The organism is Shinella sp. GW835-FHT14H05 (assembly GCF_058793575.1).
The window spans coordinates 1-56,578 of sequence record NZ_JBXAFY010000020.1 but is presented as its reverse complement, the minus strand read 5'-3'; the positions used below and the strand labels follow the sequence as shown (position 1 = coordinate 56,578).

The 56,578-nt window shown below is 64.2% G+C and carries 54 protein-coding genes (1 of these 54 cut by a window edge); 24 read left to right on the top strand and 30 right to left on the bottom strand.

The features are described 5' to 3' along the window. Both AC1Q6Z_RS31720 and AC1Q6Z_RS31715 read left to right on the top strand, forming a co-directional pair. A protein-coding gene (locus AC1Q6Z_RS31720) for a glutathione S-transferase N-terminal domain-containing protein (RefSeq protein WP_492650275.1) crosses the window boundary here: on the top strand, positions 1–581 show its 3' portion. The gene continues 22 nt to the left of window position 1, outside the view; 581 of the gene's 603 nt are visible here — the last part of the coding sequence; its start codon lies off the left edge, out of view; it ends in the stop codon at positions 579–581. A 184-nt stretch (positions 582–765) separates the two neighbouring features. Further along, complete coding sequence (locus AC1Q6Z_RS31715; protein ID WP_492650274.1) at positions 766–3,327, top strand: GcvT family protein; 2,562 nt, start codon at positions 766–768, stop codon at positions 3,325–3,327. A gap of 140 nt (positions 3,328–3,467) precedes the next feature. Here the strand turns inward: AC1Q6Z_RS31715 and AC1Q6Z_RS31710 are convergent, their stop codons facing one another. The 4 genes from AC1Q6Z_RS31710 to AC1Q6Z_RS31695 form a co-directional block, all read right to left on the bottom strand. Next, positions 3,468–4,667 carry an amidohydrolase family protein gene (locus AC1Q6Z_RS31710; RefSeq protein WP_492650273.1) on the bottom strand — a complete coding sequence of 400 codons (1,200 nt, stop codon included), beginning with the start codon at positions 4,665–4,667 and terminating at the stop codon, positions 3,468–3,470. Positions 4,668–4,758: 91 nt separating this feature from the next. Beyond that, positions 4,759–5,463, bottom strand: a complete 705-nt coding sequence (locus AC1Q6Z_RS31705; RefSeq protein WP_439616476.1) for a L,D-transpeptidase family protein — start codon at positions 5,461–5,463, stop codon at positions 4,759–4,761. A gap of 16 nt (positions 5,464–5,479) precedes the next feature. After that, complete coding sequence (locus tag AC1Q6Z_RS31700) at positions 5,480–6,511, bottom strand: L,D-transpeptidase family protein (protein WP_492650272.1); 1,032 nt, start codon at positions 6,509–6,511, stop codon at positions 5,480–5,482. A 265-nt stretch (positions 6,512–6,776) separates the two neighbouring features. Next, positions 6,777–7,271 (bottom strand): copper chaperone PCu(A)C, encoded by a 495-nt coding sequence (locus tag AC1Q6Z_RS31695; protein ID WP_492650271.1) that lies wholly within the window; start codon positions 7,269–7,271, stop codon positions 6,777–6,779. Positions 7,272–7,379: 108 nt separating this feature from the next. Between AC1Q6Z_RS31695 and AC1Q6Z_RS31690 the strand changes: the two genes are divergently transcribed. Further along, positions 7,380–7,796, top strand: coding sequence for a MerR family transcriptional regulator (locus tag AC1Q6Z_RS31690; protein ID WP_256118415.1), 417 nt, complete (start codon positions 7,380–7,382; stop codon positions 7,794–7,796). On the opposite strand, the gene AC1Q6Z_RS31685 is transcribed toward AC1Q6Z_RS31690, so the two are convergent. Together AC1Q6Z_RS31685 and AC1Q6Z_RS31680 are read right to left on the bottom strand one after the other, a co-directional pair. Continuing rightward, positions 7,793–8,359, bottom strand: a complete 567-nt coding sequence (locus tag AC1Q6Z_RS31685; protein ID WP_492650270.1) for an SCO family protein — start codon at positions 8,357–8,359, stop codon at positions 7,793–7,795. The two genes, AC1Q6Z_RS31690 and AC1Q6Z_RS31685, sit on opposite strands and share 4 nt — an antisense overlap. After that, the gene (locus tag AC1Q6Z_RS31680; protein WP_492650269.1) at positions 8,356–10,626 is read right to left on the bottom strand and encodes a heavy metal translocating P-type ATPase; all 2,271 of its coding nucleotides are present in this window, start codon (positions 10,624–10,626) and stop codon (positions 8,356–8,358) included. Before AC1Q6Z_RS31680 ends, AC1Q6Z_RS31685 begins: the two co-directional genes overlap by 4 nt. A gap of 467 nt (positions 10,627–11,093) precedes the next feature. Here AC1Q6Z_RS31680 and AC1Q6Z_RS31675 point away from each other — a divergent pair, with 467 nt between their 5' ends. The 4 genes from AC1Q6Z_RS31675 (at position 11,094) to AC1Q6Z_RS31660 (ending at position 15,928) form a co-directional block, all read left to right on the top strand. Then, positions 11,094–12,194, top strand: a complete 1,101-nt coding sequence (locus tag AC1Q6Z_RS31675) for a carboxynorspermidine decarboxylase (protein WP_492650268.1) — start codon at positions 11,094–11,096, stop codon at positions 12,192–12,194. A gap of 34 nt (positions 12,195–12,228) precedes the next feature. Next, entirely contained in the window at positions 12,229–13,467 is a 1,239-nt protein-coding gene (locus AC1Q6Z_RS31670) for a saccharopine dehydrogenase family protein (protein ID WP_492650267.1), read from the top strand. Positions 13,468–13,566: 99 nt separating this feature from the next. After that, positions 13,567–14,424 (top strand): LysR family transcriptional regulator, encoded by an 858-nt coding sequence (locus AC1Q6Z_RS31665; protein WP_492650266.1) that lies wholly within the window; start codon positions 13,567–13,569, stop codon positions 14,422–14,424. Between the two features lie 103 nt (positions 14,425–14,527). Further along, on the top strand, positions 14,528–15,928 hold the full coding sequence (locus AC1Q6Z_RS31660) for an amidohydrolase family protein (RefSeq protein ID WP_492650265.1): 1,401 nt from the start codon (positions 14,528–14,530) through the stop codon (positions 15,926–15,928). A gap of 40 nt (positions 15,929–15,968) precedes the next feature. Here AC1Q6Z_RS31660 and AC1Q6Z_RS31655 read toward each other — a convergent pair whose 3' ends face one another. From AC1Q6Z_RS31655 to AC1Q6Z_RS31585, 15 genes are all read right to left on the bottom strand, one after another. After that, positions 15,969–17,021 (bottom strand): sulfate/molybdate ABC transporter ATP-binding protein, encoded by a 1,053-nt coding sequence (locus tag AC1Q6Z_RS31655; RefSeq protein WP_256118408.1) that lies wholly within the window; start codon positions 17,019–17,021, stop codon positions 15,969–15,971. A gap of 16 nt (positions 17,022–17,037) precedes the next feature. Beyond that, on the bottom strand, positions 17,038–17,901 hold the full coding sequence (cysW, locus tag AC1Q6Z_RS31650; RefSeq protein WP_439616467.1) for a sulfate ABC transporter permease subunit CysW: 864 nt from the start codon (positions 17,899–17,901) through the stop codon (positions 17,038–17,040). Next, entirely contained in the window at positions 17,891–18,754 is an 864-nt protein-coding gene (gene cysT, locus AC1Q6Z_RS31645; protein WP_256118406.1) for a sulfate ABC transporter permease subunit CysT, read from the bottom strand. The genes cysW and cysT overlap by 11 nt, the downstream gene beginning before the upstream one ends. A 5-nt stretch (positions 18,755–18,759) precedes the next feature. Beyond that, positions 18,760–19,785 (bottom strand): sulfate ABC transporter substrate-binding protein, encoded by a 1,026-nt coding sequence (locus AC1Q6Z_RS31640; protein ID WP_492650264.1) that lies wholly within the window; start codon positions 19,783–19,785, stop codon positions 18,760–18,762. Between the two features lie 239 nt (positions 19,786–20,024). Continuing rightward, positions 20,025–21,335 (bottom strand): FAD/NAD(P)-binding protein, encoded by a 1,311-nt coding sequence (locus AC1Q6Z_RS31635; protein ID WP_492650263.1) that lies wholly within the window; start codon positions 21,333–21,335, stop codon positions 20,025–20,027. 68 nt (positions 21,336–21,403) lie between these two features. Next, positions 21,404–21,889 (bottom strand): RrF2 family transcriptional regulator, encoded by a 486-nt coding sequence (locus AC1Q6Z_RS31630; protein ID WP_492650262.1) that lies wholly within the window; start codon positions 21,887–21,889, stop codon positions 21,404–21,406. 64 nt (positions 21,890–21,953) lie between these two features. Then, complete coding sequence (locus tag AC1Q6Z_RS31625) at positions 21,954–23,309, bottom strand: FAD/NAD(P)-binding protein (protein WP_492650261.1); 1,356 nt, start codon at positions 23,307–23,309, stop codon at positions 21,954–21,956. A gap of 187 nt (positions 23,310–23,496) precedes the next feature. Beyond that, positions 23,497–24,534, bottom strand: a complete 1,038-nt coding sequence (locus AC1Q6Z_RS31620; RefSeq protein WP_256118401.1) for an ABC transporter permease — start codon at positions 24,532–24,534, stop codon at positions 23,497–23,499. Then, positions 24,531–26,048, bottom strand: a complete 1,518-nt coding sequence (locus AC1Q6Z_RS31615) for a sugar ABC transporter ATP-binding protein (RefSeq protein WP_492650260.1) — start codon at positions 26,046–26,048, stop codon at positions 24,531–24,533. Before AC1Q6Z_RS31615 ends, AC1Q6Z_RS31620 begins: the two co-directional genes overlap by 4 nt. 56 nt (positions 26,049–26,104) lie before the next feature. Beyond that, complete coding sequence (torT, locus tag AC1Q6Z_RS31610) at positions 26,105–27,178, bottom strand: TMAO reductase system periplasmic protein TorT (RefSeq protein ID WP_492650259.1); 1,074 nt, start codon at positions 27,176–27,178, stop codon at positions 26,105–26,107. Between the two features lie 38 nt (positions 27,179–27,216). Further along, a complete protein-coding gene (locus tag AC1Q6Z_RS31605) occupies positions 27,217–28,188 on the bottom strand; it encodes a 5-oxoprolinase subunit C family protein (RefSeq protein ID WP_492650258.1) in 972 nt (323 codons plus the stop codon). Beyond that, complete coding sequence (locus AC1Q6Z_RS31600) at positions 28,178–29,053, bottom strand: 5-oxoprolinase subunit B family protein (RefSeq protein WP_069062901.1); 876 nt, start codon at positions 29,051–29,053, stop codon at positions 28,178–28,180. Before AC1Q6Z_RS31600 ends, AC1Q6Z_RS31605 begins: the two co-directional genes overlap by 11 nt. Further along, positions 29,053–30,438, bottom strand: coding sequence for an acetyl-CoA carboxylase biotin carboxylase subunit (locus tag AC1Q6Z_RS31595; protein WP_492650257.1), 1,386 nt, complete (start codon positions 30,436–30,438; stop codon positions 29,053–29,055). Before AC1Q6Z_RS31595 ends, AC1Q6Z_RS31600 begins: the two co-directional genes overlap by 1 nt. Beyond that, positions 30,435–30,677, bottom strand: a complete 243-nt coding sequence (locus tag AC1Q6Z_RS31590) for an acetyl-CoA carboxylase (protein WP_256118395.1) — start codon at positions 30,675–30,677, stop codon at positions 30,435–30,437. Before AC1Q6Z_RS31590 ends, AC1Q6Z_RS31595 begins: the two co-directional genes overlap by 4 nt. Positions 30,678–30,753: 76 nt before the next feature. Then, positions 30,754–31,530 carry a 5-oxoprolinase subunit PxpA gene (locus AC1Q6Z_RS31585; protein ID WP_256118394.1) on the bottom strand — a complete coding sequence of 259 codons (777 nt, stop codon included), beginning with the start codon at positions 31,528–31,530 and terminating at the stop codon, positions 30,754–30,756. 257 nt (positions 31,531–31,787) lie between these two features. Between AC1Q6Z_RS31585 and AC1Q6Z_RS31580 the strand changes: the two genes are divergently transcribed. Further along, entirely contained in the window at positions 31,788–32,690 is a 903-nt protein-coding gene (locus AC1Q6Z_RS31580; protein ID WP_256118393.1) for a LysR family transcriptional regulator, read from the top strand. A 3-nt stretch (positions 32,691–32,693) separates the two neighbouring features. Here the strand turns inward: AC1Q6Z_RS31580 and AC1Q6Z_RS31575 are convergent, their stop codons facing one another. Beyond that, entirely contained in the window at positions 32,694–34,187 is a 1,494-nt protein-coding gene (locus tag AC1Q6Z_RS31575; RefSeq protein ID WP_492650256.1) for an amidohydrolase family protein, read from the bottom strand. 280 nt (positions 34,188–34,467) lie between these two features. Between AC1Q6Z_RS31575 and AC1Q6Z_RS31570 the strand changes: the two genes are divergently transcribed. After that, complete coding sequence (locus AC1Q6Z_RS31570) at positions 34,468–35,169, top strand: GntR family transcriptional regulator (RefSeq protein ID WP_256118391.1); 702 nt, start codon at positions 34,468–34,470, stop codon at positions 35,167–35,169. 12 nt (positions 35,170–35,181) lie between these two features. On the opposite strand, the gene AC1Q6Z_RS31565 is transcribed toward AC1Q6Z_RS31570, so the two are convergent. Then, positions 35,182–36,081 carry a LysR family transcriptional regulator gene (locus AC1Q6Z_RS31565; RefSeq protein WP_492650255.1) on the bottom strand — a complete coding sequence of 300 codons (900 nt, stop codon included), beginning with the start codon at positions 36,079–36,081 and terminating at the stop codon, positions 35,182–35,184. Between the two features lie 858 nt (positions 36,082–36,939). Between AC1Q6Z_RS31565 and AC1Q6Z_RS31560 the strand changes: the two genes are divergently transcribed. Further along, positions 36,940–38,955, top strand: a complete 2,016-nt coding sequence (locus AC1Q6Z_RS31560; protein ID WP_492650254.1) for a methyl-accepting chemotaxis protein — start codon at positions 36,940–36,942, stop codon at positions 38,953–38,955. Positions 38,956–39,024: 69 nt separating this feature from the next. On the opposite strand, the gene AC1Q6Z_RS31555 is transcribed toward AC1Q6Z_RS31560, so the two are convergent. Continuing rightward, entirely contained in the window at positions 39,025–39,273 is a 249-nt protein-coding gene (locus tag AC1Q6Z_RS31555) for a hypothetical protein (RefSeq protein WP_492650253.1), read from the bottom strand. A 208-nt stretch (positions 39,274–39,481) separates the two neighbouring features. Between AC1Q6Z_RS31555 and AC1Q6Z_RS31550 the strand changes: the two genes are divergently transcribed. From AC1Q6Z_RS31550 to AC1Q6Z_RS31520, 7 genes are all read left to right on the top strand, one after another. Continuing rightward, entirely contained in the window at positions 39,482–40,072 is a 591-nt protein-coding gene (locus AC1Q6Z_RS31550; RefSeq protein WP_256118388.1) for a DUF4360 domain-containing protein, read from the top strand. A gap of 163 nt (positions 40,073–40,235) precedes the next feature. Then, positions 40,236–41,630 carry a DUF4360 domain-containing protein gene (locus AC1Q6Z_RS31545; protein ID WP_492650252.1) on the top strand — a complete coding sequence of 465 codons (1,395 nt, stop codon included), beginning with the start codon at positions 40,236–40,238 and terminating at the stop codon, positions 41,628–41,630. A gap of 64 nt (positions 41,631–41,694) precedes the next feature. Further along, the gene (locus tag AC1Q6Z_RS31540) at positions 41,695–42,342 is read left to right on the top strand and encodes a MarR family winged helix-turn-helix transcriptional regulator (protein WP_492650251.1); all 648 of its coding nucleotides are present in this window, start codon (positions 41,695–41,697) and stop codon (positions 42,340–42,342) included. A gap of 35 nt (positions 42,343–42,377) precedes the next feature. Further along, complete coding sequence (locus AC1Q6Z_RS31535) at positions 42,378–43,094, top strand: hypothetical protein (RefSeq protein ID WP_439616452.1); 717 nt, start codon at positions 42,378–42,380, stop codon at positions 43,092–43,094. Positions 43,095–43,314: 220 nt separating this feature from the next. Beyond that, complete coding sequence (locus AC1Q6Z_RS31530; protein ID WP_492650250.1) at positions 43,315–43,872, top strand: redoxin family protein; 558 nt, start codon at positions 43,315–43,317, stop codon at positions 43,870–43,872. After that, positions 43,869–44,558: an MOSC domain-containing protein gene (locus AC1Q6Z_RS31525; protein WP_492650249.1), complete on the top strand. Its 690-nt coding sequence runs from the start codon at positions 43,869–43,871 to the stop codon at positions 44,556–44,558. Before AC1Q6Z_RS31530 ends, AC1Q6Z_RS31525 begins: the two co-directional genes overlap by 4 nt. 83 nt (positions 44,559–44,641) lie before the next feature. Then, the gene (locus AC1Q6Z_RS31520) at positions 44,642–44,935 is read left to right on the top strand and encodes a DUF6522 family protein (protein WP_439616449.1); all 294 of its coding nucleotides are present in this window, start codon (positions 44,642–44,644) and stop codon (positions 44,933–44,935) included. A 3-nt stretch (positions 44,936–44,938) separates the two neighbouring features. On the opposite strand, the gene AC1Q6Z_RS31515 is transcribed toward AC1Q6Z_RS31520, so the two are convergent. Beyond that, positions 44,939–45,802 (bottom strand): MurR/RpiR family transcriptional regulator, encoded by an 864-nt coding sequence (locus AC1Q6Z_RS31515; RefSeq protein WP_319310186.1) that lies wholly within the window; start codon positions 45,800–45,802, stop codon positions 44,939–44,941. A gap of 109 nt (positions 45,803–45,911) precedes the next feature. Between AC1Q6Z_RS31515 and AC1Q6Z_RS31510 the strand changes: the two genes are divergently transcribed. The 6 genes from AC1Q6Z_RS31510 (at position 45,912) to AC1Q6Z_RS31485 (ending at position 53,129) form a co-directional block, all read left to right on the top strand. Then, positions 45,912–46,226 carry a hypothetical protein gene (locus AC1Q6Z_RS31510; RefSeq protein ID WP_492650248.1) on the top strand — a complete coding sequence of 105 codons (315 nt, stop codon included), beginning with the start codon at positions 45,912–45,914 and terminating at the stop codon, positions 46,224–46,226. 244 nt (positions 46,227–46,470) lie between these two features. After that, positions 46,471–47,952, top strand: a complete 1,482-nt coding sequence (locus AC1Q6Z_RS31505; RefSeq protein WP_492650247.1) for a M81 family metallopeptidase — start codon at positions 46,471–46,473, stop codon at positions 47,950–47,952. Positions 47,953–48,006: 54 nt separating this feature from the next. Next, a complete protein-coding gene (locus AC1Q6Z_RS31500) occupies positions 48,007–49,521 on the top strand; it encodes an ABC transporter substrate-binding protein (protein WP_492650246.1) in 1,515 nt (504 codons plus the stop codon). 11 nt (positions 49,522–49,532) lie between these two features. After that, a complete protein-coding gene (locus tag AC1Q6Z_RS31495; RefSeq protein WP_492650245.1) occupies positions 49,533–50,483 on the top strand; it encodes an ABC transporter permease in 951 nt (316 codons plus the stop codon). Beyond that, on the top strand, positions 50,480–51,340 hold the full coding sequence (locus AC1Q6Z_RS31490) for an ABC transporter permease (protein ID WP_492650244.1): 861 nt from the start codon (positions 50,480–50,482) through the stop codon (positions 51,338–51,340). The genes AC1Q6Z_RS31495 and AC1Q6Z_RS31490 overlap by 4 nt, the downstream gene beginning before the upstream one ends. A gap of 1 nt (position 51,341) precedes the next feature. Then, positions 51,342–53,129: an ABC transporter ATP-binding protein gene (locus tag AC1Q6Z_RS31485; RefSeq protein ID WP_492650243.1), complete on the top strand. Its 1,788-nt coding sequence runs from the start codon at positions 51,342–51,344 to the stop codon at positions 53,127–53,129. Here AC1Q6Z_RS31485 and AC1Q6Z_RS31480 read toward each other — a convergent pair. Beyond that, on the bottom strand, positions 53,126–53,869 hold the full coding sequence (locus tag AC1Q6Z_RS31480) for a sulfite exporter TauE/SafE family protein (RefSeq protein WP_492650242.1): 744 nt from the start codon (positions 53,867–53,869) through the stop codon (positions 53,126–53,128). The two genes, AC1Q6Z_RS31485 and AC1Q6Z_RS31480, sit on opposite strands and share 4 nt — an antisense overlap. Before the next feature lie 122 nt (positions 53,870–53,991). Between AC1Q6Z_RS31480 and AC1Q6Z_RS31475 the strand changes: the two genes are divergently transcribed. After that, a complete protein-coding gene (locus AC1Q6Z_RS31475) occupies positions 53,992–54,246 on the top strand; it encodes a DUF982 domain-containing protein (protein WP_435268514.1) in 255 nt (84 codons plus the stop codon). Positions 54,247–54,279: 33 nt separating this feature from the next. On the opposite strand, the gene AC1Q6Z_RS31470 is transcribed toward AC1Q6Z_RS31475, so the two are convergent. From AC1Q6Z_RS31470 to AC1Q6Z_RS31455, 4 genes are all read right to left on the bottom strand, one after another. Next, positions 54,280–54,471, bottom strand: a complete 192-nt coding sequence (locus tag AC1Q6Z_RS31470; protein ID WP_492650241.1) for a hypothetical protein — start codon at positions 54,469–54,471, stop codon at positions 54,280–54,282. 79 nt (positions 54,472–54,550) lie between these two features. Next, the gene (gene glgA / locus AC1Q6Z_RS31465) at positions 54,551–56,011 is read right to left on the bottom strand and encodes a glycogen synthase GlgA (RefSeq protein ID WP_492650240.1); all 1,461 of its coding nucleotides are present in this window, start codon (positions 56,009–56,011) and stop codon (positions 54,551–54,553) included. 82 nt (positions 56,012–56,093) lie between these two features. After that, complete coding sequence (locus AC1Q6Z_RS31460) at positions 56,094–56,336, bottom strand: DUF2934 domain-containing protein (protein ID WP_492650239.1); 243 nt, start codon at positions 56,334–56,336, stop codon at positions 56,094–56,096. 53 nt (positions 56,337–56,389) lie between these two features. Beyond that, on the bottom strand, positions 56,390–56,578 hold a 189-nt coding region (locus AC1Q6Z_RS31455), incomplete at its 5' end, for a hypothetical protein (protein WP_492650238.1).

The following is a 56,578-nucleotide window of genomic DNA, read 5'->3' as shown; positions in this document are numbered from 1 at the left end:
CCGCTTGCAGCCAGGCGGCCCATATCCTGCTGGTCGAAACCGGCCTGCCGTTCCGGCCGCACAAGGTCGATATCTTCCGGCATGTGCTGGAGGATGGCAGCCCCTACGAGGCGGTCAATCCGAACGGCTACGTGCCCGCCCTCGTCTTCGACGACGGCACGCTCCTGACGGAAAACGTCGCGCTTCTCGACTGGATCGCCATGCAGAGTGACGGCCTCATCCCCGACGGTCCGCTCGGCCGCACGCGCCACCTGCAAATGCTCGCCTTCCTCTCCACCGAGGTACAAAAACCCTTTGTGCGGCTGTTCTTCACGGACAATGCCGAGGAGAAGGCATGGCTGGGCGAGACCCTTGCGCGGCGTTTCGACTGGGTCGCCTCCCGCGTCGAAGGCGACTTCCTTTTCGGCCGGCGTTTTTCGGCGGCCGATGCCTTTCTCTATGTCATGCTGCGCTGGGCGGCCATGTGCGGCATCGCCGTGCCGGACACGCTTCGCGCGCTGGGCACTCGCGTGGAGGCGCGGCCCTCAGTTCGAGCGGTACTTTCGCGTGAGGCTGCCGCGCCGCTTGGCGCGGCGGCGTGAACCCCACCGAAAAGCATTGCGCCGGCCCGATGATCGGCTAGGGTCTGCCGGCCGGCGCAGAGCCCTTGCGACACGACCAGTTCCCGCGACTGTCGGAACTGGTCGCTGGCCCGTCGCAGACAGGCTGCACTGGCACCGAACGAGGCCCTAAAATCGGCTTCAATATTTCATCGGGGTCCAGAAAATGGCAGAGTTTCCGCAAAAGGCGAAGGTCGTCATCATCGGTTTGGGTGGCATCGTGGGCGCGTCGATCGCCCATCATCTCATCGAGCGCGGATGGGACGATATCGTGGGCATCGACAAGTCGGGCGTGCCGACCGACATCGGTTCGACGGCGCATGCCTCGGACTTCTGCTACACGACGAGCCATGACTATCTTTCGGTCTGGACCACCCAGTATTCGATCGATTTCTTCGAGAAGATGGGCCACTACGCCCGCATCGGCGGCCTGGAAGTGGCGCGCACCGGCGACGACACCTGGATGGAAGAGATCAAGCGCAAGCTTTCCTCCGCCAAGGCTTTTGGCACGCGCGCGCATTATGTCTCGCCGGCTGAGATCAAAAAAATGTTCCCGCTGATCGAGGAAGATCAGGTGATGGGCGGCATGTTCGATCCCGACGCCGGCCTCGTCGTGCCGCGCTCGCAGACGGTTGCCGGCAAGCTGGTGGATGCGGCGGAAAAATCCGGCAAGCTCCAGGTCTACGGCAACACGCCGGCCCAGTCGCTGATCGTCGAGGGCGGCCGCATCAAGGGCGTCGTCACGCATCGCGGCACCATCATGGCCGACCACGTCATCGTCTGCGCCGGCATCTGGGGCCGTCTCATCGCCGAAATGGTGGGCGAGGACCTGCCGGTCATGCCGGTCGATCATCCGCTGACCTTCTTCGGCCCGTACAACGAATTCGAAAACACCGGCAAGGACATCGGCTTCCCGCTTCTGCGCGACCAGGGCAACTCCGCCTATATGCGCGACACCGGCGACCCGAAGACCACCGAAGGCGGCCAGATCGAGTGGGGCTATTACGAGACCACCAATCCGCGCCTCTGCCACCCGCGCAACATCCTCGAAAAGCATGAGGCACGCCTTTCGCCCTCGCAGCGCGACCTCGAAATGGAACAGATCATCGAGCCGCTGGAACGCGCCATGGAGCTGACGCCGATTCTCGGCGAACTCGGCTACAATGAAAGCCATTCCTTCAACGGCCTGCTCCAGGTTTCGGCCGCCGGCGGCCCATCCTGCGGCGAGAGCCAGAAGGTGCGCGGCCTGTGGTACTGCGTCGCCATCTGGGTGAAGGACGGCCCCGGCTACGGCAAGCTGATCGCCGACTGGATGACGGACGGGCGCACCGAGATCGACCACAACTCGATCGACTATGCCCGCTTCTACCCGCACCAGCTGACGGAAGAGTTCATCGAAGGCCGCTGCTTCGAGGCCGCCCAGAAGATTTACTTCCCGGCCGTGCACACGCGCGAACCCTATGCCTCCGGCCGCGGCGCCAAGCGCTCGCCCTTCCATGAGCGCGAAAAAGAACTCGGCGGCTATTTCATGGAGCTTGGCGGCTGGGAACGTGCGCATGGCTACAAGGCCAACGAGCACCTGCTGGAAAAATACGCCGACAAGGTTCCGGTGCGTGAGAACGAATGGGACAGCCGCCACTTCTGGCGCGTCTCGAATGCCGAGCATCTGGCGATGAGCGAGGATTGCGGCATCGTCAACCTCTCGCATTTCCATATGGTCGATATCGAGGGGCCGGACCATGTCGCGCTGCTGGAATGGCTCTGCGCCGCAAAGATCGGCGGCGACGGCAATATCGGAAAGGGCATCTACACCCACTTCCTCGACGACGAGGGCATGGTGCGCGCCGACTTCACCGTCATCCGCATGGCGGACCGTTGCCGGCTGATCAACGGTGCAGACGCCGGCCCGCGCGACTTCCACTACATGAAGCGCGTTGCGGAAGACCGCGGCCTCGACGTCACCATCACCGATGTGACGGAGAAATTCATCACCATCGGCATCTGGGGACCGAACGCCCGCGATACGCTGAAGAACGCCGTGTCCGACCCGGCCGCCCTCGATCCGGAAAATTTCGCTTTCGCCCAGATCAAGCAGATCGAGATCGGCGGCAAAAACGTCACCGCCTTCCGCATCTCCTATGTCGGCGAGCAGGGCTGGGAACTGCATATGAAATACGAGGATGGCCTGGCCGTCTGGGACGCGCTGCGCGCCACCGGCGTTATGGCCTTCGGCGTCGAGACCTATGCAAATTCGCGCCGCATGGAAAAGAGCCTGCGCCTGCAGAATGCCGACCTGCTCACCCAGTACAACCTCATCGAAGCGGACCTCGCCCGCCCGAAGGTCAAGGAAGCGGATTTCCGCGGCAAGGCGAAGCACCTGGAATACAAGGCGCGCGAGCACCAGCCCGCCATGCTCTGCACGCTCGTCATGACGGAAAATACCGACAAGGCCGGCGTGAAGCGCTACCCGGTCGGCACGCTGCCGGTGATGGACCCGGAGACCGGCGAAGTGCTGGTCGACGAACTCGGCCGCCGCTCCTACACGACCTCCATCGCCTTCGGCCCGACCATCGGCAAGAACATCGCCCTCGCCTACCTGCCCTGGGCCTATTGCCAGGAAGGCCGCAAGCTGAATGTGGAATATTTTGCCGAGACCTATCCGGTCGAGGTGGTCAGCATCGGCTACAAGCCGCTGTACGACCCTGAGAACTTGAAGCCGCGGACGTAAGCGACAGCCGCCCCCTCATCCGCCTGCCGGCACCTTCTCCCCGCTGGGGAGAAGGGAAGAGCACCGGCGTCCCGTTTCCCTTCTCCCCTCGGGGAGAAGGTGGCCCGAAAGGGCCGGATGAGGGGGCGCATTCTTCGCTGCTACCGCACCACCGCCCCATTCTCCGCCACAAGCCGCCCCGCCTTGAACACCCGACGCGGCTTCGGCACCGCCACCACGGCCTCCGGCACATGTTCGGCGGCGAGCGTCACGAAATCGGCCTTGGCGCCGAGCGCGATGCCGTAGCCTTCGAGGCCGAGGGCCTTGGCGCCGGCGGTGGTGACCACGTCGAAGGCGGCGGTGAGTTCGTCGTCGGTGTAGAAGCCGGAGCGGTAGCCGATCATCATGGCGCGGCTCAGCATGTCGCCGTCACCATAGGGCCACCAGGAATCGCGGATATTGTCGCTGCCGCTGAAGATGGTGACGCCTTCCGAACGCAGCAGGGCGACCGGTGGGAAGACGTGGTCGCCGGGGGCGTTGGTCATGATGGAGACGCCGGCCTTGGCGATTTTTGCGCCGATGCGGCGGGCGGAATCGGGGTCGAGATCGCCGAGGCCATAGGCGTGGCTGATCGCCACTTTGCCCTGCATGCCGAGCGCCGTCGTGCGGGCGCAGATTTCTTCCACGGTGAAGGCGCCAAGCGAGCCAAAATCGTGCAGGTGGATATCGACACCGACGCCGTGCTTTTCCGCCACGCCGAAGACGACGTCGAGATGGCCTTGCAGATCGCGATCGAAGCTTGCCGGGTCGAGCCCGCCGACGAGATCGGCACCAAGCGCGATCGCCTCGTCGAGGAGTTCCGACGTGCCGGGGCTTTTCAGGATGCCGTTCTGCGGGAAGGCGACGAGCTGGATGTCGATGATATCGCGGTATTCCTCGCGGATCTTCAGGATCGTTTCCAGCGACTTCAGCCCGACCGAGCCATCCACCATGACGTGGCTGCGCATCTGGAGGGAGCCGTTGGCGACGCAGAGTTCGAGCTGTTTTCGCGCGCGCTCGTCCATCGGTGCGGCCTGCGCCATGTTCTGCGCCTGGAAGGCGACGCGCTCGTGCACGTCAAAGCCACTGGTGCAGGCTTTGTGCGGGATCCACTTGTCGCCGTAGAAGCTGGTATCGAGATGAATATGGCCCTCGACGAAGGCCGGCACCAGCAGGGCACCGGCAATATCGATCGTTCGACCTCCCGCCGCCGCCGTACCGGCCGGCTCGATTGCGACGATGCGGCCGCCGGCAACGCCGATATCCTTCAGCGATCCATCCGCCAGCGTCGCGTTGGTGAAAAGCGTTTCGATCCCGGCCATGATATCGCGTCTCCGTTTGGGCACAACTCGATCCGCCGCCTGAAGGTCGGATCAAGAATTGTGCGCAATAACGCGCGAAAATCGTATGCAGTCAATAGGCGGCGGCGACCGCGGCATTGCCGAGCACGAGGATCGGCGTGCCGTTCTGCACGCGGTTGAAGAGATCGACCACGTCCTGGTTCATCATGCGCACGCAGCCCGACGAGACGGACTTGCCGATCGTCCACCATTCCGGCGAACCGTGGATACGGTAGAGCGTGTCCTCGTCGTTCTGGAAGATGTAGAGCGCGCGGGCGCCGAGCGGGTTCTTGAGGCCCGGCTCCATGCCGCCATTGGCGATGCTGTAGGGCTCCAGCTCCGGCTGGCGGGCGACCATTTCATCCGGCGGGGTCCAGCGCGGCCATTGGCGCTTGTACTGGATGACGCCACGGCCGGCCCATTCGAAGCCTGCGCGGCCGAGGCCGACGCCGTAGCGCATCGCCTGGCCGTTTTCATAGGTGAGATACAGGAAGTGGCTTGCCGTATCGACGACGAGCACGCCGGGGCGCTCGCCGGTCGGGTTCGGCACCATCTGGCGATAGAAGCGCCGGTCGATCTTCTGGTAGGGAATGGCCGGCAGCTCGTACTGGCCATCGAACTGCGCGCCGTACATGCCGGCGTAGATGCTGGTATCGACCGGCTCCGGCTCTATCGCGACCCGTTCGCGCACCGGCGTGGTGCAGCCGGCCAGAACCGTGGTTGCCAATCCAGCGCTGCCGAGCAGGAAGGAACGGCGGCTTACGCTTTCACCCGTCAATGCGTGTCCTCACACTTCAATCGTCATAGGGGTCGGCCAAGGCCGCATCGGGCCGGCTGACCGGATATTTCGTGCGCGAGATCTGGGCCGCCAGGCCCTTCGCGCCCTGCTTCTTCAAAAGCGTGCGGAAGCTCGGATGCATGCCGCCGTCCACATAGGCGAAGCTCGAAACCGGTGTGGCGCCGGCAAAAGCCGCATCCAGCTTCTTTTGTTCCGCGCCGATCTTCGCCATCAGATCATTTTCTCCGACCGCGGCCGGGCATTGCGCCAGCGGATCGCTCGGCTCGCCATCCACGAACTCCCTGTTGAAGACGTAACGGCCGCCGCAGACCGAGACCTTCGGCTGGCTGCGGGTGAAGGCGAAGGCGTCGTAACCTTCCTTCAGCGTGCGCCAGAACGGCATGTTCGGATCGCCCTTGTGCTTGGCCATGTTCTGCGTCGTCATGCGGAAGGGATAGGCCTGCACCTGGAAGCGCTGCTGGCCGCCATCGAGCGCCTTCTGCACGATGGCATAGATTTCGCCCACGCCCTGGTCGGTCATGGCGTAGCAGCCGGAGGACGAGCAGGCGCCGTGCACCATCAGCGCTTCGCCCGTATAGCCTAGAGCGGATTCCAGCCGGTTCGGATAACCGAGGTTGAACGAGACGTAATATTGCGAGTTCGGGTTCAACATGCCTTCCGAGACATGGTAAAATCCTTCCGGCGCCTGGCGGTCGCCGCTCTTCGTCTTCGGCCCCAGCTTTCCGGACCAGCGGCACATCGGATAGGTCTTGAAGAGCGCATATTTGCCGCTCGCATCGACCTTCCAGACTTCGAGCTCGCTTTCCTGCTTGAAGATGCGCACCAGCACGGGGCTTTCCGGCCGCATCTTCTTCTTCGACATTTCAGCCTTCACCTTGTTGGAAAGCTGCGGCGCCTCGGCCAGCGACGCGACATCCATGGCCATGCAGCCGGCGAGCAGGCCGCCGGCGATGGTCGCGGCGGCAAGCCGCGCGAGGAGCGAAAGACGCGAACGGGCGGTTTCAAGAGAAAAGCGATTGCGAAACATGGTGCGTTTTCGGTTGTTAGGGATCCGGGGGCGCCAAACAGGGACGGCGCATCTCGGGCTTAGACTCCAAGCGATTGCTTAGAACTTCGTTAATCTTAAGGCCCCTTTGGCCTCACTCGTGGCTTTGGCGCCCCGAATCCGGGGCAAATCCGATTTTCGCGAGCATAAAACCTCAAGCCGCTGGAGCATCAAGACCCTTATCGCCGCTTTCTTGCGCGAAGCGATCACGAAGGCACACGCGGCGAACAATAATTCGTCAGCAGCTCTATTCGAAGTCACCGATGCCGTGGTGATGCGCGGTGCGCACGCCGCCGGGCGGGTACAGCGTCACCGGCACTGTCAGCACGCTGCCATCGTCGAAGGTGACGGAGATCATGCGCTCGCCTTCCACATCCAGCGTCTCGTCGAGTTCGAGGAACAGCGCGCCCGGCGCCATGAACAGCTCGGCCTGCCGCGGGATGACCAGGAAGGCATCCGCCACGGGGAGGCTTTCATCCTGCCGCTTCACCATCGGCACGCCAAAACCGTCGACGGAGACGTCGAGGATGCGCTTGTCGGCAGTGCCGGCATTGTAGAGTGTCAGATAGGCCCGCGCAGGGGCGCCATATGCACCCGCGACGATATCCGCGTGTTCGATGACGAGACCTGACAGCACCGTCTCATGCGGCACGATCGCGCCTCCAGCGCTCATCGGCGCGGCAATGGCGGCGCTGGCGGTCAACAACGAAAGCAGCGACAGAAGGCACGCTTGATTTGGCACGATTCTCCTCACATTTGTGTGGGATCACTGTAAGGCCATTGCGCGCGGCTTCTCTTCAGGATTTCGTGAAGGTCGAAAATGTCGCGGGTGGCGGATTAGGAGACGAGCATGCTGACGATCGGGGATCTTTCCAAGGCGACGGGCGTCAAGGTTCCGACCATCCGCTACTATGAGCAGATGGGGCTGCTCTCCCATGCCGAACGTTCGGAGGGCAACCAGCGGCGCTATTCGAACGGCGAGCGCGAGCGCCTCGCCTTCATCCGCCATGCGCGCGACCTCGGCCTCACCATCGATGCCATCCGCGCGTTGATCGAGCTCAGCCAGCACCCGGAACGCCCCTGCCAGGATGCCGACCGCATCGCCGCCGAGCAGCTTGCGACCGTGCGGCAGAAGATCGCCCGCCTGCGCAAGCTGGAGGCCGAGCTGGAGCGCATCACCACCCATTGCCATACCAACCAGGTGCGCGACTGCTACGTCATCCGCGCGCTCGCCAACCATGACCTGTGCCACGACGAGCACGATTAGGATTCAGCGAGCAGCCTCAGCTTCTGGAGCTGCGTTTCGCGCGGCTCGTGCATGTCCAGCATGCCCTGGAGCCGGCCATCGGCGCGGATGAGGAACAGGCCGGCGGTGTGGTCCATCGTGTAGCTGTCCGAGGCCGTCGGCACCTTTTGGTAGAAGGCCGAGAAGGCGTCTGCGGCCGCCTTCGTCTCTGCCGCATCGCCGCGCAAAGCGATGATGCGCGGGTCGAAAGAGGTCATATAGAGTTTTAGAAGCTCCGCCGTGTCGCGCTCGGGATCGATCGAGATGAAGAGCGGCGTGATGCGGTCCGCCGCGGGGCCGATGTCCTTCAACAGGCCCGTCAGCTCGAACAGTGCGGTCGGGCAGACATCCGGGCAATGGGTGAAGCCGAAGAAGACGAGATAGGGTTTTCCCGCCAGATCGGCCGAACGGAAGGGTTTTCCGTCGACCATCTGCAAGGTGAAGACCCGCTCTTTCGCCACGCCGCCGACCGGCGCCTTTGCCGCGACCGTCGCTCCGACGATCGCGGCAAGCACGGCAAGGCCCATGACTGCCCTGCGCTTCATTTGATTGGCCGGAGCAGTCGCAGCGCGTTCAGCGTGACGAGCACGGTGGCGCCGGTATCGGCGAGGATTGCCGGCCAGAGGCCGGTGATGCCGACGATGGTCGTCACCAGGAACACGCCCTTGAGGCCGAGCGAAAGCACTATGTTCTGCACGATGTTGCGCATGGTGCGCTTCGACAGGTCCGTCATGAGCGCGACGTCCCCGACGCGGCCGTGCAGGATGGCGGCGTCCGCCGTTTCCAGCGCCACATCGGTGCCGCCGCCCATGGCGATGCCGACATTGGCGGCGGCAAGTGCCGGAGCGTCGTTGATGCCGTCGCCGATCTTGCCGACGACGTAGCCTTCGCGTTGCAACTCGCCGACGATGCGCTGCTTGTCTTCCGGCATCAGCTCGGCGCGCACTTCTATGCCGAGTTCGGCGCCGACGGCCTTTGCCGTGCGGGCATTGTCGCCGGTGAGCATGATGGTCTTGATACCGGCATCCTTCAGCGCCTTGAGGCCTGCCGCGGCGTCCGCGCGGGGCTCGTCGCGCATGGCGATGGCGCCCGCGAGTACGCCGTCGACGACCAGCATGGAGACGGTCTTGCCGTCATCGTTGAGCGTTGCGGTGGCGGCCTTCACCGCGTCGGAAAGCGAAACCCGCTCGGCCGTTGCCTTGGGGGAACCGAGGAAGATTTCTTTGCCCTCGACGGTTGCCGTGACGCCCTTGCCGCCGAGTGCCTTCGAACCGCTCGCCACCGGGGCGGCGATACCATCTTCGGCCGCCTTGCCGAGAATGGCGAGCGCCAGCGGGTGGCTGGAGCCGGCTTCAAGCGATGCGGCGAGGCGCAGAACTTCATCGGCCGGCGTGGCGAAAGCGAGGATGTCGGTGACCTTGGGCTTGCCTTCCGTCAGCGTGCCGGTCTTGTCGAAGGCGATTGCGGTGAGCTTTCCAAGGCCTTCCAGCACCGCGCCGCCCTTCATCAGCAGCCCCCGGCGGGCGCCGGCGGACAGCGAGGCGGCGATGGCGGCCGGCGTCGAGATGACCAGCGCGCAGGGGCAGCCGATCAGCAGCACGGCGAGGCCCTTGTAGACCCATTCGCTCCAGATGCCGCCGAGGAAGAGCGGCGGAATGATCGCGACGAGCGCCGCGACGACGACCACGCCGGGCGTGTAATATTTCGAGAAGCGGTCGATGAAGCGCTCGGTCGGGGCCTTGGATTCCTGGGCTTCCTCGACCAGCTTGACGACGCGGGCGATGGTGTTGTCGGCCGCCGCCGCGGTGACGCGCACGCGCAGCGCCGCATCGCCATTCACCGTGCCGGCGAAGACAGTGTCGCCGACCTCCTTGCGCACCGGCGTGCTTTCGCCGGTGACGGGCGCCTCGTCGATGGCGCTGTCGCCGTCGATGATCGTGCCGTCGGCAGAGATGCGGTCGCCCGGGCGCACGAGGATGACGGCACCGACCGCGAGCGATTCGGCCGGGACTTCGCGGGTCTTGCCGTTCTCTTCAAGCAGCGCCGTCTTCGGCACGAGGGCGGAGAGCGAGCGGATGCTGTCACGCGCCTTGCCGGCGGCGACCCCTTCCAGAAGCTCGCCGACGAGGAAGAGGAAGACCACTGCGGCCGCCTCTTCCGTCGCATTGATGATCACCGCGCCGACGGCGGCGATGGTCATCAGCATCTCGATGGAGAAGGGCGTGCCGGCGAGCGCGGCCATGATGGCGCGGCGCGCGATCGGCACGAGGCCGATGAACATGGCGATGACGAAAGCATAGGTCTCGATGGCCGGGAAGAGATGGCCGATGCCGTAAGCGACGACCAGCGCCGCGCCGGCGAGAATGGTCAGACGGCCCTTCTTGCCCTTCCACCAGGGACCCTCGGTCGGGCCGTGATCGTGGCCGTGCAGGCCCTCGACGGCAGCCGCCTTCGGCTTGTGGTCGTGGCCGGCGTGATCGTGATCGTGGTCATGGTCATGGTCATGGCCGTGCGAATGATCGTGTCCGTGGTCGTGTCCACCGCAGCAGCCGGAGCCGTGCTCGTGTTTCGCCGCCGGCTTTTCCGCGATGGCTGCCGCCGGAGTCACCGCGTAGCCGAGGCCGGTGACCTTGCGGGCGATCGCCTCCAGGTCGCTTGCCGCATCGTGCTGCACGCGCATGGTGCCGGCGGTCACGGAAACGGACACGTCGGAAACGCCCGGCATGCGGCGCACGGCGGTGTCGATCTTGCTGGCGCAGGAGGCGCAATCCATGCCGCCAACCCGGAAACGCGTCTCTTTCACATCGGACATCGTACAATCCTCTTAAGTCTGTCGAGGATGTTCTACGACCTCTAGCGACTAGAGGTGCAAGAGGGAAATTCACAAATTTTCGGACAAAGAGGCGCATTGAAATTGGCCGCGCGCCCATGTTAGAGAGCCGCCACTGAATGCAGGTTTCATCTGCTGGTTGGGGAGGACGCCATGTCTTGCGACGCCCTCTTCCAATCGGGGATGGGCGCTCTCGATGCCCCCCGAACGGAAGAACGCTTTTTGATCGGTGCCTTAGCGGCACAGTCGGGCTTTTGTGCCGTTTTGCCGGCAGGCTCCCTGCGTGCGGCCCACAGCGCAAAAGCGCTGCCGCATCGCCGTGTCCGCACGACGATCCCGTAACCGCCGTTTTCCCCAGTTCCGAATAGCGTGAAGCAGGAGGTTTTCGCCTCCGCTATGCGCGTTTCTGTCGGCATTGCCACCAATCCACCCGCACAAGAGGTCCCGCCATGTCCCTCACCACGCCCTATTACCTGATCGACAAGTCGAAGCTTCTCGCCAACATGGAGAAGGTCGCGCGCCTGCGCGAACTCTCCGGCGCCAAGGCGCTGCTGGCGCTGAAATGTTTCGCCACATGGTCGGTCTTCGATTTCATGCGCGACTATATGGACGGCACGACCTCCTCGTCGCTCAACGAGGTGCGCCTCGGCCACGAGCGCTTCGGCAAGGAAACGCACGCCTATTCGGTCGCTTATGCGGATTACGAGATCGACGAGGTTGTGTCGCACGCCGACAAGATCATCTTCAACTCGATCGGCCAGCTCGACCGTTTCGCCGACAAGGCCGCCGGCATCGTGCGGGGCCTGCGGCTCAATCCCGGTATCTCCTCCTCCAGCTTCGACCTCGCCGACCCCGCCCGCCCCTTCTCGCGGCTCGGCGAATGGGACGTGAAGCAGGTGGAGGCCGTGATGGACCGGATTTCCGGCTTCATGATCCACAACAATTGCGAAAACGGTGATTTCGACCTGTTCGACCGCATGCTCGGCACGATCGAGGAGAAGTTCGCGCCACTTTTGAAGAAGACGGAGTGGGTGAGCCTCGGCGGCGGCATCCATTTTACGGGCGAAAACTATCCGCTGGAAAAATTCGCCGAGCGGCTGAAGCGGTTCTCCGGCGCGTTTGGCGTTCAGGTCTATCTGGAGCCGGGCGAGGCCTCGATCACCAAATCCGCGACGCTGGAAGTGACGGTGCTCGACACGCTGAACAACGGCAAGCACCTCGCCATCGTCGATAGTTCGATCGAGGCGCATATGCTGGACCTGCTGATCTATCGCGAGAGCGCCAAGATTTCCCCCAACACCGGGCCGCACCGCACCATGGTCTGCGGCAAATCCTGCCTCGCCGGCGATATTTTCGGCGAGTTCAATTTCGAGACCGAGCTGAAGGTTGGCGACCGCCTCTCCATCCAGGATGCGGCCGGCTACACCATGGTCAAGAAGAACTGGTTCAACGGCGTGAAAATGCCGGCGATCGCCATCCGCGAACTGGATGGCAGCATCAGAACGGTCCGCGAATTCACCTACGCGGACTACGAAGAAAGCCTCTCCTGAGGCTTCTACCGGGTAGAAGGAGATATCCCCCGACATGAAAAAGAACGTGCTCATCATCGGCGCCGGCGGCGTCGCACAGGTCGTGGCGCACAAATGCGCCCAGAACAACGACGTGCTCGGCGATATCCATATCGCTTCGCGCACCAAGGCGAAGTGCGACAGGATCATCGCGTCGGTCCATGAGAAGAAGGCGATGAAACAGCCGGGCGTGCTGGAAGGCCACGCGCTGGACGCACTCGACATCGAGGCGACCAAGGCGCTCATCCAGTCGACCAAGTCCCAGATCGTCATCAATGTCGGCACCGCCTTCCTCAACATGTCGGTGCTGCGCGCCTGCATGGATACGGGCGTTGCCTATATCGACACCGCGATCCACGAGGAGCCGGGCAAGATCTGCGAGACGCCGCCGTGGTACGGGAACTACGAGTGGAAGCGCGCGGCCGAATGCGCGGAGAAGGGCATCACCGCCATCCTCGGCGCCGGCTTCGATCCGGGTGTGGTCAACGCCTATGCGAAGCTCGCCAAGGACGAATATCTCGACACGGTGACGGACGTCGACATCGTCGACATCAATGCCGGCAGCCATGGCAAATATTTCGCCACGAACTTCGACCCGGAGATCAATTTCCGCGAGTTCACCGGCGTCGTCTATTCCTGGCAGAACGGCCAGTGGCAGACCAACAAGATGTTCGAGATCGGCAAAGATTATGACCTGCCCGTCGTCGGCACGCGCCGCGCCTATCTCTGCGGCCATGACGAGGTGCATTCGCTGGCGAAGAACATGGACGGCGCGAATGTGCGCTTCTGGATGGGTTTTGGCGACCACTACATCAACGTCTTCACCGTGCTGAAGAACCTCGGCCTGCTCTCCGAGCAGCCGGTCAAGACCGCCGAAGGGCTGGAGGTCGTGCCGCTCAAGGTCGTCAAGGCGGTGCTGCCGGACCCGTCGTCGCTTGCACCGAACTATGAAGGCAAGACCTGCATCGGCGATTACGTGAAGGGCCTGAAGGACGGCAAGGAAAAGACCGTCTTCATCTACAATGTGGCCGATCACAAGGAAGCTTACGAAGAGGTCGGTTCGCAGGGCATTTCCTACACCGCCGGCGTGCCGCCGGTCGCCGCCGCGATGCTCGTCGCGACCGGCGAGTGGGATGTGAAGACGATGGCGAATGTCGAGGAGCTGCCGCCGAAGCCGTTCATCAATCTCCTGAACCGCATCGGCCTGCCGACGCGCATCCAGGACGAAGACGGCGACCGCGCCGTCAGCTTCTAAGCCTGACAAAACCGGCCGCGCCTTGCGTGCGGCCGGCCCCTTGGAAGCGACGTCCGCATTCACTACAAGAAGCGACCGCCAACACTTGGGCAGCGGACGATGAATCGGTATCCCATGTTCAGCCCGCAGCTTCTGGTCAGCTTCGTGGCCGTCGCAGAGACCAGCAGCTTTACCCGCGCGGCGGACCGGGTGTCGCTGTCGCAATCGACCGTCAGCCAGCAGGTACGCCGGCTGGAGGAACTGCTCGGCAAGGCGCTGTTCGAGCGCACCTCGCATGAGGTGCGGCTCACCGAAGAGGGCATCAAGCTGCTCGGCTATGCGCGGCGCATCATCGCGCTCAACGAGGAGGCGCATGATGCGCTGACCGGCCCATGGCGCGACGGCGTGCTGCGGCTCGGCATGCCGGAGGATTTCACCGTGCCGACGGTCGACCTGCTGGCGGCCTTCAAGCGGGAACATCCGCATCTCAGGCTCGACGTCACCAGCGGGCTCAGCCCCGACCTGCATCGGGCCTATCTTCAGGAAGAGCTGGACCTGGTGCTTGTCAAGCAGCGCCGCGTGCACCTGCCGCGCGCCGCCCGGCCGGAGCCGCTGCTCTGGCTCGACAGCCAGGAACATCCAGCCATCGAACAATCGCCGGTGCCGCTCGCCGTCTTTCCGGTGAACGGGCTCTACCGCGAAGAACTGTGCCAGACGCTGGACGGGCTCGGCATGCGCTGGCGCGTCAGCTATAGCGGTGCGGGGCTGGCGGCCATTGCCGCGGCCTCTGCGGCAGGGCTCGGCGTCAGCCTGCTGCCGGCAAGCTGCCGCCTGCCCGCGCATCGGGTGCTGGGCGCGGCCGAGCACCTGCCGCCGGTCGACGATTTCGAACTTGCCCTGTTCTACCGCGATACGGCCTCCACGGTGGCGCTGGATCTCGCCGAACGGCTGATCGCCTTTTGCGGTCTCTCGCGCTGAACAGTGGCGAATCGAATAGCCAGCATTGCCAAATGTCGCTGCCATGCGACAGCCCCGTCTCCTAGAATGCGTCATTCCTTCCAAGCTTGACCAGGAGACGATGTTGCAACATGCCATATCGCAGAGCCGCAGGGCCTTTCTGAGCCGCATCGGCCAGTTCACCACCGCCGCCGCAATCGCCGGATTGACCGGCGGCATCAGCCGCGAGGCCGCGGCGCAAACGACCGATTGTGCCCCGGAGAATGCCGTGACCGCCGTGAAAGACAGCCATTACCTGCTCGCCGACGTGCGCCTCGAAGAGGGTTTCGAGCGGGACGACGATGTCGTTGTCGCCACACGCACGGCGCTCCATACGCTGGAGATCAAGGATGGCAAGATCGCCGCGCTGCATGGCGCAGGCGCGACGCTGCCCGCCGGCTTGCCGACCTACCAGGCAAATGGTCAGCTTGCGCTGCCCACCATGCGCGACATGCACATCCACCTCGACAAGACCTTTTACGGCGGCCCCTGGCAGGCACCCCGTCCGCGCCAAGGCAAGACGATCATGGACATGATCGCGCTGGAGGAGAAGCTGCTGCCGCAATTGCTGCCGACCTCCGTCGAGCGCGCCGAGGGGCTGATCGCGCTCCTGCAATCCAAGGGCAGCACGATCGCGCGCAGCCATTGCAACATCGATCCGGTGAGCGGGCTGAAGAGCCTGGAACACCTGAAACGGGCGCTGGAGAAGCACAAGGACGACTTCGTCTGCGAGATCGTCGCCTTCCCGCAGCACGGCCTCTTGCATTCCAAGGTCGACGGGCTGATGCGCGAGGCCATGCAGATGGGCGTCGAATTCGTCGGCGGCCTCGACCCGACCAATGTCGACAGCGCCATGGAAAAATCGCTCGACGCGATGTTCCAGATCGCGCTCGATACGGGCAAGGGCGTGGACATCCACCTGCACGAGACGAGCCCGGCCGGCGTGGCGGCCGTCAACTACATGATCGATACGGTCGAGAAGAACCAGGCGCTCAAGGGCAAGGTGACGATCAGCCATGCCTTCGCTTTGACGACGCTGGCGCCCGAACAGCTGGAAGAGACGGCGGCGCGACTGGCAGCAAACGGCATGACGATCGCCTCCACCGTGCCGATCGGCGGGCTGATGATGCCGCTGCCGCAGCTTTCCAAGGCCGGCGTCTTCGTGATGACCGGCACCGACAGCGTGATCGACCACTGGTCGCCCTTCGGCAGTGGCGACATGCTGGAAAAGGCCTATCTCTACGCCCAGCTCTATCGCGGCTCGGACGAGTTCCACCTGTCCCGCTCGCTCGCCATTTCGACCGGCGGCGTGCTGCCGCTCGACAATGACGGCAACCGCGCCTGGCCGAAGGCCGGCGACGAGGCGGGCTTCACGCTGGCCGCCGCAAGCTGCTCGGCAGAAGCCGTCGCCCGCGTGGCGCCCCGCGGCGCAACGTTCCACAAGGGACGGCTGGTCGCCGGCGGCGTCGGCAGGGCCTCATCATAACAACCGAATGCAAAAGGCCGGCTTGAAGCCGGCCTTTTTGTTATTCAGCGAAGAGTTTCCAGCGCGTCGGCTTGAAGCGGATGATGGTTCCGGTCGCGGCCTGGGCATCGAGGGGAATTTCGATCTCGACATGGTGGGATTCACCCTGCCTGGAAATGTCGAGGTCGGCGATGCGGGTTCCGGCGAGGCGACGGGAGGTGGCGACGCGGCCTTCCAGCGCCGGGGTCGCCGGGTCGGTGACGAGGGTGACGTCCTGCGGGCGGAAGAACAGGGTGCCGCTGCCGCTCTGGATGTCGTTCGCCTTCGGGGCGATGCCGATCGGCTCGTCCTGGAAGCGCACGGCATTGTCCGCGACGGTGACGGGCAGGCTGGCGCTGTCGCCAATGAAGGAGAAGACGAAGGGCGAGTTCGGCCGGTCGTAGACGTCGTCGGACGAGCCGACCTGCTCGATCTGGCCCTGGCTCATCACCACCACGCGGTCGGCGAGTTCAAGCGCTTCTTCCTGGTCGTGCGTGACGAAGACGGTGGTGTGGCCGGTGCGGTCGTGGAATTCGCGCAGCCAGCGGCGCAGTTCCTTGCGCACCTTGGCGTCCAGCGCGCCGAACGGTTCGTCGAGCAGCAGCACCTTCGGCTCGATCGCCATGGCGCGGGCGAGCGCCACGCGCTGGCGCTGGCCGCCGGAGAGCTGGTTGGGATAGCGCTTTTCAAGGCCGGAGAGCTGCACCATGTCGAGAAGATCGCTGACCCGGCGACGGATTTCCGTCTTGGGCGGGCGTTCACCGCGCGGGCGCACGGTCAGGCCGAAGGCGATGTTGTCGGCGACCGTCATGTGGCGGAACAGCGCGTAGTGCTGGAAGACGAAGCCGACATGGCGCTCCTGCACGGTGCGATGCGAGGCGTCCTCGTTGCCGAAGAAGATCTTCCCGAGGGTGGGCTGTTCGAGGCCGGCGATGAGGCGGAGCAGCGTCGTCTTGCCGGAGCCGGAGGGGCCGAGCAGCGCGATCAGTTCGCCGGAACGGATGTCGAGCGAGACATCGTTCAGTGCCGGGTAGCGGTCGAATTCCTTGCGGATGTTGGAAACCCTGACGTCCATGGAGGGCTTTAGCCTTTCAATGCTTGCGGCCGGCAGCGATTTCCGCGCCGTAGTGAAGTTCAAGGACCGTCTTGACGACGAGCGTGACGAGAGCGAGTGCCGCGAGCAGCGACGCCACCGCGAAGGCTGCGACGAAATTATACTCGTTGTAGAGGATCTCGACATGCAGCGGCATGGTGTTGGTAAGACCACGAATATGGCCCGAAACCACCGAGACCGCGCCGAACTCGCCCATGGCGCGCGCATTACAGAGCAGCACGCCGTAGAGCAGGCCCCATTTGATATTGGGCAGCGTCACATACCAGAAGGTCTGCCAGCCCGACGCGCCGAGCGACAGTGCCGCCTCCTCGTCGCCCGTGCCCTGCTCCTGCATCAGCGGGATCAGCTCGCGCGCGACGAAGGGGAAGGTGACGAAGACGGTGGCGAGCACGATGCCGGGCACGGCAAAGAGCACCTCGATGCCATGGCTCTTCAACCACGGCCCGAGCACGCTGCCCGCACCGAACAAGAGCACGTAGACGAGGCCGGAAATGACCGGCGAGACCGAGAACGGCAGGTCGATCAGCGTGGTGAGGAAGGCCTTGCCCTTGAACTCGAACTTGGCGATCGCCCAGGCCGCCGCCACGCCGAAGACGAGGTTGAGCGGCACGGCGATGACGGCGACCAGCAGCGTCAGCCGGATGGCGGCCAGCGTATCCGGATCGTTCATCGAGGCGAAGAATTCGCCCGGCCCCTTGCGGAAGGCCTCGATGAAGACGGCGGCAAGCGGCAGGAGCAGGAAGAGCGCCAGGAACAGGAAGGCGGCGGTCATTAGCGCGTAGCGGGCGAAGGGCGCTTCCGTCGTCGGCGAGCGCAGGCGGCGGGATGAATTAGGCGCCATGACCGTACCTCCTGCGGCTCCAAGCCTGGATGAGGTTGATGACGAGCAGCATGGCGAAGGACATGCTCAGCATGATCGTGGCGATCGCTGTCGCCGCACCATAGTTGAACTCCTCCAGCCGGATGACGATGAGGAGCGGCGCGATCTCGGACACATAGGGAATGTTGCCGGCGATGAAGATGACTGAGCCGTATTCGCCCACGCCGCGAGCGAAGGCCAGCGCGAAGCCCGTCAGGATCGCCGGAGACAGGCCGGGCAGCAGCACGCGATAGACGGTCTGGAAGCGGTTGGCACCCAGCGTTGCGGCCGCCTCCTCCACCTCGCGGTCGATCTCTTCCATGATCGGCTGCACCGTGCGCACCACAAAGGGCAGGCCGATGAAGACGAGCGCGATGACGATGCCCGTCGGGTTGAAGGCCGCCTTGATGCCGAAGACGTTCAGCACCTGGCCGACCCAGCCGTTCGGCGCATAGAGCGCGGCAAGCGCGATGCCCGCCACCGCCGTCGGCAGCGCGAAGGGCAGGTCCACCACCGCGTCAACGATGCGCCGGCCGGGGAATTCGTAGCGCACGATGACCCAGGCGACGATGACGCCGAAGACCACATTGACGAGCGCCGCGATGAAGGCCGTGCCGAAGGACACCTCCAGCGCGTTGATCGTGCGCTCATCGGTGAGGATAGCCAAAAACTCCGCACCGGAAAGCGAGGCGGAGCGCCAGACGAGGCCGGCGAGCGGGATGAGGATGATGAGGGTCAGATAAGCGAGCGAAAAGCCGAGCGTCAGTCCGAAACCCGGAATGACACTCGGCTGTCTCACGCGCCACCGCACCGAAGCAGCAGCAGATGTCGTCAAAGGACTTAGTTCCCCGGCTTGTAGATCTGGTCGAAGACGCCGCCGTCACCGAAATGCTCGGGCTGTGCCTTCACCCAGCCGCCGAAGATCGGATCGTCGATCGTCACCAGCTTAATGTCCGGAAGCTGTTGCAGCAACTCAGGCTTCACCAATTCGCGCTTCGACGGACGGTAGAAGTGTTTCGCCGCAATGTTCTGGCCTTCCTCCGAGTAAAGATATGTGAGGTAGGCTTCGGCCTGCTTGCGCGAGCCCTTGGCATCGACATTGCCGTCAACCACCGCGACCGGCGGCTCTGCGAGGATCGAGATCGGTGGAGCGACGATGTCGAAGGCATCCGCGCCGAACTCGGCACCGGCCAGATAGGCCTCGTTCTCCCAGGCGAGCAGCACGTCGCCGATCTGGCGCTGTGCAAAGGTGGTCAGCGAACCGCGTGCACCCGTGTCGAGAACCGGCGCGCGCTTGAAGAGTTCCGCGATGTAAGCCTTGATCTTGTCCTGGTCGCCGCCGTATTCCTGGTTCGCCCAGGCCCAGGCTGCAAGGTAGTTCCAGCGGGCACCACCCGAGGTCTTCGGGTTCGGGGTGACGATCTGCACGTCGCCCTTCACCAGGTCGCCCCAGTTATGGATGCCCTTCGGATTGCCCTTGCGAACCAGGAAGACGATGGTCGAGGTGTAGGGCGAAGAATTGTTCGGCAGGCGGCCGCGCCAATCCTTGTTGATCTTGCCGGTCTTTTCGGCGATCGCGTTGATGTCGCTTTCGAGCGCCAGCGTCACCACGTCCGCTTCCAGCCCGTCGATCACCGAACGTGCCTGCTTGCCGGAGCCGCCATGCGACTGCTGCACCGTCACGTCTTCGCCGGTCTCAGCCTTCCAATGTTTTGCGAAGGCCTCGTTATATTCCTTGTAGAGTTCGCGCGTCGGGTCATAGGAGACGTTGAGCAGCATCGTCTGTGCAAACGCTCCCGTCCCCCCCCCGAGCACAAGCCCGACACCCACCACGAGAGCCCCAAATCGTTTAGCCAATATCGACATTCTCCAACCTCCTGGATCGTTATCCCTCATAAACCCTAGTGAATTAGTAGAGTTAGTCAACAACGCCCCGGCAACTCGCAAAACGGGTTCCAAACGAGCCGTAAAGGCGCAATGGAAGACCTGCGGAGTCCCGCCGCAGGCGAACGGTTCATCCCACGATGCCGACGACCACGCAAAATGCATCCGCGGAAAACCGCTGTTTTTGCCGCGCCGCCCAAACTTTTTTCGGCAGAGAGGCTTCAGCGGTGCGAGACGCGGGCAAGCCCCTGCGGTGCGATGTCGAGCACGGCCCGGTAGGTCTGCCGCACGGTTTCGGCGAAGGTGAACGGGCCGGGGCGCAGGCTGGAGGCGATGGCGCCGACCACCGACAGCCCGCACAGCGCCTCGCCATGGCTGAGCAGGCGGCCGCAATCATCGACCGTCAGCGTCGCGGCATCGCGGGCGATGAGCCCGGCAAGCGCGCGGGCGGACGGCATCTCGCGGCAATCGATGGTGTTCTCGTCGGCGGATTTGGGATCGCAGGGCGGCACGAAACGGGTGCGGCCGGTCTCGAATTCGGCGCCGAGGCGGCGGTGCACATCACGGGCGATGCGGACGGAAAAATGCCGGTGCAGGCGCAGGAGATGGCGGCGATAGTGGTTGCGCTCGGCCTGGGGCAGGTTGCGCCAGACGACGGACAGGCGGGCGGAGGCTGCATCGACGACGGTCTGCCACTGGCCGCCGTCGCGCGCCTCCGCGGCGCTACACTCGTTGCGGATATAGCGGAAGGCATCCTTCAGCGAGCGGGTGGCCGGCGGTTCGCCGAAGGCCATGCCCTCATACCCGCGGCCATGCGGCTGCGGCAGGCGGCCCGAGGCGGCGGCGACATGGATTTCTCCGGCAAAACCGCGCGCCCGCAGGTCGAGGAGGATGGCGGCAAGGCGCGGGCCATTGCCGACCAGCGTCAGCGGCGACGAGTCTGCCCGCTGCGACAACCGCTCGGCTGCGGCTTCGGCGCCTCGCCAGGAGGCGGCCTCGCGCTCGGCGATGCCGAAACCGGTGGCGACGACGGCATGGTCGAATTCGGCGCTCTCGCCATCGCGGAAGGCGACGCGCAGGCCCGTTCCCGCCACGCCGATATGGCGCACCGCGCCGCGGAAGGTGCGGATGCGCACGTCGCGGCGCAGGCTCAGCGCCTCGCCGAAGCGGGCCATCACATAATCGCGGAAGACGGCGCGCGGCACATGCAGATCCTGCGGCCCGCGCAGCGCGGCAACAGCGCCGCCCGCAAGCAGGCTGCCCTTCAGCCACTCGGCGAAATCATCCGGGCGATCGGGCAGGACGGAGAGGTCGCGGGCCGGCTCCGTGGTCAGCGCCTTGCCCGCAGGGCCATCCCCGAAAGCGCCCGGCGCATCCTCGGCATCGATCAGCCAGGCCTCGAAGGGGCGATGAACCCGCCGCATCAGCGCGATCGTCGTGGCAAGGCCCGACGGCCCGGCACCGATGACCGCAATGCGCATCGCCGGCACGGACGAAGCCCCCTCTTCCCTCACGGCCCTTTCGAAGAACATGCCCTGTCCTTTCCCTCACGGTGAACGAGAAGCCAGACCACCATGATAGCGCGGCTCGATATAATTTTCTACCTTTTTAGTAGAATAATGGAAGCCCGCTTGGTGCCGGGCGAATCCGGCGTGCCGGCGGCGGTTTCCGGGGGTTCATGCAGGAAATCCGCCAGCGTCGTGCCGTCGAGGATTTCACCGGAGGCGGCGGCGACCTTGGCAAAGACCCGGCGCACGGCGCAGAAGCGGTCGTCGCGGCAATCGGCGCAGCGCTGGTCGCCATCATTGGCAAGGCAGGCGAGCGGCACGAACGGGCCTTCCAGGATGCGCAGCACCTCGCCGAAAGCGATATCCTCCGGGCGCCGCAGCAGCCGGTAGCCGCCGTGCTGGCCGCGCCGGCTCACCACGAGGCCGGCATGTTTGAGGTCGAGCAGGATCTGTTCGAGGAATTTTTTGGGGATCGCCTCACGCGCCGCGATCGTGCCGATCTGCACGGTTTCGCCGGGACCGGCCCGGGCGAGCGCCAGGAGCGCGCGCAGGGCATATTTGGATTTCTGTGCGATCATGGCGGGGTGCCACGCGTTGCAGGCGCGGAACCGGCTTGCCATTCCTGGCGCCGGCGCCGCCTGCTCATCCGGCCGCGACCAATGCGCCGATGCGGGTGGCAACCGCGCGGGCCTGGACGCGGATATCGGGAACCGCGGTGATCTCCCAATGGCGGCCGGCGGTGAGCGGCCCGAGCGCGAAGAAACGCGCGTTGCTGGTGTCATCGGCGGCAAGAACGCTGTCCTCGTCGTCGACGGCGATGCCGAGGCCGTGCGGATCGGCCCGCACGAGGCCCTTTTCCGAGAGGCTCTTCAGCAGGGGCGAGGCGCTGACCGTACATCGGTCCAGCCCGGTGCAGTTGACCACCAGGTCGGCCGTCACCGACGCGCCCCCGCGCAGATCGACGGCCAGCCGGCCGTCTTCCCGGCGCAGCGCCTCCAGCCGCCCGCGGTGGATGACGAGCTGGCCGGAGCGGCGAAGGTCGTCGATCTCCTCGGCAACGGCAGGCGCCATGCGGTGGCGATGAACATTCCAGAAGGAGGCGGCATGGCGCAGGAAGCGGCTGCGTTGCGCCTCGCTCAGGGCCTGCCAGAATTCATGCGTCGTGTGGCGCAGGCCATCCATGACGGCCCGCCAGTCCGGCGCGGCGATGGCCTGGGCGCGCAGCGCCGCGAGCATGGCGCTGATTTCGCTTTCGCCCGGGACAAGCACGGTCTCCACCGGATCGGCACGGCGCGCGAGGTGCGCCTGCGGCAGCAGGCCATGCCGCGACACGGCATGCAGGGTGCCGCGAAAACCGCGGCGCTTCAAAAGCAGCAACTGGTCGACCGTGGTGAGGCCGGTGCCGACGAAGAGCACGTCTGCATCCGCCGGCAGGAGCTCCCACCAGGCATCGGCCCAGGGATCGTGCACGACGGACCCGCGCACCGCGGGCGACAGCGCCTCTTCCGGCAAAGGCAGGCGGCGCGTGCCCGCGCCCGTACACAGTGCCGAAGCACGCGCGGAAAGGCGCGTGCCATCCGACAGCGCGAAACACAGCCCGCCATCCTGTTCCGCTTCGGCGCTGAGCGCCTCGGCATCGACGAGGGTGAGGGCTGCGCGATTGCCGGTGCGCTTCAGCGCGGCATCGAGGCAGTCGCGGACATAGTTGCCATAGATCCGGCGCGGCACGAAATCGTCCGCCGACCAGGGATAGCCCTCTTCGGCCAGCCAGGAGAGGAAGTGATTCGGACGGTCGGCGAAGAGGCTCATGCGGCCGGCCGGCACGTTCAGGAGGTGGCACTCGGCCTTGGTGGCGTAAGCGATGCCCCGGCCCTGCGCGGCCGCTTTCCCGACAAGGCTGACCTTTGCGGTCGGCGGCAGCTGGTCGATGAGGTTGAGTGTCAGCGCAACGGCCGAAAGGCCGGAGCCGATGACGGCCACATCCGTTTTGAGCGTCATGCATTCCCTCCTGCGAAGACCGTGGCCGGCAGTCTAATCAGATTTATCCAGTAAATCTATAGACTATTATCGGCCAAAATCTGCAAGGGAAACGATGCAGGCGAGGAGCGGGTTCCGTGAAGTTCCCGCTCCATTCTAGAGCCGCATTATCCGACGCCAAAGCGATGCCGCTTTCGCTGGAAATGCTCTAGCGGCTGCCGACCAGCATGCGGTAACGCAACTGGTCGATGACGACGGCGAGCACGAGCAGGCTGCCGAGCAGCACCATCTGCATGTAGGAGCCGATCTGCATGATGTTCATGCCGTTCTGCACGAGAACGATGAAGAAGGCGCCGAGCACCACGCTTTCGACACGGCCGATGCCGCCGCGCAAGGACACGCCGGCGATGACGCAGGCGGCGATCGATTCGAGCGCGATGGTGCCGCCGAGATTGGTCTCGCCGCTTTCGACGCGCGCCGTCAGCAGGATGCCGGCGAGCGAGGCGAGCAGCGCGCAGACGACATAGGCGATGAACAGCGTGCGGCGGGTATTGATGCCGGACAGATGCGCCGCCTTGATATTGCCTCCGACGGCATAGATCTGCGCGCCGGTGCGGGTGCGGTTCATCAGGATCCACATGGCGGCGATCGCCAGAAGCGCGACGAGCACCGGCACGGGCACGCCAAAAATGCGGCCGAAGCCGAAGAATTCGCCGAACTCATAGGGCAGGCCCGAGACCGGCACGCCGCCGGTGATGAACAGTGCGATGCCGGCACCGACCGACTGCACGCCGAGCGTCATGATGAAGGGCGAGACGCTGAAGCCGGCAATGCCGATGCTGTTGAGCGTGCCGATCAGCAGCGCCGAGCCGAAGCCCGCGGCAAGGCCGAGCGCGATGACGAGCCAGACGGCATCCGGAAACATGCCGGACGCCGCGACCATCGCCGTCGCCGACACCACGGAGGTCAGCGCGATCGCCGTGCCGACGGACAGGTCGAAGCCGCCGGTGATGAGCACCAGCATCTGCCCGAGCGACACGAGGATCAGGTAGACCGACTGGCGCGCAACGTTCGTGAGGTTCTGCACCGACAGGAACTGCGTCGAGGCGAGCGTGAAGATGATGAGGGCGGCGACGAGGAAGAACGGCAGGACGCCGGCGCGCACGAAGACGGTGCGCAGGAAGGCGAGGATCGGCGAGCCGGCCGAAGCCTGTGTCTCCGCCACCGGTTGGGCGCTGGTGTTCATGCGTCTGGCCTTTCATGGGAGAAGAAGGAGGCGAGGATTGTTTCCTCGTTGATGGCGTCGCCCTCAAGCTCCGCCGAAATGCGGCCGGCGGAGAAGACGACAAGGCGGTGGGCAAGGTTCATGGCTTCGGGCAGATCGGAGGAGATGACCACGACGGCCTTGCCGGCCTCCGCCAGTTCCTTGATCAGCCGGTAGAGGGCTGCACGCGTGCCCATGTCGACGCCGACGGTCGGTTCGTCGAAGATGTAGAGGTCGTAGTCGCGGCCGAAACCCTTGCCGAACAGCGCCTTCTGCTGGTTGCCGCCCGACAGTGTCGAGATGGCGCGGCCCATGTAGTTTTCGGGAATATCGACACGCCGGGCGATACCATCGGTGATGGTGCGCAACTTTGCCGGCGAGAGCGCGCCGAGGAAACCGGAGGCTTCATCGCGTTCAAGCGCACCGAGATCGATGTTGCGGCGGGTCGTTGCCGACAGCATCAGCCCTTCGGACTTGCGGTCCGGCGGCAAATAGAAGACGCCGTCGCCGACGAAGCGGCGGGTCGGCGCATGGGTGACGTCCCTGCCCTTCAGCGTCACGGAGCCGGCCTTGATCGGCAGCAGCCCGACGGCGGCCCGCCAGGTGCGCGACTTGCCGCTGCCGACGAGGCCGGCGACGCCGAGCACCTCGCCTGCCCGGACATCGATATCCACGCCGCCGACACCCCAGGCCTTCAGGCCGCGGATCGACAGCAGCACGTCGCCATCCGGCTTACGGGCGATCGTCGGGTAAATCTCGTCGATGGCGCGGCCCGTCATCATCTCGACGAGCGCCTTGGGAGACAGTGCATCGACGCCGACCGTGCCGATCAGCTTGCCGTCGCGCAGCACCGTGATGCGGTCGGCGATCTGGGAGAATTCCTGGATGCGGTGGGAAATATAGACGATGCCGACGCCGCGGGCCTTCGCCTCGCGCACGATGCGAAACAGCGTTTCCGTCTCTCGTTCAGTGAGCGAGGCGGTCGGCTCGTCGAGGATAAGGATGCGCGCCTCGGAATGGATCGCCTTGGCGATTTCCGTCATCTGCTGTTCGGCGCGCGAGAGGCTGACGACGGAGCGGCGCACGTCGATCGGGAAGCCGAGATCGGCGAAGAGCTTTTCGGCACCGCGGCGCATGGCGCCCTTGTCGGTGAAGGGGCCGCGCTTCGGCTCGCTGCCGAGATAGATGTTTTCCGCCACGCTCATGGTCGGCACGAGCGAAAATTCCTGGAAGACGGCAGCGACGCCGTTCTTCTTGGCGTCCCCCACCGAGGCGAAGGAGACCGCATCGCCATTCAGCAACAGCGTGCCTGCCGTCTGCGGATAGACGCCGGACAGGATGGAGATCAGCGTCGACTTGCCGGCACCGTTCTCGCCGAACAGCACATGCACTTCGCCCGGCATCAGCGTGAAGGACACGCCATCCAGCGCCTTCACCCCCGGAAATGACTTGGTAATGCCCGTCATCTCGACGAGCGGCATCGCGGAACCGGTCACCCTCGTCCCCTCTCCTATGGCGACCCCGGCGAATGCCGGGGCCGCATTGGGTTCGCTTAGTTCACGCCGAAGACCGGCTTGAAGCCGTCCGGCGGCAGGATGTTGGTCTGCAGCACGGTCTCGACATTCGACGGATCGACGACGAAGATTTTTGGCCCGACATGCTTGGTGAGTTCCTTGCCTTCCAGCGCGCGCACCGCCTGGTCGATGGCGATACGGCCCTGGATGACCATGGAATCGGCCGGGGCTGCGAGGATGAAGCCGCGCTTGATGCCCTCGTAGACGCCGGGCGTCATGTAGAAGGCGAGAAGCTCGACCTGGCCCTTGAGGCCGCGTTCGCGGATGAGGCCCTGGGCGGCTTCCGCCGTCACCGCCGTGCCGGCGATGTAGCGCACGTCGGGCTCTGCCTGCAGCACGTCCTCGACCAGCTTCAGTTGCGCTTCCTTGCCGGTATCGCCGAACTTCGGATCGAGCACCTGCACGGCGGAGCCGGCAACGGCTTCCATGAAGCCCTTGTTGGCGGCTTCCACCCAGCCCGCACCGGCCGGGCCTGGGAACCAGCCGACCTTGACCGGATCGCTGCCCGCCGGGTGCTTCTTGGCGAGGTAAGCGCCGGTCTCATGGCCCATCGTGTAGAAGGAGACGAGCGACTTGGCCGTGACGTCCGGCGAGGAAATGCCGTTGATGACGTCGATGACCGGGATGCCCTTCTTGGTGACTTCCGAGACGAGATTGTTCAGGCCATCGAACGAGATGGCGCCGATCACCACGGCCTGCGCGCCGCCGGCGACGCAATCCTCGATCTGGCTAATCTGCTTGGCGAGTTCGGTATAGCCGCCGGCATCGACGAGGTTCATCTTGACGCCGAGGTCCTTCGCCTGTTCGGCGACGCCATAATCGACGCCGAGCCAGTAGGCATCCTTCATATGCGGGAAGGAGACGCAGATGTTCCAGGGCTTTTCGGCCTTGGCGAGCGGTTCATACTTCACGTCGACCGGCTTGCCGTCCGCGGCAAACGGCGGCTCGATCGCCTGGGCGTCATAGGGATACCAGGTCTCGGCCACGGCCGCGCCGTTGAGCGCGAAGGCCAGGGCCGTGGTGGCGAGTGCAGTTCTGACGAGCGTGTTCATTCTAGTTCCCTCTCTTGTTTTGATGAATGCGTTTGGTGTCAGTTGAAGGTCGCGCGCAGCCTCTCCAGAAGTGCGGCACGGTCCTTGCGGGCGGCGAGCGCTTCTTCCATCGTCACCTTGACGAAGCGGGTGGGCGTGTGCGGCTGAAGCTGGCCGATCAGGTCCATGTCGGCGGAAATGACCGTGCCGACCATGAAATAGCCGCCGCCGGAGACGGCATCCCGGTGCAGGATGATCGGTTCCGTGCCGCCCGGCACCTGGATCGAGCCGTAGGGGTAGCAGCTATCGACGATGTTCGACGGGTCGGAGCCCGCGCCGAAGGGCTGCTCGCGCTCGACGAAATCGAGCTTGCGGCCGCCCTTGAAGCGATAGCCCATGCGGTCCGCCTCGTTCGCCACCTTCCATTCGTCGGCGAAGAAGTTTTCCTGCGATTCCTCGGTGACGCGGTGCCAGTAGAGGCCCGGCAGCACGCGCAGTTCCGCCGGCATGCCGGGCTTGCGACGCAACTCCTCGGCAACCGTCTTGCCCTCGTTGGCAAGGCTTCCCTTGCCGACCGGCAGTTCGTCACCCGCGGCGAGCGGCCGGCCCTTGAAGCCGCCGAGCGCGCCGATCGGATAGGTCGAGCGGCTGCCGAGCGCTTCCGGCACGTCGATGCCGCCGGAGACGGCGATGCAGATGCGGGCGCCGGATTTCAGGAAGTCGAAAGTCAGCGTCTGGCCGGCCTTGACCTTGAAGGCGGTCCAGCCGGGTTGGGCAACGCCATCGACCTTGGCCGGCATGTCGGCGCCGGTAATGGCGACGAGCGCGTCTTCGGTGAATTCGAGTTTCGGGCCGATGAAGACTGCTTCGAGGCCGGCGGCACCCTCGTCATTGCCGACGAGCAGGTTTGCCGCGCGCATCGCGTAGCGGTCCATCGCGCCGCCGACGGGGATGCCGAGGTGGAAATAGCCGGGGCGCCCGAGATCCTGGACGGTGGTCGCGAGACCGTGGTGGAGAACCTTAATGGCCATAGAGCATGCCCTCCAGCTTGGCGTTTGTGCCGTCGATATCCTTCTGGAATTCCCTCAGATCGAAGCTCACCTCGCGGATCGGGGGAGCGAAGCGGCCCTTGTCGACATCCTCGACCGCCTGGTCATAGGCATCGCGGTCGATCGGCTTGAACTTCACGATGTCGCCGGGGCGGAAGAACACCATAAAATCGCGCAGATAACTGGTCGTCTGGGTCGGGTCGAAGATCGGCATCGGCGTGATGCCGAACATCTGGTAGCCACCGGCACCGCGCACCGAATAGATGCAGCCGAAGCAGCCGCCATGGCCGACCGTCAGTTTTGGCGTGTCCGTGCGCGGGCGCAGGTATTTCGGCACCTGGATCTGCCGCTGGCGCTCGACCATCTGGTACATGAAGGGCAGGCCGGCGACGAAGCCGACCATCGAGACGAACCAAGGCGAACCGGAATGGGCGCCGACGAAATCGTCGACCGAGCCGTAATCGTTGATGCGGGCGGCGTAGTCGAGGTCGGTGCCCGTCGGGTCCTGATGGCGCTCGCGAAAGCGCATCAGTGTTTCGTGCGTCCAGGGATCGTTATAGAAGACGGGGATTTCGACGATGCGGGTCTTCAGAACCGGCTCGGCCTTGGCGGCCGCGCCCTCGATCGACTTCACTTCCTTCAGGATATCGTCGGGATGGATGATATCCGGGTTGAACTTGATCTGGAACGAGGCATTGGCCGGGCAGATCTCCGTGACGCCCTTGATGCCGCTTTCGCGCACGCCCTTCGCCATGGAGAGGCTCTTGAAGAAGGCTTCGAGCGACATGTCTTCGCTGCATTCGACGAAGAGGTGCTCATCGCCCCCGAATGTGTATCTGATGCTCATCAGGCAACCTCCGCAGTCGCGCCGGCTTTCGCGGCGAATTCGGTTTCAAGCCATGTTTCGAGGAAGCGGGTATCGAAGGCGCCGCGCCGGACGCTGTCGTCCTCGGCAAGTGCCAGATGCAGGGGCACCGTCGTCCGGATGCCCTCGATCGTCAGGCCTTCGAGCGCGCCCTTCAGCTTCTTGAGGCAGGCATCACGCGTCTCGGCCCAGACGATCAGCTTGCCGACGAGCGAGTCGTAGAAGGGCGGGATCGTGTAGCCTTCGTAGAGCATCGTATCGAAGCGGATGCCCTCGCCTTCCGGCACGGCGAGCCTGGTGATGGTGCCCGGTGCCGGCAGAAAGCCCTTGGCCGGGTCTTCGGCATTGATGCGGCACTCGATGGCGTGGCCTTCGGCCTGCACATCCTCCTGGCGGATCGACAGCGGCGCACCGCCGGCAATGCGGATCATTTCTTCGACGAGGTCGATGCCGGTGATCATCTCGGTGACCGGATGCTCGACCTGGATGCGGGTGTTGACCTCGATGAAGTAGAACTCGTTCGTCACTTCATCGAAGAGATATTCGACCGTGCCCGCGCCGCGGTAGCCGACCTCGCGGGCAAGCGCCACGGCGCTGTCGCAAAGCCGGGTGCGCACATCGGCGGGCAGCAGGAAGGACGGCGCCTCTTCCCAGACCTTCTGGCGGCGGCGCTGCAGCGAGCATTCGCGCTCGAAACAATGGATGAAGTTCTTTCCGTCGCCGAGGATCTGCACCTCGACATGGCGCGCCTTGGTGATGACCTTCTCCAGATAAAGTCCGCCATCGCCGAACGAAGCCAATGCTTCCGCGGAGGCCTGTGGGAAATGGCGCTCCAGGTCGGCGAGGTCGGCGGCGATGCGGATACCGCGACCGCCGCCGCCTGCCGCCGCCTTGATCATGATCGGGAAACCGGTCTTCGCCGCCACGGCCCGGGCTTCCTCGATCGTTGCAAGGCGTCCAGCACTGCCCGGCACGGTCGGAACACCGGCCTTGGCAGCAACCTCACGCGCGGCGACCTTGTCGCCGAGCAGACGGATCGCGTCACCCTTCGGGCCGATGAAGATCAACCCCGCCGCTTCCACCGCATCGGCGAAATCGGCATTTTCCGACAGGAAGCCGTAACCCGGATGCACGGCATCCACGCCGGCCGCCTTGGCGGCGTTCACCACCGCCTCGATGTTGAGATAGGATTTTTTGGGCGCCGGTGAGCCGATGTCGACGGCCGCATCGGCGAGCTTCACCGCCAGCATGTCGGCATCCGCGGCGCTATGGACCTGCACGGTGCGAATGCCCAGCGCCTTCGCCGCCTTGATGATGCGCACCGCGATCTCGCCGCGGTTGGCAACGAGGAGCGAGCGGATCGTCATGCCTCCACCTCGGCGATGACCTGGCCGGCCATGACCGGCTCTTCATTGTCGACGAGGAAGGTGATGTTCTTGCCGTCGACGCCTGCCGGCACTTCCTGGAACGTCTTCATGACCTCGATGAGCCCGATCGCATCGCCGCTCGCCACGCTGGCGCCATCCGCCTTGAACGGCGGCACATCCGGCGAGGAGGCCCGGTAGAAGGTGCCCGGCAGGGGCGATCTGATCTCGATCTTGCTCATGTCTCTCTCCACTGAAATGTTCAATTTTCTCGCAATTCCGAACGCAAAACCGCTTCACACTTTTGCTGGAATTGCTCTAGTGCCCAGCCACATCGGAGACGGGCGTTATACGAATGCCTTCGGCAACGAGCGCCTCGCGCATCTGGCGCACGATGTCGAGCGCGCCGAGCGTGTCGGAATGGAAGCAGATGGATTCGAAGTCGATGGCGATGTCGTTGCCCTTGACGGTCTTGACCTTGCCTTCCTTGCAGGCGCGCACGACCTTGCGGGCGATGGCCGCGGGGTCCGGCCGGCCGGCATCGCGGGTGAAGACGATGGAGCCGCTGTCGTCATAGTCGCGGTCGGCGTAGAATTCGCGCACGACCGGCTGGCCGACCTCCATTGCCGCGCGCCAGGTGGCCGAGCCCCCCATGCAGAAGATGTAGGCGTTCGGCTCCACGGTGCGCATGTATTGTACGAAGATCTGCGACAGTTCCGGATTGACCGCCAGTTCCATGTAGAGCGCGCCGTGCGGCTTCACATGCTGGAGGCGGGCGCTGTGACGGTGGGCGAATTCCTTGATGGCGCCGACCTGGTAGACCATGTCGTTGACGAGTTCCTTGGCGGTGCCGGCGATCTTGCGGCGGCCAAAACCCTGGAGGTCGTTGTAGCCCGGATGGGCGCCGATGCCGACGCCGTGCTGGGTGGCAAGCCGGACGGTCTGGTCCATCAGGCTCGGATCGCCGGCATGGAAGCCGGCGGCGATATTGGCCGAGCTGATCAGCGGCATGAGGGATGCGTCATCGGTATCCCCGACGCGCCAGCGGCCGAAGGCCTCGCCCATGTCGCAGTTGATGTCGACTACCTCACGCAATGTCTCTTCCCTCACATGCTTTTGTCGGACGAGGGAAACGCTAGGCCATCTATCTTCATTTGAAAAATTCTATTTTTACATATATGAATTCTGAAAATCAGAACATGATGCCCATTTTTATTGCGCTGCAAAAACAAGGTAAAACAGTTGGATAGGTTGGCAATGCCCGCAATGGAGCGGCTTCGTGCCCATTTCGATATCGCCTGTTCTGATTTTTTGATACCGCTTCGCGAGAAACCAGATAGGGGCACACAGCCTTGACGATCAGCCTCAGACAGATCCGCTACTTTGTCGCGACCGCCGAGCTTGGCCAGATCTCGCAGGCCGCCGTCGACCTGTCGATTTCCCAGTCCGCAGTGACCACGGCGATCAAGGAGCTGGAGCGCACCGTCGGCGTCAGCCTGTTCCTGCGCACGCCGCACGGCATGGACCTGACATCCGCCGGCCGGCAGTTCCTGTCGCATGCCTATGAGATCCTGAAGAAGGTCGACGAGGCGATGCATCTCAACGTCGTCAGCAGCGAGATCGAGGGCACGCTGACCGTCGCGGCGACCTATACGGTCATCGGCTATTTCCTGCCCCTGCATATCGAGCGGCTGCGCCGGCTGTTTCCGAAGCTGGAAATCCAGCTTTTCGAGCTCAATCGCGAGTCGATCGAGGAAGGGCTGCTCAGCAACCGCTACGACATGTCGGTGCTGCTCACCTCCAACATCCTCAATCCGGCGCTCATCACGGAAAAGGTGCTGAGCTCGACGCGCCGCCTCTGGCTGCCGGCGCAGCATCCCCTGCTACAGGCCGAGACGGTGGGGCTGCGCGAGATCGCGGAAGAGCCCTATATCATGCTGACGGTGGACGAGGCGGCGCATTCGGCGCTGAAATACTGGAGCGCCACGCCCTACCAGCCGCGCGTCATCCTGCGCACGTCCTCCGTCGAGGCGACGCGATCGCTCGTCGCCAACGGCCAGGGGGTGGCGATCCTCTCGGACATGGTGCACCGGCCCTGGTCGCTGGAGGGCCGGCGCATCGAGACGGTCAATATCAGCGATCCGGTGCCAGCGATGGATGTCGGCCTCGCCTGGCGCCGCAACATGGAACTCTCGCCGCCCATGCTCGCCTTCCGCTCCTATTTCCAGCAGGCCTTCCACCTGCCGGAGCGGTAAAACTTAGCGGCGAAGGCGCGGATAGCTGGAGGAGAAGATCTGCTCGACCGGCGGATGGCCATAGGTGCGCTCGGGATAGCGCGCGACGAGGCCGTCGAACTGGCGTTGCGCCCTCTCCTGCTCCGCCTTGGCGTCGAAGCCGGGGATCTTGCCATCAACCATGACGAAGCGGCCATCGATGATGACATTGGTCACGTCGCGACCGGAGCCCGACATCATCAGCGTCTGGATCGGGTCGATGACGTGGCCGATGCGGTCGTGGCCCATGTCGATGACGATGATATCCGCCTTGGCGCCAGGCTGGAGCCGGCCGAGATCGGGCCGCCGCAGCGCATCCGCGCCGCCCAGCGTGCCGGCGTCGAAATAGTGTTCCGAACGCACGCTGTCGATCGAGCCATCCATGACGCGCGACAGCAGGATGCCGACCTGCATGTTCTGGATAAAGTCGCTCGGCCAGGTATCCGTGCCGAGGCCGATGCGCACACCCATGTCGCGGAATTTCGAAAAACTGTCCATGAAGCCGGCGTGGCGGGCCGAGACGATCGGGCAATGCACCAGCGTCGCGCCGGCATTCTTCAGGATATCGAGGTCGCGGCCCGGGCGATCGACATTGCGCGTGCCGGCGACGAGTTCGCCATGCGGCAGCAGCATCCGCTCGTTCAGCACGCCGAGCGACTCCAGCCATTCCAGCGGCGTCATGCCATAGGCGCTGGTGATGCGGTCGAATTCCAGCTCCGACTGGCAGCAATGCTGGCGGATCGGGATATCGAGGTCGCGGCCGGCATCCGCCGTGCGGCGCAGCAGCTCGGGCGTGCAGGTCTCGATGCGGTCGGGCGCCAGCATGGCGCGCACCAGCGGCGAGGCCTCAGCTTCGATGCGCTCGGCAAAGGCGAGCGAGGCGGCAAAGCTCTGGAAGCCGCGTTCCTCGTCATAGTGGAAGGCGATCTTGCCGTTCTCGTCGACATAGCTGTTGCCGGTGCGATAGGCCGGGCCGAGATAGACGCGCAGGCCGAGGTCGTGCGCCGCATCGGCGGCGGCGGAGAATTCGGCATCCGTCTCGCCCCATTCGCGGTAGAACAGCGAGGCGATCGGCAGCGCGGTGGTGACACCGTTGCGGATGAGCTGGGCGAAGGCGTAGCGCTTCTGGAAGGCCAGTTCTTCCTGCGTGTACATCTCGTAGGCGCGGTCCATGTAGCTCTTCGGCCAGACCCGGCCCTTCTTCCACGAGGGCTGGTTGTCGAAGGCGAGCACGGTCGTGTCGAGATCTGACAGTGCATCGAGATCGATGAAGCCGGGCGAGAGGATGGCATTGCCGTAGTCGATACGCTCTGCGACCTCGCCGGGATAATCGTGCCCGACGAAGACGACCGTATCGCCCTCGAAGACCACGACGCCGTCGTCGAAGATGACGTGGCGGCCGTCCCGGTGGCCGACCACCCAGCGGGCCGTGAGGAGAACCGGACCGTCGATGCGGCCGGATGCGGGAAATGTCGTCATGATGCTCGTTCCATCCTTCTAGCCTTCGGTGCCATTTCCGCTGTCGGGGCACGCATGCAATAGCTTTAATCTATGGGATGCAATTATTGTATGCATATCTTCGCGAAGCAAGCCGCATTTCTTCGAGTGTAAAGAGGTGTCGCCATTGGTGAGAAGGAATATGCGCCGGAGGCTGGTCTTCGGCCCCATACGATCCCGCGCGCGGCGCGCGAACCGGTGGACAGAATCGGCCTTTGTGTGCAATTTGCGCGATATATTTTATGACTATGGAGACTGCCGCATGGCGAAGAAAGTTGACGATCTGGGCCGCGGTCGCTCGCAGGCCGTTCATCGTGCGCTGAAGCGCGCCATCCTCGACCAGGCGCTCTCGCCCGGCTCGAAGCTGCCCGAGGATTCGATCGGCGAACGGCTCGGCGTCAGCCGCACCCTCGTGCGCGAGGCGCTGGTGCGGCTCAGCGAAGAAGGCCTTGTCGACCTGCGCCCCAACAAGGGTGCGACGGTGGCGCGCCCGACGCTGGAAGAGGGCCGCAACCTGTTTTTGACGCGCATGGCGCTGGAGCGCCTCGTCGTCGAGACGCTTGCCGGCAAGCTCACCAAGGAGCAGATCGACATCCTCGCCGCCCATATCGCGGCGGAGGATGCCGAAAAGGAACATGCGACCTCGATCCGGCTCGCCGGCGAGTTCCATACGATGCTGGCGCAGATGACCAACAATGCCAGCCTCATCCGCTATGTGAACGAGCTCGTCGCCCGCAGTTCGCTGATCCTGGCGCTCTACGGCCGGCCGCATTCCTCGGACTGCGCCGTGTCGGAACACCAGGAGCTGCTCGACAGCCTGATCGCCGGCAAGGCCGAGGACGCCTCGAAGCTGATGGCCCATCATCTCGATTCGATCACCACGCGCGCGCTGCTGCCGCGCGAAGACGACCGCAACATCAAGGACGTGCTCACCGCCTATGCGGCGGCGGAAGGCCTCGCCTGACCGGCTCGCCGTTCAGGCGCCGTTCGGCACGCTCAAGCGTTCGGCCGGCGCATCGACGACCATGCGCCGCACCCAGTTGACGAAGTTGCGGATATCGGTCTCGTTGCGGCGGGCGTGCTTGACGTTGAGATAATAGGCGCGGCCCGACGGCATGCGCGCGTCGTTCCAAACCTGGAGCCCGCCCTCGGACACCCGCTGCTCGGCCAGGAAATGCGGCACCAGCGCGATGCCCAGGCCCTGCTCGGCCATTTCCACGGCGAAGAGATAATGGCTCGCACCGAGCACGGCGGCATTGTCCAGCAGGTCCTTGCGGTCGACGAGCTCGAGATAACCCTGCCAATCCGCCATGAAACCGCGCTCCTCCACCTCCGTCGTGATGAGCGCATAACCGCGCTTGCGATCGGGCGGGATTTGCTCGGCCGTGCCCACGGCAACCAGATCCTCGGGCAATAGCTTCACGCTCCAGAAACCGTCCTTGATCGGCGTGGTCGTGAAGAAGATGTCGGCGATCGCGTCGCTGAGATCCGGCTGGTAGGCCTGCAGCTTGATCTGCATGCGACAGTCGGCGGCATGCGCATAGAGTTTCACCCGGGGGATCAGCCAGCCGGAGCCGAAGGACGTGCACACCGCCACGCGAAGCGCCGGCGTCGTCTCGCTGATGCTCTTCTGGATCGAGTGCTCGATCTGGGCGAAGGCAAAGGACAAGGACTTTGCAAGCTTGGTGCCGCGCTCGGTAAAGGACAGGTCGCGGCCGGTTTTCTCGATCAGGTCCTCGCCGATCTGGGTGCGCAGGTAGCGCAACTGATGGCTGATCGCGCTACGGGTAATCGCCAGCTCATCGGCCGCCTTGGCAATGGAACGGTGGCGAAACACACATTCGAACACCTGTAAGGCCCTGATATTGCACTGCATTCTTACATAACCTCATCCCTTGGCGTTCCGGGTCGCGTTGGGCGTGGGAAAGGCGCTTGCCATCTCATGTGAGCCAGCCGGCCACAGCCTTCCCTCTTAAATTGATAAATTAGAATCCCGTTCAAGAGTACCTACGCAAACGCTGAGATAGAGCGCAATCCACCGCACGAGAGCGATGGAACCGTGAATTCTCCTCATCAGGGTGAATAGCTGTCACAAATCAGTCATTTCGCACCCGTGCGTTGTGCAGATTCCGGATAGCCGGGGTCGGATCAGAGCTTTTTTGGGTTCAAAGACCCGGTCGGCATCCGGGGCAGCCAGCAAAATAGGCAGGACGACTCAGAAAAAGCTGTCACGGACGTGACATAAGCTTGGCAACGGGCTCGCCGACGACCGGAAAAGCGAGGCCCGCCGACGCATTTTTCCGCGCTGAAGCAAGGACAGAGAACCCGCGGACGGAATTATGTTTTGCGTATCTTCAGCATTTTTCGTGCCGATGCATACATATAATTACGTTCTGACTCAGAATATGGTCGTTTAGGTTTTTACTTTACAGAATTACTTCCTGATTTATTCGTATAAATTTCCTTGCGAAAACTTCAGATTGCAATAACAGGAAAAAATAACTGCAAATTTCCTTACTAAACAAATACACCTCCAAGGTGCATCGCGAAAGAATACTGCTTTTCCGCTTGAAATCTCGAAAAATTATCGAATTTCTAACCATTCTACACCACATCCTGTACGCGCTCCGACGATGTCGTCGGGCAATTGCACTCATGTGCGGCATGACTTCATGACGGCAGAAATGAGTTCGGCGCGGCGGAAGAGACATGTCCACGTCAGGAAATGTCCATCATGAGAATCAAGACCCAATTCATCATCCTCGCCTCGGCGACGGGCGTCGCCATCGCCGGTCTTGTCGGCAGCCTGTGGGGTTATGACGGAGCGGCGAGCGATGTGACGAGCGCCTACGACCAGAAATACCGCTCCTATCTTCTGGCCGACGGCTTTCGCCAGTCGTCCGACGACCTGACCCGCCTTGTCAGGACCTATGCCGAGACCGCGGACCCGTCCTACAAGGAGCAGTATAACGCCGTCGTCGAGATCCGGAACGGCACGCGCGCGCGGCCGAACGACTACCACCGCATCTACTGGGACTTCGTCGCGGGTGGCGAGGCCAAGCCCCGCCCGGATGGCGCTGCCATTTCCATTCACGACCTGATGAAACAGGCCGGTTTCACCGATGAGGAGTTCGCCCTTCTGGACGAGGCCGGCAAGCGCTCCGACGCGCTGATCAAACTCGAAACCGAAGCGATGAACCTCGTCGAAAATGTCGCGACGCTCGGGCCGGATGCCCAGCGCAAGGCGACGCAGATGTTGAACTCGCCGGATTACCACCGCTTCAAATCCGAGATCATGAAACCGGTCGATGCCTTCTTCGTGAAGCTCGAAGAGCGCACCCAAGCCGCGGTCGACGAGGCGAACGCACGCGCCTCGTTCTACTGGGCCATGACGATTACCGCGATGTCCGCCCTGGCGCTGATGCTTGTCGTCGTCGGCTACGTCACCTTCAAGCGCATCATCGGTGGCATGTACAGGCTTTCCAGCTCGATGGGGCAGGTTGCCGATGGCCAGCTGGAAACGCAGATCGACCTTGCCAAGAACGATGACGAAATCGGCGACATGGGCAAGGCGCTCGAAGTCTTCCGCCAGGGCGCCATTGCCAACCGGCGGCTGGAGCAGGAGGCGGAGGAAGCCCGCAAGCGCGCCGAAGTCGAGCGCATCGCCATGCAGGAAAGAGCCGAGGCCGCCGCCACGGAGCGGCTGCGCATCGCAACCTCCGGCCTCGCGGCCGGCTTGAAACGCCTCGCATCGGGCGACCTCGCCTTCCAGCTCAACGAGGCCTTCGCCCAGGATTTCGAAGCGCTGCGCCAAGACTTCAACCAGTCCGTCGCCCAGCTCAGCACCACGCTGTCGGAAATCTCCGGCTCGATTTCGAACCTCGATACCGGCACCCGCGAAATCGCCGCCGGCACCGACGATCTTTCCAAGCGCACCGAGCAGCAGGCCGCTTCCCTGGAAGAGACCGCTGCCGCCCTCGACGAAATTACCGTCAACGTCGCCAATTCCTCCAAGCGCACCGAGGAGGCGAAGAACGTCGCCGGCCGCGCCAACCATTCGGCGGCCGAATCCGCGCAGGTAGTGTCCCATGCGGAAGAGGCGATGCGCAAGATCGAGGACAGCTCGCAGCAGATCTCCAACATCATCGGCGTCATCGACGAGATCGCCTTCCAGACGAACCTGCTGGCGCTGAACGCCGGCGTGGAAGCGGCCCGTGCGGGAGAGGCCGGCAAGGGCTTTGCCGTCGTGGCGCAGGAGGTGCGCGAGCTCGCCCAGCGGTCCGCCCAGGCCGCCAAGGAGATCAAGGGCCTGATCCACAACTCGTCGGCGGAAGTCGAAAACGGCGTAAAACTGGTGCGCGACGCGGGCTCGGCCCTGAAGACCATCAGCGGCTTCATCGTCGAGATCAATGCGCATATGGAATCGATCGCCACCTCCGCCAAGGAACAGTCGGTTGGGCTTGCCGAGGTCAACACGGCGGTCAACGCGATGGACCAGACGACGCAGCAGAATGCCGCGATGGTCGAACAGTCGAACGCGGCTTCCAATACGCTCGCGAACGAAGCCGTCCGGCTGCGCGAACTGGTCAGCCAATTCAGGCTGGAAGGCGGCGCCCTGCATTCGACCCGCGCGACGCGCGGCAACGAGGCGGCCGTCGCTTCGCCTGCTCGTGCGCTCGGCCGTCGTGTCGCCTCCGCCTTCAGCGGCAATGCCGCGCTCGACACCAAGGCGGACTGGCAGGAGTTCTGAGAAGAAGCGCCCAGGCTGCATGAACAAACCCACCCGCGCACGTCGCGGGTGGGTTTGGTTTTTTAACGATCAGAACCGCGCGTAGCCATCGCAGCCGCGTTCGGCCTGACGGCAGCCCTTCTGGCGGTAGAGCCGGCGGTAGTTGCCCTCTTCGTAGCGGATGCGCTGCTTTCGCTGGTGTTCCCGCAGCGCCGGCGAGACCGAACCGGAATAGCCGTGGCGGATATCCGGGGCGCTTTGCGTGGTGCAGCCGGCAAGGACGAAACCGGCGGCCAGCGCGATCATCAGCAGTTTGGGAATGGCCGGGATAGAATGCATCTCACCTCTCCTTGCCCGCGTGCCACGGTTTTGCCTTCGAATGGCACATTTGCGAACAATTTTCTTTAAAACGCTGTTAACTGCGTACCGTACAGATTGCTATGGGCCGGATGACTCCAGAATGAACGTCGTGCTCAGCGATGGTTCAGGTCACGGCAGTCATATCTTCAGACGAACACCAGGTTCGTTTCGAAATCGAGGAAAACTCATGAAAACCGTTGGTATCGTGCTCGCATCCCTCTTTCTTGCCACGGCCGCCTATGCGGACGACATTTCGCTCGGTACGCCCGGTTACGGCGGCAGCGGCTGCCCGGCCGACAGCGTTTCGGCGACGCTGAGCCCGGATGGCAAGGCGCTCAGCCTGCTGTTCGACGAGTATGTCGTGGAAGCCGGCGGCGAGACGGGCAAGTCCTTCGACCGCAAGACCTGCAATGTCGCGATCCCGGTCCACGTGCCGCAGGGCCGCAGCGTCTCGGTGCTGGCGATCGACTATCGCGGCTTCAACCAGCTGCCGCGCGGCGCCCGCTCGCAGTTCAACGTCGAATATTTCTTCGCCGGCACACGCGGCCCGGCCTTCCGCCAGACGTTCACCGGCCCGAAGGAAAAGGACTACCTGATCTCCAACAAGCTGACGGCGGAATCGCTGATCTGGTCGGCCTGCGGCGAGGACGTCAACCTGCGCACCAATTCCAGCATTCGCGTCAACACGACGCGCGGCCAAGAAGCCATGGCGACCGTCGACACGCAGGACGTCAAGGCGGCGATCATCTATCAGCTGCAATGGCGCACCTGCCGCTAAAGCATTTCCGCTTTTCTCCGAATCACGAAAACGCTTTATCGATTGTTTTCTTACGCAATTCCGGACGCAAAACCGCTTCGCACTTTTGCTGGAATTGCTTCTAATCTTGCATAAAGCCGGGCAACGTTGATCGCTGCCCGGCCGTTTTCAGGGAATCTTTTGCATGCGTCTCCCCCTCCGCCTCGCCCTTCTCGCCGCCGCTTCGGTCCAGCTTCCGGGGCTCGCGCTCGCGGCAAATGGCTGCGCGGATGGCACGTTTTCGTCCACGCAATCGCCGGACGGCAACGCGACGAGCATCCTGTTCGACGATTTTTCCGCCATGGCGGGCGGGGCTTCGGGCGTGCGGCGCGCCACCAGTTCCTGCAAGCTCAGCGTGCCCGTGACACAGAAGGACGGGCACTCGGTCTACAACGTGGATTATCGCGGTTTCGCCTCGACGGAGGACGGCCAGACCGCTTCCCTTCGCACGACGCAGGATGGCAAGCAGATCCTGAAATACGAGATCAAGGGGCCGTTGCAGGACGACGTCGCCATCTCCGACAGGGTGGGCGTTTCGGGGTCCGATACGCTCGACCTCGCCGTGATCCTCGATGCGACGGGGCCGCTCGACGAAAACGGCTTCGAATCGACTCTCTCCATCGACTCGATCGATTTCGCGCGCATCGGCTTCACCACCACGGCCTCGGTCGTCGGCTCCATGAACCAGATTGCGCGCCAGCGCCAATCGATCGCGCTCGACCTGATGGACACCGCGCAGAACCTGCTTGGCCAGACGAGCCGCTTCGATGAGGGAAGCTATCTCGCCGCCTTCGCCAGCTCGGATGCGGCGGCGGGCTTCAACGGGCGCTGGGAGGCCGGCAACGGCGTGAGTGTTCTCGGTGGTGCCGCCATCGTCAACCCGAACCGCACCGAGGACGCGCTCGACACGCTGGCGCTGCTTGCCGGCGCCGTGCGCTACACCACGCCCGCCACCACTTGGCGGGCCTTTGGCGAGGCCGGCGCCTGGGGATCGCCCGATGTTTCGGCCTCGCTGTCGCGCAGTTACGTGAATCTCGATTCGCTGGTCTTCGCCAGCGGCACCGCCTCCGGCTCGCTGTTCAGCGCCTATGGGCGGCTCGGCGTGATCTATGCGCCGGACGACGCCAACGAGATCGCGCTCTCTACCCGCTTCACCCGCTCCTGGCTCGACCTCGACGGCTATGACGAGGACGCCTCCGGCAAGAATCTGTTCGCAGCTCACATCAAGGGCGGCCGCTCGCACTCCGACACCGTGAGCGCCGAACTCGCCTGGAGCCGCAGGCTGGACGACAGGCTCGACTATACCCTGCTTGGCGCGGTCGGCCGCACCTTTGCCGGCAGCAACGGCGTCAAGGCGTCCGTCGACTGGGTCGGCGATGTGAAGGGCAAGGCCGACGACCAGAATTTTGCGACGGTCGGCGGGCGCGTCGGCTGGAAATTCGACCAGCGCTGGCAGCTCGACACCGCGGTTTCCGCCACCTTCCGCGAAAACGACAAGCCGGACTGGAACATCGGCGGGCAGCTGAAGGCGTCGTTCTGACGCCTTCCCATTCGGGCTGTTTTGCGCCCCTTGAAAATATATAGGACTCCTATATATTAACGGCATGGAAACGCCGAAGACCCCCCTTTCGATCGACACCCGCATTCGCGAAGGCCTTTCGCGCGTGGGCATGGTCCTGCGCGTCGACGAGTGGAACCGGGCGAAGGCCACCGGCCTGAACCCGACGCAGCTTTCGATCCTGACACTGCTGGAAGGGCGCGAGAAGGACGGGCTCGGCGTCAAGGAGATCGCCGCCCATCTCGGCGTCTCGCAGCCGACCGCGACGGATTCGATCAATGCGCTGGAGCGCAAGGGTTTTCTCGCAAAGCGGCAGGGCGCGGCCGACAAACGCGCGGTCAGCGTGGTGCTGACGGCCGACGGAGCCTCGGCGCTCAACGCGACCGACACGGGGGAAGGCCTTGCCGCCCAAGCGATCGGCGCCCTCGACGACGGCGAGCAGGAAGACCTGCTCGTCACCCTGATCAAGATGATCCGGCGCCTCCAGGAGGCCGACGCGATCCCCGTGCAGCGCATGTGCGTGACCTGTCGCTACTTCGCGCCCTTCGCCCATGCGGATGCGGCGCGGCCCCACCATTGCAAATTCGTCGACGCAGCCTTCGGCCAGCGGGAACTCCGCATCGATTGCCGCGATCACGTCGAAGCCGATCCCGCCTCCCGGGCTGCCACCTGGGATGCATTTCAAACGGGATAATCCAACCCCCTCCGGGCAACGAAAGGAAAATATGCATGTTCGGCAGATTTTTAACCGGCGCGCTCATCGCCGGAACGGCATCGCTATGGCTGGCGACGGCCTCCGCCCATTCCATCAAGGCGGAGCCTACGGAGGCGGTCCAGGCCTCTTTCGACATCATCGAGACGACGATCGCCACAAAGGGCGACAGCGCGATCTTCACCACCCGCGTGCGCGGCGAGGCGGGCAAGGACAAGCCCGATGCGACGGGCAAGTTTGAAGGCTCCAGCGTCTATGCCTATGTCTGGCCGACGAGCCTCGACAGCGGCGAGATCGGCTTCGACAAGGGCCAGGGCATTGTCGCGCTTGCCGTCACCTTCCATCCAGATTTCGACGATGCGGCGTTTGGCGGCAAGAACCGCCATGTCTGGCATCCGCACTGGGTGGTTCTGGCCGAGGACAAGGCCTGCGACGGCGGCCTCAAGGTCATCGACATTCCGGACGGCGCAAAGCCGAAGGTGCCGGAGACCTGGCCCGGCGTGCCGCTCCTGATCGACAGCCCGGACTATCCGACCAGCTTCAAGGGCGACACGGTCGACGTCGCCATTCCGCTGTCGCTAATCGGCGGCATCACCGGTGCTGCCTACGATGGCGTGACGGCCGGCCTGAAGGTCAACGGCAACCTGCATGCCCCGCTGCTCTGCGTCAGCAACGTCTTCAAGGTGGCGTCCGGCAATCTGAGCCTGCCCGGCAAGGTCGCGCCTGCCGAATGATTTAGAGCGCAGCTCGATCCGATTAAATCAGGTCGGCGCTCTAAATCCTTATTTTTGAAGCATAATCTTATCGATCCTCGTTTCACTCCGGTCGGATTATGCTCTCGCGTCGGTCCGGCGACTGCCATCGCCGGACCGACAATTCTTCCCCTCCAGGCATTGGAAAGAAAGAACATGACAAGGATTACCCGCATCGACCCCCGCCAGCAAGGAGGCGACCATGTCCCAGCCTGATGCCCGGCCTCTTGCCCCGGAACTGGCCGTCAGCGCCTGGTTCAACACGCCCGGCCCGCTGACGTTGCAAGGCCTTCGCGGCCGGCCGGTCTTCCTGCACAGTTTCCAGCTGCTCTGCCCCGGCTGCGTGGCGCAGGCTATTCCGCAGGTGCAGCGCATCGAGCGCGTCTTCGCTCATACCGACCTGCAGGTGATCGGCATCCACATGGTCTTCGAGCATCACGCAGCCATGTCGCCGGTGACGCTGCAGGCGTTCCTGCATGAATACCGGCTGAAATCGCCCGTCGCCGTCGACCTTGCGGAAGAGGGTTCCGACATTCCCGTGACGATGCGGCGCTTCGGGCTGCGCGGCACGCCGTCTTCCGTGCTGATCGGGCGCGATGGCAGCATCCTGCACCAGGTTTTCGGCGTCGAGGACGACATCGCCGTGGGTGCGCGGATCGCCATGGCGCTCGCCGACCCTGTTCCGGTGCGGACCGCGGAGACGGCGGATGCGGATGATGGGTGCGTCGACGGTCGTTGCGCGGCACCGTTGCTCTCATGACGGGCGTTGCCCTGCTCAGCCTTCTCGTCAGCGCAGTGGCACCGCTTGGCGCCCGCGGCGTGCCGAGCGGCATCGCGAAATCCGCGGTGGCGGGGCCGCTTGCTCTCTCGTTGACCGGCTTCCGGGGCGACGAGCAAGGCGATAACATGCGGCATGGCGGGCCGGAAAAGGCCGTGCACCACTATCCCTTCGAGCACTACGCCGCCTGGGCGCGCGATCTCGGCGCGCATCCGCTGCTGGCCTCCCCCGGCGCCTTCGGCGAGAACATTTCGACCGCCGGGCTCACGGAAGACACGGTGGCGATCGGCGATGTCTTTGCGCTTGGCACGGCCGTCGTCGAGGTCAGCCAGGGCCGGCAGCCGTGCTGGAAGCTGAACGAGCGTTTCGGCCGGACCGAGATGGCGCGCATGGTTCAATCCACCGGGCGCACGGGCTGGTATTATCGCGTGCTCCAGCCCGGCACCGTCACGCCCGCGGACCGCCTGACCCTGCTCGACCGCGCGGCACCGGAATGGACGCTCGCCCGCATCTGGCGCGCCTTCTATATCGACACGCTCAACCGCGAAGAACTTGCCGGCATCGCGGCGCTGAAACCGCTTGCCGCCGGCTGGCAGACCCATGCCACCCGGCGGCTGGAAAGCAACCGGGTCGAGGACTGGACAAGGCGGCTCACCGGCTCCACCTAGGTTCTGCGACGCTACCGCCCTTTCGGCAGGATGCGGCGCGGGTTAAGACTGATCTTCACCGCCCTGCCGCCGGGAGACGCTGCATGACCGACGCCCAGCCCATCATTCTCAGCCGTGACGAAGCGGGCGAATTCCTGCTGCCGGCGGAAATGCTGGCCGAGCGTTTCGGCTGGCCGACGCAGACGCTGCGCGACATGATGCGGCGCGGCTTCGTCGCGTCGCGCGTCGAGCGTGGCGAAGGGGAGGATGCGGGCCGCTGGCGGCTGACCGTGCGCTGCGGCAACCGGCGCTGGCAGGCGATCGTCGAGGCGGACGGCACCATCGGCACGCAGCGCATGGAGGTTATTCCCTCCGCGCCGCCGCGCGCCAATCGGTAATATTCAGTCGCCGAGAAGCTGGCGGTCGTCGCCATCGCGGCGGCTTACCAGTTCCTCCTTGATGCTGCGCAGCGTCTTCAGCGCCTTGGCCCTATCGGTATAGGCGACGAGATTGGCCAGCATGTCGATGACCGCCAGATAGGCATAGCGGGTCGAGGTCGGTCGGAAGATGTTCTTGCCCTCCGGCAGGTCGACGGAGATGACCACGTCCGCCGCGGTCGCGACGGGCGAGCCGCTCTGAGTGACGACGATGGTGGGTATGGCGCGTTTGCGCAGCAGGCCAAGGCAGTGCACCAGCGCGGGATCGCGTCCCGTGAAGGACGAGCCGAAGACCACCGTGCCCGGCAGGGCGGCTGCCGAGATCATCGCATTCATATTGTGGTCATTCGAGGCATTGACGCGGCAGCCGAGCCGGAAGAGCCGGTTGTGCAGCTCGTTGACGATCATCGCCGAATTGCCGCTGGCGCCGAAGGCCTGGATGAAATCGGCACCGCGCAGAAGGCGGGCCGCCGTGTCAAGGGCTGCGAAATCGAGCTGGCGGTGCAGCTGGAACAGCGCGTTCTGCGCCTTCGCGATGATGTCCTCGGCCACCTCGTCCGCCGTCTCTGTCGGCACTTCCGGCTTGACGTAGCGCAGGCCGACATAGGTGAGCCGCGCGAGCTGCACCTTGAAATCCGGATAGCCCTTGCAGCCGAGCCGGCGGCAGAAACGGGTGACCGTCGGCGGCGACACGCCGGCGCGCTCGGCAAGCTCGCCGATCGACGAGTTGACGACGAAATCCACATCCTCCAGGGCAAGCTGCGCAAGCTTGCGATCCAGCCCGGAAAGCCGGCCGTCCTCATCCGACAATGCGTGAAAAAGGTCCATCGGCTCTCCGCCCTTGCGCGATGCGTGAAAACGAATTTCTTATACGGCAGTCATAACACAGTGCCGCTTCGCATCAATGGGTTTGGCATGAGGCTTCGCGGGCGGGGCCTTGCTTTTCTCAGGCGAAACGCCGGTATGGCAGACTTTATGGCCATCCCCGCTCGCTCCAGAGGTTGCGGTGTGTCCGATTTTTACAAGCGCAGGAGAAATATTTTTTCATAATTTCACCTCGAACGGCTGCAACGCCGAGGCGACGGCAGACGGCGCTGAAATTCCGACCCTCTTCGCCACCTTGCATTTTCAGGCCATTTTCACCGCTCGCATGCAGCGAAACCAAGGGTTGGCTTCGGAACGACTTGATATTCATAGCGGATTCGAAGTGCTCGCTCTGCGGCTGACCTTCCTGCGAAATTTTGCTGCGTGAAAATTCCTCTCTTTTTCGATCAATAAGAAAACATATTACATGGAGAGTGGTCTAGAGTGCACTCGATCTTGACTTTTCGTGAAATTATCGCACTATCGGGAAAATAAATTACATCGCAGAAGCGGTGAAACAAGCGACGGGAACATTATCGGAAAGCCTCACGGCCGAACATGTCAACGCCCTCACCGGCGGCTGATGGCGGCTGGGCATGTCTACGAGCTTCAACCCATTCGGACGGATCAACATGCGCATCTTCACGGCCTCGCTGGCGACCGAGACCAATACATTCTCCCCCGTTCCGACGGACATGAATGCCTTCAAGGCTGCCTTCTATGCGGGGCCGGGCGAACATCCCGACACGCCGACGCTCTGCTCCTCCGTCGTGCCGATCCTGCGCCGGCGCGGACGCGCCGAAGGGTTTACCGTCATCGAAGGCACTTCCTGCTGGGCGGAGCCGGCGGGCCTCATCCAGCGCAGGACCTACGAGACGCTGCGCGACCAGATTCTTGGCGAATTGCAGGGCGCGCTGCCGGTGGATGCCGTCGTACTCGGCTTGCACGGTGCCATGGTGGCGCAGGGTTATGACGACCCCGAAGGTGACCTGCTGTCCCGGGTCCGCGCCATCGTCGGTCCGGAGGTGCTGGTCGCGGCGGAATTTGATCCGCACAGCCACCTGACGGCGCTGCGCGTCGCCAGTCTCGACCTCATGGCGACCTTCCTCGAATTCCCGCATACGGATTTCGAGGAGCGCGGCGAACATGTCGTCGACCTCGCGCTGCGGACGCTGCGTGGCGAAATCCGGCCGGTCATCTCGACTTTCGACTGCCGCATGATCACCCTCTACCCGACGAGCCGCGAGCCGATGCGCTCCTTCGTCGACCGTCTGAAAGCGACGGAAGGCCGCGACGGTATCCTGTCGATCTCCGTCATCCACGGCTTCATGGCCGGCGACGTGCCGGACATGGGCACCCGCATCCTCGTTGTCACCGATGGCGACAAGGCGAAGGGCGACGCGCTGGCGGAAACGCTCGGCCACGAGCTCTACGCCCTGCGCCGGCAGGCAGCGATGCCGATGCTCGACACCGAGGGCGGGCTCGACCGGGCCTTGGCGGTGCGCGCCGAAAGGCCGGATGTGCCGGTGGTCATCGCCGACGTGTGGGACAATCCGGGCGGCGGGGTGGCGGGGGATGCGACCCATATCCTGCGCCGCATGATCGAGCGCGGTTTCGAGAATGTCGCGGTTGCCACGATCTGGGATCCGATCGCCGTGTCCTTCTGCCATGCGGCGGGCGAAGGGGCGGAGCTTGCCCTGCGCTTCGGCGGCAAATCCGGGCCGGAGGGCGGCGAGCCGCTCGACCTGCGCGTGACGGTGCTGGCGGTGTTCGATGCCGGCTGGCAGAGTTTTCGCAACAGCCGCGTGACGCTTGGCGCGGCCGCCGTGGTGCGCCCACTCGGCACGACCATCGACATTGTGCTCATCACCAGCCGCACCCAGACCTACCAGCCCGACATCTTCGCCAACCAGGGCATCGACTTCACGCGGAAAGCCTTCCTGCTGGTGAAATCGACCAACCATTTCCACGCCGGCTTCCAGCCGGTCTCCTCCGAGATCGTCTATGTCGCCGCGCCGACCTCCTACCCGACGGACCCCGCCACGACCGCCTATCGCAAGGCGAGCCTTACGCTCTGGCCGCGTATCGCCGATCCGCTTGGACTGGAAAGCTGAACCACCTGCCGGACGGGAGCCGGCGTCAACGTTAAAAAAAGAGAGGGTTACACGATGAAAAGTGCATTGGTTCTCATGACATTGGCCGCACTTGCCGGCACCAGCAGCCTGGCGATCGCCCAGACCACCGACGGCGTGCTCACCGTCGCGACCATCGGCGAGCCGCCGACGCTCGACGCCATGCAGACGCCGACCGACATCGTGCTGACCATCGACCAGCACATTTTCGAGACGCTCTATACCTATGACACCGAGTGGCGCTCCGTGCCGCTGCTCGCCGCCGCCATGCCGGAGATTTCCGAGGACGGCCTCACCTATCGCATCCCGCTTCGCGAAGGCATCAAGTTCCATGACGGCAGCGATCTCGATGCCAAGGACGTGACCGCTTCGCTGACGCGCTGGATGGCGGTAAATTCCAAGGGCAAGCAGGTCGCCGAAGTGATCGAGAGCCTTTCGGAGGATGGCGCGAACGCGGTCGTCGTCAAGCTGAAGTCGCGCTACGCGCCGCTGCTCGCCACTTTCTCGCAGGCCTCCATCATCATGCCGTCGGAAAAGATCGCAGACACGCTGACCGACTTCATCGGCACCGGACCCTATGCGCTGAAGGAGCGCAAGCCAGACCAATATACCCAGCTCGTGCGCTTCGACGGCTACAAGTCGCCGGAGGGCGAGCCCAGCAACTATGCGGGAAAACGCGAGGCGATCGCCAAGGAGATCCGCTTCGTGCCGGTGCCGGACGCCAATACCCGCGTCGAGGGGCTGATTTCCGGCCAGTTCGATTTCGCGGACTCGCTGCCGGTGAGCGCCTATGAGCGCGTCGAGGCGAGCGGCAATGCCAAGCCGGTCATCTATGAAAACACCGGCTGGGCCTCGCTCAACATGAACATGAAGGAGGGCCTGCTCACCAAGAAGGCGCTGCGCCAGGCCGTGCAGGCCGCACTCAACCCGAACGACATGATGCTCGCCGCCTTCTCCGACGAGCGCTTCTTCAGCGTCGACGGCTCGATCTTCCCGACGGGTTCGCTATGGCACACGGAATCCGGCGTCGCGCGTTATGGTGAGGGCGATCCGGAGGCGGCCGCGAAGCTGCTCGAAGAGGCCGGCTACGACGGCACGCCGCTGCGCCTGATGACCAGCCGCCAGTACGAATTCCACTACAAGATCGGCGAGGTGGCAAAAGCCTATCTCGAAGCCGCCGGCTTCAAGGTGGACATGCAGGTGGTGGACTGGGCGACGCTGACCACCCGGCGCGCCGACCCGAAGGAATGGGACATCTTCATCACCCATTCCAACTTCCCTGGCGACCCGACCACGATTAACACGATCACCGACAGCTATCCCGGCTGGTACGTCTCGCCGGAGAAAGCCAAGGTCGTCGCGACCTACATGGACGCCGTCTCCGACGCGGACAAGCAGAAGGCCTGGGAGGGAATCCAGGCGGTGATCTACGACGACGCGCCGCTCTTCAAGGCCGGCAATTTCAATGCGGTCACGGGGGTTTCCACCGGGGTTTCCGGCTACACGCCCACCTACTGGCCGCATTTCTGGAACGTAACCCCGAAGAAGTGAGGCGCTAAGCAATGGTTCGGATCGCTCAGGCACTGTTGAAACGGCTGGGAGGCATGGCCATTGTGCTTGCCCTCGTCGTGACGGTGGTTTTCGTCATCGTCCGCGTGACGCCGGGCGATCCGGCCGCCGTGATGCTGGGGTCGGATGCGACCCCGGAGGACATCGCGCAACTGCGCACCAAGATGGGTCTCGATGCGCCGCTGATCGCCCAGTACGGCCAGTTCGTGCTGGGCATCCTCAAGGGCGATCTCGGCCAGTCGATCTTCCTCGACCAGCCGGTGACGACGGCGCTTGCGGCGCGCGCCGAGCCAACCTTCTTCCTCACGCTGTTTTCGATCCTGATTGCGGTGGCGATCGCGCTGCCGGTCGGCATCTTCTCCGCCGTCAGGCGAGGCACGCTGTTCGACCAGGTCGTCGTGACGCTCACCATGGTGGCGGCGAGCGTGCCGAGCTTCTGGCTCGGCCTCATCCTCATCCAGGTTTTTGCCGTCGGCCAGGGCTGGTTTCCGGCCTCCGGTTATGGCGGGCCGGATACGTCCTTCCTTGAGCGGCTGCACCATCTCGTGCTGCCCGCGGTGGCGCTCGGCATCGTCAATTCGGCGCTGATCACCCGCTTCACCCGCGCCGCCATGCTCGACGTGCTCGGCGACGACTATGTGCGCACGGCGCGTGCCAAGGGGGCGAGCGAACGGCGCGTGATCCTCAAACACGCGCTGAAGAACGCCCTGATCCCGGTCATCACCGTCATCGGCCTGTCCATCGCCATGCTGGTGGCGGGCGCGGTGGTGACGGAAACCGTGTTCGGCCTGCCGGGCGTCGGCAATCTCGTGGTCTCGGCCGTGCTGCGGCGCGACTATCCCGTCATCCAGGGTGCGCTGCTGGTCGTCGCGGCGATCTACGTGCTCATCAACTTCATCGTGGACATGCTCTACATCCTCGTCGATCCGCGGGTGCGCCTATGACGACCGCCTCCCTCCCCCTGCCCGTCACCGCCAGCCTGCGCCGGCTGTTCCGCAACCGCGCCATCCTGTTCGGCGCGATCATCCTGGCGATCGTTCTCTCGGCAGCACTTCTGGCGCCCTGGATCGCGCCCTATGCGCCGAACAAGCTGTCGATCGTCAACAAGCTGAAGGCGCCGTCCTTCGCCCATCTCTTCGGCACGGACGAATTCGGCCGCGACATCTTTTCCCGCGCCATCTTTGCCGGCCGCATCTCGCTGCTCGTCAGCCTCGGCGTGGTCTCCATCTCCACCGTGCTCGGCGTGCTTTTGGGGGTGACCGCCGGCTTCTTCCGCAAGCTCGACGCACCGATCTCGCGGCTGCTCGATGCCATGATGTCCTTTCCGGATATCCTGCTCGCTATCGCGCTCGTCGCCGCCCTCGGCCCGTCGCTCACGACCGTCATCCTGGCGCTCGGCATCACCTATGCGCCGCGGCTGGCCCGCATCGTGCGCGGTTCCACGCTGGTGCTGCGCGAACTGCCCTATATCGAGGCCGCCGTCGCCATGGGCCTGCCGACCTGGCAGATCCTGACGCGCCATGTGCTGCTCAACCTCGCCTCGCCCATCCTCGTGCAGGCGACCTTCGTCTTCGCCTCGGCGATGCTGGCGGAAGCGAGCCTCTCCTTCCTCGGCGTCGGCGTTTCCACCGACATGCCGACCTGGGGCACCATGCTCGCCTCCGGCCGCGAATATATGAACAACGCCCCCTGGCTGATGGTGTTTCCGGGGCTGGCCATCGTCTTCTCCGTGCTTGCCCTGCAACTGCTCGGCGACGGGCTGCGGGACCTGGTCGACCCGCGCCTTGCGAAGGAAAGCTGACATGACGAACCCGGTGCTTTCAGTCGAGAACCTGACGACGTCGTTCAAGACCGCGGAGGGATGGCGGGCCGTCATCCGCAACATCAACCTGACGGTCGATGCCGGCGAAACCGTCGCCATCGTCGGCGAATCCGGCTCGGGCAAGAGCGTCACCGCGCTCTCCACCATGCGCCTGCTGCCGCCCGGCCGGGCGCGCTGCGAAGGCCGCATCCTGCTCGAAGGTCGCGATCTTTTGCAGGCGAGCGAGGCGGAGATGCGCGCGGTGCGCGGCGGCGTCATCGGGATGATCTTCCAGGAGCCGATGACCTCGCTCAACCCGGTCTTCACCATCGGCAACCAGATCGCCGAGGCGCTGGTGCTGCACCGCGACCTCTCGTGGAAGGCGGCCGAGGCCGAGGCGCTGCGCCTGATGGAACGCGTGCGCATCCCCGCGGCGAAATCCCGCCTGCACGAATATCCGCACAAATTCTCCGGCGGCATGCGCCAGCGCGTGATGATCGCCATGGCACTCGCCTGCCGGCCAAAACTGCTCATCGCCGACGAGCCGACGACGGCGCTCGACGTGACCGTACAGGCGGAAATCCTCCATCTGCTGCGCGAATTGCAGCGCGAGGAGAACATGGGCGTGCTGTTCATCACCCATGACATGGGCGTGGTGGCCGAAGTGGCCGACCGCACCGTGGTGATGTTCCGCGGCGACATGATCGAGACCGGCGCGACACAGGACATCTTCGCCGCGCCGAAGGCGATCTACACGAAAGCGCTGCTCGCCTCCATTCCGCGCCTCGGCACGATGGGCGATGCGGCGGCGCCGCGCCGCTTTCCGGATGTCGATCCCGCGACGGGTTTCGCGACCGACGGCCGCGTCACGCAACCCGTTTCAGCGGACGCCAAGCCGATCCTGACGGTCGACAAACTCTCCGTGCGCTTCGCCCTGCCGCAGGGACAGATCCACGCCGTCGAGGACGTCTCCTTCGATCTTCGGCCGGGCGAGACGCTGTCGCTCGTCGGCGAATCCGGCTGCGGCAAGTCCACCACCGGCCGGGCGATCATGCGCCTCGTCGATCCGAGCGCCGGCTCCGTCGTCATCGACGGGCAGGACGTGACCAAGGCCGGGTCAGGCGTATTGCGCGCCATGCGCCGCACCTCGCAGATGATCTTCCAGGACCCCTTCGCCTCGCTCAATCCACGCATCACCATCGGCTCGGCCATCGCCGAACCGATGCTGGCGCACGGCCTGCTGGGGCGACGCGAGGCGAAGGAGCGCGTCGCCGAACTGTTGGAACAGGTCGGCCTGTCCGGGACGATGGCGGGGCGGCATCCGCATGAGTTTTCCGGCGGCCAGCGTCAGCGCATATCGATTGCCCGCGCGCTGGCACTCCAGCCGAAATTCATCGTGGCGGACGAGGCGGTCTCGGCACTCGACGTGACCGTGAAGGCGCAGGTGTCCAACCTGCTGCTCGACCTCCAGGAAAAGTACCGCCTCGCCTATCTCTTCATCTCGCATGACATGGCGGTGGTCGAGCGGGTCAGCCACCGCGTCGCGGTGATGTTCCTGGGCGAAATCGTCGAGATCGGCCCGCGCGCCGCGATCTTCGACAATCCGCAGCACGCCTATACGCGCCGCCTCATCGCCGCCGTGCCGATGCCCGACCCCACCCGCCGCGGCCACCAGCCGCCGCCGCTCAACGAGGAGATCAAGAACCCGCTGCGCCCGCACGGCTACGTGCCGCCGAAGCGCGCCTATCGTGAGGTTTCGCCGGGGCATTTCGTGCAGGAAGCGGCCTAGAACAGCCGCATGGCCGCGGTGCCGGCGATGACGAGGGAGACGGCGACCATCAGCGGTTTCGTCGGCAGCCGCTTGACGATGAGGGCACCGAAGGGGGCTGCAAGCACGCCACCGATGATCAGGCCGACCGCCGAGGAAAGCTCCGACCAGCCGAGCGCCAGGATGAAGGTGATGGATATCACCACCGTCACGGCGAACTCGGTAAGGTTGGTCGAGCCGATGACCTTTTTCAGATCATGGCCGCGCCCGAGCAGTGTGCTGGTGACGATCGGCCCCCAGCCCCCGCCGCCCATGGCATCGAGCAGGCCGCCCGCGCCGCCGACATAAGGGATGATCCAGTCGCGCACGTCGCGCGGCCAAGAGGGGCTGAACGCCTTGTAGAGGATGAAGACGCCGACGGCGATGAGATAGACGGAAATGAAGGGTTCGATCGCCTTGGCATCGATGCTGGAGAGCAGATAGGCGCCGATCGCCCCGCCGATCATGCCCGCCGGCGCTAGCCGCGCCACCAGCCGCCAATCGACATTGCGGTGATAGGCATGCGACAGGCCGGACGCCGCGGTGGTGAAACATTCGGTCGCGTGCGTCATGGCGCTGGCGGTTGCCGGCGGCACCCCGACGGCCAGCAGGCTCGTGGTGGTGAGCACGCCGAAGGCGAGACCGAGCGCGCCATCCACGATCTGGGCGAAAAAGCCGATGACGACAAAGAGCAGCAGGTCCGCGGTCAGGTAATCCAGCATCGGCCTCTCCTCGCCTATCACGCGAAACGCTAGACGCCTTTCCGACCGCTTTGGTTCCACTGCGGAACTATTTGCACCATCTGGGATTGTAGGAGGAGAACGCGCACAAGGCAGGTTTCGATATGGACAGCGATCACAACTGGCAGATGCCCGTCGTTCTGGCGAATCCCGAAGCGCAGGCCTTCGTCATCGTGCGAAGCTCCGTCGAGGCGGCGGCCTATCTCCTGCAATTCTGGCCGAAGCAACACGGCATCGCCTTCTACAAGGCGATCCGCCTCTGTGCGGATGCGCTCGACGGCGACGCCGAGGACAACGAGGCACGCGACGCCTTTCTGGAAGCCGCACACGAGGCAAAGATCGCCATCACCCTGCACTGAGACGCGGGGAACGGCATTCGGCAGCAAAAAATCTCAAACAGGACCATGCACGCGCCCATGCACATGTTTCGGCGGCTGGTCGTTTTCGTCGGGATTCGGATCCGGATTTTCATCCGGCAGGCGGTCGGGCTCCGGCTCCTCGATCGGCGGGTTGGGATTGTCGATCGGCGGCAGGTCGGGAATGGGGACCGGACCGGGCGTGGGCTCGTTGGGGATGATGGCCATGATGCCCTCCTGTTCACCCAACCAATCGGTGACAGCGGCAATTGTTCCCCTCGATGCATCTCGCCAAAAGGCGAGACGCCTATGCCCGCTCGGCCGTCGCCTGCCACGCGGCCTGCAACGCCTCGAAAAGCTGGGCATATTGCGAGGCGCTGCGCTCCCAGGAGAAATCGGCTTTCATGGCCTGGCGTTGCAGGCTGCTCCAGGCCTCGCGATCCTCGAATGCCTCGCAGGCCCGGCGCACCGCCTCGCGAAAACTGTGCGGATCGACCGGGTGGAACTGGAAGCCGGTGGCAACCGCCCGCGCCATTGCGGCTTCGTTGGCATCGATGATGGTTTCCGACAGGCCGCCGGTCCGCCCGACAAGCGGGATTGCGCCGTAGCGCATGGCATAAAGCTGGGTCAGTCCGCAGGGTTCGAAGCGCGACGGCTGCATCAGCACGTCGCAGCCCGAAACGATGAGATGCGCCAGCTCCTCGCTATAGCCGATATGGACGCTCACGCGGTCGGGATAGCGCCAGGCGCAATCCCGGAGTGCCGCTTCGATGGCCGCGTCGCCCTGCCCGCAGACGACAAGTTGTCCGCCGTGCTGGACGACTTCCTCGGCGACCTCGGCAAACATATCCGCCCCCTTCTGCCAGGTCAGCCGCGTCAGCGCCGCAAAGAGCGGCCCATTTGCATCCGGCAGGCCGAAATGCCGGAGCACGGCCGCGCGGTTCTCCTGCCGGCGCGCCAGCGATCGCACGTCGTAGGGCCTGGGGATGAGAGGATCGGTCGCCGGATTCCAGATATCGGCGTCGATGCCGTTGACGATGCCGTAAAGGGCTGCGCGCCGCGTCTGCAACACGCCGTCGAGCCCCATGCCGAGCTCCGTCGAGAGGACTTCGCGCGCATAGGTGGGGCTGACCGTCGTCACGATATCCGAACAGACGAGGCCGCCCTTCAGGTAGCCGATACCGCCGTAATATTCGAGGCAATCCATGCCGAGGGCTGCGTCCGGCAACTCCAGGCGGGGCGCGATATCGATGGAAAACTGCCCCTGGAAGGCGAGATTGTGAACCGTGCAGACCACGGGAAGCGAACTCTGGAACCGATACCGCAGATAGACCGGCACGAGCGATGTCTGCCAGTCATGCACATGGACGATATCGGCGCGGCCCACCGGCAGGTGCCCGAGCGCGATGCGCGCACCGGCAAGCGACAAGGCGGCGAAACGCAACCAGTTGTCCGGATGGTCGTAACCGGCGCCATCGAGATAGGGTCCACCGGTGCGCTGGTAGAGTTCGGGGATCTCCAAGACCAGGAGGTCGAGCCTCTCCGTGGTCGCGCGGGAAACGACGGCCCGGTACCCGAGCAGGCCCTCAAGGCACCCGATTTCAACCCGCTCCGGCAGGCGGTCCAGCACCTGCGGATAACCCGGAACCAGGGTCAGGACGTTAATACCCAGCGGGCGCAGGGCCTTCGGAAGGGCGCCCGCCACGTCTGCCAATCCCCCGGTCTTGATGAGAGGAAAAGCCTCCGAAACAATCGACAGAACGTTCATGGCCTGTCAGATACCACTCCGCTGAAGGGATCGAAAGCCCCCGCCGGGCGGCGAGAGGCGAAGCGACGGCATAGCGAAACGGTCAAGCGGATGCGCGAAACGTCTCCGCCGGCTGCAGCTTGCGCTTCGAATGTGCCAGGAGCGCCACGCGCTGGAGCGGAAGCGGCTTTACGGGAGCCACGATCTTCACGGTCTTTACAGGCATTCTCGACCGGACACGCTCGGTTGCCATTTCCCAATGCCGCGCTTCCTGCCCATGCGGCCGCCCTTCCGATTGCCAGATAAGATAGGCCTCGGTGCGAACCAGATCATCAAAATCAGCCATCTGAATGTCCCTTTCTGAAAAAGACTGCCCATCGCGCCACCACCCGTTTTCTGTCAAAGGACGGCCAAAAAGGCCCCTTTCGGGTTTGATGCGCGCAACTCTGACAGCCGTATTTTGAAACCGGATGACGGGCTGTTTGTTCCCAAGAAAATAGACGTTTTGACGCTGACCTGAGACCCATCGTCCCTCCAATTTTCAGGAGAGTCTTGGGTTTTCAATCTGACCTTATGCGGCCTGTTTTT

Coding starts and splice junctions, on each gene's coding strand:
- cysW (WP_439616467.1), bottom strand. CDS start 17,901: ATGGCGCCTAATTCATCCCGCCGCCTGCGCTCGCCGACGACGGAAGCG.
- AC1Q6Z_RS31625 (WP_492650261.1), bottom strand. CDS start 23,309: ATGACGCTCAAAACGGATGTGGCCGTCATCGGCTCCGGCCTTTCGGCC.
- AC1Q6Z_RS31475 (WP_435268514.1), top strand. CDS start 53,992: ATGGACAGCGATCACAACTGGCAGATGCCCGTCGTTCTGGCGAATCCC.
- AC1Q6Z_RS31630 (WP_492650262.1), bottom strand. CDS start 21,889: ATGATCGCACAGAAATCCAAATATGCCCTGCGCGCGCTCCTGGCGCTC.
- AC1Q6Z_RS31565 (WP_492650255.1), bottom strand. CDS start 36,081: ATGCAGTGCAATATCAGGGCCTTACAGGTGTTCGAATGTGTGTTTCGC.
- torT (WP_492650259.1), bottom strand. CDS start 27,178: ATGAACACGCTCGTCAGAACTGCACTCGCCACCACGGCCCTGGCCTTC.
- AC1Q6Z_RS31595 (WP_492650257.1), bottom strand. CDS start 30,438: ATGACGATCCGCTCGCTCCTCGTTGCCAACCGCGGCGAGATCGCGGTG.
- AC1Q6Z_RS31490 (WP_492650244.1), top strand. CDS start 50,480: ATGACGACCGCCTCCCTCCCCCTGCCCGTCACCGCCAGCCTGCGCCGG.
- AC1Q6Z_RS31460 (WP_492650239.1), bottom strand. CDS start 56,336: ATGGCTGATTTTGATGATCTGGTTCGCACCGAGGCCTATCTTATCTGG.
- AC1Q6Z_RS31480 (WP_492650242.1), bottom strand. CDS start 53,869: ATGCTGGATTACCTGACCGCGGACCTGCTGCTCTTTGTCGTCATCGGC.
- AC1Q6Z_RS31570 (WP_256118391.1), top strand. CDS start 34,468: ATGGCGAAGAAAGTTGACGATCTGGGCCGCGGTCGCTCGCAGGCCGTT.
- AC1Q6Z_RS31715 (WP_492650274.1), top strand. CDS start 766: ATGGCAGAGTTTCCGCAAAAGGCGAAGGTCGTCATCATCGGTTTGGGT.
- AC1Q6Z_RS31685 (WP_492650270.1), bottom strand. CDS start 8,359: ATGAAGCGCAGGGCAGTCATGGGCCTTGCCGTGCTTGCCGCGATCGTC.
- AC1Q6Z_RS31690 (WP_256118415.1), top strand. CDS start 7,380: ATGCTGACGATCGGGGATCTTTCCAAGGCGACGGGCGTCAAGGTTCCG.
- AC1Q6Z_RS31505 (WP_492650247.1), top strand. CDS start 46,471: ATGCGCATCTTCACGGCCTCGCTGGCGACCGAGACCAATACATTCTCC.
- AC1Q6Z_RS31600 (WP_069062901.1), bottom strand. CDS start 29,053: ATGAGCATCAGATACACATTCGGGGGCGATGAGCACCTCTTCGTCGAA.
- AC1Q6Z_RS31545 (WP_492650252.1), top strand. CDS start 40,236: ATGCGTCTCCCCCTCCGCCTCGCCCTTCTCGCCGCCGCTTCGGTCCAG.
- AC1Q6Z_RS31535 (WP_439616452.1), top strand. CDS start 42,378: ATGTTCGGCAGATTTTTAACCGGCGCGCTCATCGCCGGAACGGCATCG.
- AC1Q6Z_RS31710 (WP_492650273.1), bottom strand. CDS start 4,667: ATGGCCGGGATCGAAACGCTTTTCACCAACGCGACGCTGGCGGATGGA.
- AC1Q6Z_RS31590 (WP_256118395.1), bottom strand. CDS start 30,677: ATGAGCAAGATCGAGATCAGATCGCCCCTGCCGGGCACCTTCTACCGG.
- AC1Q6Z_RS31665 (WP_492650266.1), top strand. CDS start 13,567: ATGAATCGGTATCCCATGTTCAGCCCGCAGCTTCTGGTCAGCTTCGTG.
- AC1Q6Z_RS31640 (WP_492650264.1), bottom strand. CDS start 19,785: ATGTCGATATTGGCTAAACGATTTGGGGCTCTCGTGGTGGGTGTCGGG.
- AC1Q6Z_RS31635 (WP_492650263.1), bottom strand. CDS start 21,335: ATGTTCTTCGAAAGGGCCGTGAGGGAAGAGGGGGCTTCGTCCGTGCCG.
- AC1Q6Z_RS31530 (WP_492650250.1), top strand. CDS start 43,315: ATGTCCCAGCCTGATGCCCGGCCTCTTGCCCCGGAACTGGCCGTCAGC.
- AC1Q6Z_RS31675 (WP_492650268.1), top strand. CDS start 11,094: ATGTCCCTCACCACGCCCTATTACCTGATCGACAAGTCGAAGCTTCTC.
- AC1Q6Z_RS31525 (WP_492650249.1), top strand. CDS start 43,869: ATGACGGGCGTTGCCCTGCTCAGCCTTCTCGTCAGCGCAGTGGCACCG.
- AC1Q6Z_RS31560 (WP_492650254.1), top strand. CDS start 36,940: ATGAGAATCAAGACCCAATTCATCATCCTCGCCTCGGCGACGGGCGTC.
- AC1Q6Z_RS31485 (WP_492650243.1), top strand. CDS start 51,342: ATGACGAACCCGGTGCTTTCAGTCGAGAACCTGACGACGTCGTTCAAG.
- AC1Q6Z_RS31655 (WP_256118408.1), bottom strand. CDS start 17,021: ATGGACGTCAGGGTTTCCAACATCCGCAAGGAATTCGACCGCTACCCG.
- AC1Q6Z_RS31515 (WP_319310186.1), bottom strand. CDS start 45,802: ATGGACCTTTTTCACGCATTGTCGGATGAGGACGGCCGGCTTTCCGGG.
- glgA (WP_492650240.1), bottom strand. CDS start 56,011: ATGAACGTTCTGTCGATTGTTTCGGAGGCTTTTCCTCTCATCAAGACC.
- AC1Q6Z_RS31605 (WP_492650258.1), bottom strand. CDS start 28,188: ATGGCCATTAAGGTTCTCCACCACGGTCTCGCGACCACCGTCCAGGAT.
- AC1Q6Z_RS31680 (WP_492650269.1), bottom strand. CDS start 10,626: ATGTCCGATGTGAAAGAGACGCGTTTCCGGGTTGGCGGCATGGATTGC.
- AC1Q6Z_RS31540 (WP_492650251.1), top strand. CDS start 41,695: ATGGAAACGCCGAAGACCCCCCTTTCGATCGACACCCGCATTCGCGAA.
- AC1Q6Z_RS31550 (WP_256118388.1), top strand. CDS start 39,482: ATGAAAACCGTTGGTATCGTGCTCGCATCCCTCTTTCTTGCCACGGCC.
- AC1Q6Z_RS31500 (WP_492650246.1), top strand. CDS start 48,007: ATGAAAAGTGCATTGGTTCTCATGACATTGGCCGCACTTGCCGGCACC.
- AC1Q6Z_RS31520 (WP_439616449.1), top strand. CDS start 44,642: ATGACCGACGCCCAGCCCATCATTCTCAGCCGTGACGAAGCGGGCGAA.
- AC1Q6Z_RS31575 (WP_492650256.1), bottom strand. CDS start 34,187: ATGACGACATTTCCCGCATCCGGCCGCATCGACGGTCCGGTTCTCCTC.
- AC1Q6Z_RS31700 (WP_492650272.1), bottom strand. CDS start 6,511: ATGTTTCGCAATCGCTTTTCTCTTGAAACCGCCCGTTCGCGTCTTTCG.
- AC1Q6Z_RS31555 (WP_492650253.1), bottom strand. CDS start 39,273: ATGCATTCTATCCCGGCCATTCCCAAACTGCTGATGATCGCGCTGGCC.
- AC1Q6Z_RS31495 (WP_492650245.1), top strand. CDS start 49,533: ATGGTTCGGATCGCTCAGGCACTGTTGAAACGGCTGGGAGGCATGGCC.
- AC1Q6Z_RS31620 (WP_256118401.1), bottom strand. CDS start 24,534: ATGAACACCAGCGCCCAACCGGTGGCGGAGACACAGGCTTCGGCCGGC.
- AC1Q6Z_RS31670 (WP_492650267.1), top strand. CDS start 12,229: ATGAAAAAGAACGTGCTCATCATCGGCGCCGGCGGCGTCGCACAGGTC.
- AC1Q6Z_RS31470 (WP_492650241.1), bottom strand. CDS start 54,471: ATGGCCATCATCCCCAACGAGCCCACGCCCGGTCCGGTCCCCATTCCC.